Source organism: Marinimicrobium sp. C2-29 (assembly GCF_038419845.1).
Classification (GTDB): Bacteria; Pseudomonadota; Gammaproteobacteria; order Pseudomonadales; family Cellvibrionaceae; genus Marinimicrobium.
In genome coordinates this window covers 57,672-115,342 of the sequence record NZ_JBCAQT010000007.1, presented here as the reverse complement: position 1 = coordinate 115,342, position 57,671 = coordinate 57,672, and the positions used below count along the sequence as shown (strand labels likewise).

42 protein-coding genes and 1 tRNA gene (2 of these 43 cut by a window edge) are annotated in these 57,671 nt (G+C 58.7%); 2 read left to right on the top strand and 41 right to left on the bottom strand.

Annotated features, from left to right (window positions below; genetic code table 11):
* From AAE484_RS08695 to AAE484_RS08565, 27 genes are all read right to left on the bottom strand, one after another.
* Positions 1-918, bottom strand: partial view of an SIR2 family anti-phage-associated protein gene (locus AAE484_RS08695; RefSeq protein WP_341937984.1) — the 5' portion only. It extends 327 nt beyond the left edge of the window; 918 of the gene's 1,245 nt are visible here — the first part of the coding sequence; the start codon lies at positions 916-918; its stop codon lies beyond the left edge, outside the window.
* Positions 915-2,405, bottom strand: a complete 1,491-nt coding sequence (locus tag AAE484_RS08690; RefSeq protein WP_341937983.1) for a restriction endonuclease subunit S — start codon at positions 2,403-2,405, stop codon at positions 915-917. The genes AAE484_RS08695 and AAE484_RS08690 overlap by 4 nt, the downstream gene beginning before the upstream one ends.
* Positions 2,405-5,170 carry a type I restriction endonuclease subunit R gene (locus AAE484_RS08685; RefSeq protein ID WP_341937982.1) on the bottom strand — a complete coding sequence of 922 codons (2,766 nt, stop codon included), beginning with the start codon at positions 5,168-5,170 and terminating at the stop codon, positions 2,405-2,407. The genes AAE484_RS08690 and AAE484_RS08685 overlap by 1 nt, the downstream gene beginning before the upstream one ends.
* Before the next feature lie 176 nt (positions 5,171-5,346).
* Complete coding sequence (locus tag AAE484_RS08680; RefSeq protein WP_341937981.1) at positions 5,347-6,594, bottom strand: permease; 1,248 nt, start codon at positions 6,592-6,594, stop codon at positions 5,347-5,349.
* A gap of 84 nt (positions 6,595-6,678) precedes the next feature.
* The gene (locus AAE484_RS08675) at positions 6,679-6,909 is read right to left on the bottom strand and encodes a ChaB family protein (RefSeq protein ID WP_341937980.1); all 231 of its coding nucleotides are present in this window, start codon (positions 6,907-6,909) and stop codon (positions 6,679-6,681) included.
* A gap of 78 nt (positions 6,910-6,987) precedes the next feature.
* Positions 6,988-7,404: an MAPEG family protein gene (locus AAE484_RS08670; RefSeq protein WP_341937979.1), complete on the bottom strand. Its 417-nt coding sequence runs from the start codon at positions 7,402-7,404 to the stop codon at positions 6,988-6,990.
* A 65-nt stretch (positions 7,405-7,469) separates the two neighbouring features.
* Positions 7,470-8,219 carry a sulfotransferase family 2 domain-containing protein gene (locus AAE484_RS08665; RefSeq protein WP_341937978.1) on the bottom strand — a complete coding sequence of 250 codons (750 nt, stop codon included), beginning with the start codon at positions 8,217-8,219 and terminating at the stop codon, positions 7,470-7,472.
* A gap of 104 nt (positions 8,220-8,323) precedes the next feature.
* A complete protein-coding gene (locus AAE484_RS08660) occupies positions 8,324-9,121 on the bottom strand; it encodes a transglutaminase family protein (RefSeq protein WP_341937977.1) in 798 nt (265 codons plus the stop codon).
* A 34-nt stretch (positions 9,122-9,155) separates the two neighbouring features.
* A complete protein-coding gene (locus tag AAE484_RS08655; RefSeq protein ID WP_341937976.1) occupies positions 9,156-9,911 on the bottom strand; it encodes an endonuclease/exonuclease/phosphatase family protein in 756 nt (251 codons plus the stop codon).
* A gap of 38 nt (positions 9,912-9,949) precedes the next feature.
* Positions 9,950-10,756 (bottom strand): 4-hydroxy-tetrahydrodipicolinate reductase, encoded by an 807-nt coding sequence (gene dapB / locus AAE484_RS08650; protein ID WP_341937974.1) that lies wholly within the window; start codon positions 10,754-10,756, stop codon positions 9,950-9,952.
* Between the two features lie 277 nt (positions 10,757-11,033).
* On the bottom strand, positions 11,034-11,681 hold the full coding sequence (gene ribA / locus AAE484_RS08645; protein ID WP_341937973.1) for a GTP cyclohydrolase II: 648 nt from the start codon (positions 11,679-11,681) through the stop codon (positions 11,034-11,036).
* 50 nt (positions 11,682-11,731) lie between these two features.
* On the bottom strand, positions 11,732-12,223 hold the full coding sequence (locus AAE484_RS08640) for a phosphatidylglycerophosphatase A family protein (RefSeq protein ID WP_341937972.1): 492 nt from the start codon (positions 12,221-12,223) through the stop codon (positions 11,732-11,734).
* Positions 12,223-13,191, bottom strand: a complete 969-nt coding sequence (gene thiL, locus AAE484_RS08635) for a thiamine-phosphate kinase (protein ID WP_341937971.1) — start codon at positions 13,189-13,191, stop codon at positions 12,223-12,225. Before thiL ends, AAE484_RS08640 begins: the two co-directional genes overlap by 1 nt.
* 45 nt (positions 13,192-13,236) lie before the next feature.
* Entirely contained in the window at positions 13,237-13,689 is a 453-nt protein-coding gene (nusB, locus tag AAE484_RS08630; RefSeq protein ID WP_341937970.1) for a transcription antitermination factor NusB, read from the bottom strand.
* A gap of 2 nt (positions 13,690-13,691) precedes the next feature.
* The gene (gene ribH, locus AAE484_RS08625; RefSeq protein ID WP_341937969.1) at positions 13,692-14,162 is read right to left on the bottom strand and encodes a 6,7-dimethyl-8-ribityllumazine synthase; all 471 of its coding nucleotides are present in this window, start codon (positions 14,160-14,162) and stop codon (positions 13,692-13,694) included.
* A 21-nt stretch (positions 14,163-14,183) separates the two neighbouring features.
* The gene (gene ribBA / locus AAE484_RS08620) at positions 14,184-15,302 is read right to left on the bottom strand and encodes a bifunctional 3,4-dihydroxy-2-butanone-4-phosphate synthase/GTP cyclohydrolase II (RefSeq protein ID WP_341937968.1); all 1,119 of its coding nucleotides are present in this window, start codon (positions 15,300-15,302) and stop codon (positions 14,184-14,186) included.
* Positions 15,303-15,329: 27 nt separating this feature from the next.
* Entirely contained in the window at positions 15,330-15,989 is a 660-nt protein-coding gene (locus AAE484_RS08615; RefSeq protein WP_341937967.1) for a riboflavin synthase, read from the bottom strand.
* Positions 15,990-16,186: 197 nt separating this feature from the next.
* Positions 16,187-17,302: a bifunctional diaminohydroxyphosphoribosylaminopyrimidine deaminase/5-amino-6-(5-phosphoribosylamino)uracil reductase RibD gene (gene ribD, locus AAE484_RS08610; RefSeq protein ID WP_341937966.1), complete on the bottom strand. Its 1,116-nt coding sequence runs from the start codon at positions 17,300-17,302 to the stop codon at positions 16,187-16,189.
* Between the two features lie 3 nt (positions 17,303-17,305).
* The gene (gene nrdR / locus AAE484_RS08605; RefSeq protein ID WP_341937965.1) at positions 17,306-17,776 is read right to left on the bottom strand and encodes a transcriptional regulator NrdR; all 471 of its coding nucleotides are present in this window, start codon (positions 17,774-17,776) and stop codon (positions 17,306-17,308) included.
* Positions 17,777-17,862: 86 nt separating this feature from the next.
* The gene (locus tag AAE484_RS08600; RefSeq protein ID WP_341937964.1) at positions 17,863-18,594 is read right to left on the bottom strand and encodes a FadR/GntR family transcriptional regulator; all 732 of its coding nucleotides are present in this window, start codon (positions 18,592-18,594) and stop codon (positions 17,863-17,865) included.
* Positions 18,595-19,073: 479 nt separating this feature from the next.
* Positions 19,074-21,086, bottom strand: coding sequence for an RICIN domain-containing protein (locus AAE484_RS08595; protein WP_341937963.1), 2,013 nt, complete (start codon positions 21,084-21,086; stop codon positions 19,074-19,076).
* A gap of 129 nt (positions 21,087-21,215) precedes the next feature.
* Positions 21,216-23,114 (bottom strand): family 43 glycosylhydrolase, encoded by a 1,899-nt coding sequence (locus AAE484_RS08590; RefSeq protein ID WP_341937962.1) that lies wholly within the window; start codon positions 23,112-23,114, stop codon positions 21,216-21,218.
* 121 nt (positions 23,115-23,235) lie between these two features.
* A complete protein-coding gene (locus AAE484_RS08585) occupies positions 23,236-24,429 on the bottom strand; it encodes an arabinan endo-1,5-alpha-L-arabinosidase (protein WP_341937961.1) in 1,194 nt (397 codons plus the stop codon).
* Between the two features lie 228 nt (positions 24,430-24,657).
* Positions 24,658-26,604: a glycoside hydrolase family 97 protein gene (locus AAE484_RS08580; RefSeq protein WP_341937960.1), complete on the bottom strand. Its 1,947-nt coding sequence runs from the start codon at positions 26,602-26,604 to the stop codon at positions 24,658-24,660.
* Between the two features lie 218 nt (positions 26,605-26,822).
* On the bottom strand, positions 26,823-27,896 hold the full coding sequence (locus AAE484_RS08575) for an aldose epimerase family protein (RefSeq protein WP_341937959.1): 1,074 nt from the start codon (positions 27,894-27,896) through the stop codon (positions 26,823-26,825).
* Between the two features lie 165 nt (positions 27,897-28,061).
* Entirely contained in the window at positions 28,062-30,749 is a 2,688-nt protein-coding gene (locus tag AAE484_RS08570; RefSeq protein WP_341937958.1) for a TonB-dependent receptor, read from the bottom strand.
* Positions 30,750-31,157: 408 nt separating this feature from the next.
* Entirely contained in the window at positions 31,158-33,980 is a 2,823-nt protein-coding gene (locus AAE484_RS08565) for a TonB-dependent receptor (RefSeq protein ID WP_341937957.1), read from the bottom strand.
* Positions 33,981-34,380: 400 nt separating this feature from the next.
* Here AAE484_RS08565 and AAE484_RS08560 point away from each other — a divergent pair, with 400 nt between their 5' ends.
* On the top strand, positions 34,381-35,046 hold the full coding sequence (locus AAE484_RS08560; RefSeq protein WP_341937956.1) for an SDR family oxidoreductase: 666 nt from the start codon (positions 34,381-34,383) through the stop codon (positions 35,044-35,046).
* Positions 35,047-35,162: 116 nt separating this feature from the next.
* On the opposite strand, the gene AAE484_RS08555 is transcribed toward AAE484_RS08560, so the two are convergent.
* The 10 genes from AAE484_RS08555 to rnr form a co-directional block, all read right to left on the bottom strand.
* Entirely contained in the window at positions 35,163-37,541 is a 2,379-nt protein-coding gene (locus tag AAE484_RS08555; protein ID WP_341937955.1) for a glycoside hydrolase family 127 protein, read from the bottom strand.
* A gap of 252 nt (positions 37,542-37,793) precedes the next feature.
* A complete protein-coding gene (locus AAE484_RS08550; protein ID WP_341937954.1) occupies positions 37,794-38,822 on the bottom strand; it encodes an arabinan endo-1,5-alpha-L-arabinosidase in 1,029 nt (342 codons plus the stop codon).
* 57 nt (positions 38,823-38,879) lie between these two features.
* Complete coding sequence (locus tag AAE484_RS08545; protein WP_341937953.1) at positions 38,880-39,830, bottom strand: glycoside hydrolase family 43 protein; 951 nt, start codon at positions 39,828-39,830, stop codon at positions 38,880-38,882.
* Positions 39,831-39,977: 147 nt separating this feature from the next.
* Positions 39,978-41,348, bottom strand: a complete 1,371-nt coding sequence (locus AAE484_RS08540) for an MFS transporter (protein WP_341937952.1) — start codon at positions 41,346-41,348, stop codon at positions 39,978-39,980.
* 118 nt (positions 41,349-41,466) lie between these two features.
* A complete protein-coding gene (gene araA / locus AAE484_RS08535) occupies positions 41,467-42,972 on the bottom strand; it encodes an L-arabinose isomerase (RefSeq protein WP_341937951.1) in 1,506 nt (501 codons plus the stop codon).
* A 29-nt stretch (positions 42,973-43,001) separates the two neighbouring features.
* Complete coding sequence (gene araD / locus AAE484_RS08530; RefSeq protein WP_341937950.1) at positions 43,002-43,694, bottom strand: L-ribulose-5-phosphate 4-epimerase AraD; 693 nt, start codon at positions 43,692-43,694, stop codon at positions 43,002-43,004.
* Positions 43,691-45,358, bottom strand: a complete 1,668-nt coding sequence (locus tag AAE484_RS08525) for a ribulokinase (protein WP_341937949.1) — start codon at positions 45,356-45,358, stop codon at positions 43,691-43,693. Before AAE484_RS08525 ends, araD begins: the two co-directional genes overlap by 4 nt.
* 138 nt (positions 45,359-45,496) lie before the next feature.
* A complete protein-coding gene (locus AAE484_RS08520) occupies positions 45,497-47,236 on the bottom strand; it encodes an IlvD/Edd family dehydratase (protein WP_341937948.1) in 1,740 nt (579 codons plus the stop codon).
* 218 nt (positions 47,237-47,454) lie between these two features.
* Positions 47,455-48,198, bottom strand: coding sequence for a 23S rRNA (guanosine(2251)-2'-O)-methyltransferase RlmB (gene rlmB / locus AAE484_RS08515; RefSeq protein WP_341937947.1), 744 nt, complete (start codon positions 48,196-48,198; stop codon positions 47,455-47,457).
* Between the two features lie 109 nt (positions 48,199-48,307).
* Positions 48,308-50,938, bottom strand: a complete 2,631-nt coding sequence (gene rnr / locus AAE484_RS08510) for a ribonuclease R (RefSeq protein WP_341937946.1) — start codon at positions 50,936-50,938, stop codon at positions 48,308-48,310.
* A gap of 305 nt (positions 50,939-51,243) precedes the next feature.
* On the opposite strand from rnr, the gene AAE484_RS08505 reads away from it, so the two are divergent.
* A tRNA-Leu gene (locus tag AAE484_RS08505) sits at positions 51,244-51,330 on the top strand.
* 317 nt (positions 51,331-51,647) lie between these two features.
* On the opposite strand, the gene AAE484_RS08500 is transcribed toward AAE484_RS08505, so the two are convergent.
* The 4 genes from AAE484_RS08500 to AAE484_RS08485 form a co-directional block, all read right to left on the bottom strand.
* Positions 51,648-53,174: a tryptophan halogenase family protein gene (locus AAE484_RS08500; RefSeq protein ID WP_341937945.1), complete on the bottom strand. Its 1,527-nt coding sequence runs from the start codon at positions 53,172-53,174 to the stop codon at positions 51,648-51,650.
* A 15-nt stretch (positions 53,175-53,189) separates the two neighbouring features.
* Positions 53,190-54,668 (bottom strand): tryptophan 7-halogenase, encoded by a 1,479-nt coding sequence (locus tag AAE484_RS08495; RefSeq protein ID WP_341937944.1) that lies wholly within the window; start codon positions 54,666-54,668, stop codon positions 53,190-53,192.
* On the bottom strand, positions 54,661-56,193 hold the full coding sequence (locus AAE484_RS08490) for a tryptophan halogenase family protein (RefSeq protein WP_341937943.1): 1,533 nt from the start codon (positions 56,191-56,193) through the stop codon (positions 54,661-54,663). The genes AAE484_RS08495 and AAE484_RS08490 overlap by 8 nt, the downstream gene beginning before the upstream one ends.
* Before the next feature lie 149 nt (positions 56,194-56,342).
* Positions 56,343-57,671: the 3' end of a TonB-dependent receptor gene (locus tag AAE484_RS08485; protein ID WP_341937942.1), read on the bottom strand. 2,046 nt of this gene lie beyond the right edge of the window; only the last 1,329 of its 3,375 coding nucleotides appear in the window; the start codon falls outside the window, past its right edge; the stop codon is at positions 56,343-56,345.

Sequence of the window (57,671 nt, the reverse complement as noted above, 5' to 3'; positions counted from 1 at the left end):
CTGTGGTTTTGCCAGGAAATCCGAAAATCTTCGAAAGAGCTCGCCAGAAAGGAATCCAACGGTCTGCAAATATTTCGCCGCCCTTGGAAAAACCATCATTGACGAACTCACTGGCTGAGCACCGTCAATAATACCTTTTAATCTAGGCCAAAATTCGGAAGCCGAGAGTTCTTTGTATTCGTTGTCACTTGACTCCCAAGTAAGTGAGCCGTGCAGTTTGGCGAGATATATATCATTGCAGCCAAAGCGCGCCTCTCCTCTTGCGTTGACGTTCCGGTACCCCAGATCAAATGACTGAGGAGAAAAGGTCCTGTTGTGTATCCCAACAAATCCTGTATGGGTGTGAACTCCGACGGATTCCGCAGCCCACTCCACGGAAAGATCGTAGTTAGTGGTAAAAATCCAAGGGCTGGCCTGTCCCGGCTGTCTCGCACCGACCAATCGCTGAAGCAGCTTTACGTGGTGAGGTAATTGATCAAATTTAGGGGCACTTCTCCAAGACTGCTCGTTCAAGATTGCGGCCTTAACGACGCATTGAAGTAGCAGGTCGACATCCTTCTCAAAAACCTTTAGATTTCGGCTCGTGGGCTTACGCCGCTGCCAGTCGATGCGGGCAATTTCCAGGCTATCCAAGAGAATTTCGATATTAGGTACTTCTCGTGTATTATCCCCTTCAAAGTTCGCTAACTCTGTATCCTCTGTGTTTATGAATCCTTCTCTCGAAAATCGTCTCGCTGATTGAGGATACTCCCTTAGAAAATTCTTCCATAGCTGTAGAACGGTGAGGCCTCCCGCAGCCACAGACGCTCCGGCCCCAAGGAGCACTGAAATATTCTCTAGCCGAAGCATCGCTGCGAGATGGGCACGTAGATCCTGCTCATCTAGAGCCGAATCCCCTCTAACACAGACAATACTCATGTTTCCATCCTATTCATTCGCAGATTGCTAGGGCTCTCACTTGAATTATCCCACCCAATGTCCGTCAAGTGCTTACCAAGGGCCGTGTGATTAGAATCTTTTGTGGTAAGTTGGCCGGAAAAAGCCCTTTTTAAGATAGCATGTCGAAGGACATCCGCACGTGCAGCCTGGGAGTTCAGTTCACTGAGCATGATGTCTGTTTGTTGCAGCTTTTCCTCGACATAGGAAACAATCACCTTCTGCTCTTCCATGGAGGGCAGCGCGATGTGCAGGGCTCTTATTTCAGGAAAATAGATAGTTGTGTGAGTCGTTCCTTTTCCGAAGCGTCGGATCTCGTCGCCCTCAGCCATGATTGCATACATCAGATACTTTTGATCTAGAGCCTCAGAGCAGGTCCATGTCGCGAAATCTTGACTGGTCGCCATGGGCTTTCCCAAAATGCATACATAACCAACTGACGCCGTTCTTGAAAGGCATACGGTTCCAGCGGGCAAGGTTCGGGCGGAAGAGTTGCTTAGGCCCTCAGGCGTAATTTTCTGTCGTGTATCCTGGATTACCTGGCCATGATTTAGGCGTGCATCAACGATGCCAACCCAATACTCATTGCCACCCCAATATTCTGGATGTTTCCGGCTCGGAGTATGACCAGTTTCCTGTCGGGCAACCCTCATGAGTGGAGTCCACGCCCAGCCTGATGGAATTGACTTTTTGGGCTTATTGACTGCAAGAGCGCCCACTCCCTCAATAACTTCGATACTTGCTCCTCTTCCTCCTCGTGGCTGAGACGGTTCAGGAACGCGGGTAAGGAGTTTTTCGGGGGATTCGAGCTTGTCTTTGTTCTCTTCACGCCACTGGGCGGTGAGCTTGCCTTCGAAGGCGTATTTGAGTACGGCCTGGCGGTAGACTTTGAGTTGTTCGCGGGCGGTTTTTAGGGATTCGATGCCTTTGTCCAGTTCGGAGAATAGGGTATCTATTTTGGCAACGATGTCGCGCTGCTCAACAACAGACGGTAACGGTAGCGGAATTTGTCCTATTGTCCGGGATGACAAATGCTTTACAGTTACCGAGGATGTTTCAGCGTGTATAGCGTCTAAGTACGGCTGCAAACATATGAAGAGAAATTTCTCATCATAACCATCTGATATCAACTTGATTCTGCAAACTCGCTGGTTAAGTAGCGCGTCCTCACCTTGCCATCGGGCTACAGTAAAATCACCATCCATCCCAATCAATATGTCGCCTTTTCGGACAACATAGCTTTCGTCATAAGCACCATTGAACCTGTGCTCAGTTTCGCTTTTAGTTATGTCTCTGATTCGAATGAGCGGCATCCCTTCTTCGCGCTCAAAGAGCGCCGACTTGAACGCGAATCCGTTTTGAACCGTCGCAACCTTGGATAAAGGGACGCGCTTCCAGTGATCTGCCTTTACGAGAAGTTGATACTCGTTTTTATCTACAATTTCCTGAGGTGTTAGACCAAGTGCCATTACGCTACCAACTCCCGATTCAGCTCTTCAATCACTTTATCCATCCGGTCGCCAAACAATTGATACATCTTCCCCATGCCGCCCTTGGCGTCGAAGGGGGCCATTTCCAGGTCGTCGCGCTCCATATGGAAGGAGCTGATTACGTGATCGCGAATCATGTGTAGCCAAGCCATTTGTGCCTCGTTGAATTTTTCACCAGCGCCGCTGTGGTGTTGCAGAATCCAGCGTTGGAAGTTGCGGCGCACGGTGTTGTTGTAGGTAGACAGGCTGTCGTCCAGCCCGGTAACCCGGCGGACTAGCGCTATCAGCGCGGTCAGGTCGCTGATGGGGGTTTCGCCTTGGTAGTCTTCCAAGTGAGCGTAGGCTTGCCATACGCGCTGGGGAGCGAGTTTGGGGCGGTCTTGCCGCAGTTGCTCGAGCAGGGTTTTGACCATGTCGTAGCTGACCTCGGCGCGACGCGCCGGGGTTTGGAAATAGATGGTGAGCGCGTCGATGTCGTTCTGGTGTTCGCGCAGGTAGTCGGCAAACTCCTGGGTGAGCGCCTTGGCGTTCTCAGTGGTGTCGCCGTCCCACTCGGCGCGGGTGACGTTGTCCAGGTCGTCGTGGACAATGGTCTGCTCCTTATCGCGGCGGATGCTGTCGATTAGCTCCACCAGCTCGCCGTTGAAGACGTTGGTGGCCTGGCCCACCAGTTGGTCGCGGGCCTGGTCTCGGGCGCTGTCGCCGGGGTCGGAGCCTTCCGGTAGCTGAGTCGTTTCCAGCGCCTTTTTCTCGACGGTGTCCGGGTTGATGGCATCCAGCAGTTCACCCACGATCAGCAGCAGGGGTTTGCCGCCGGCTTTTTCACTGATGCGAGCACGGTCTTTATCGTCCAGTTGTCGGTCCAATCGGGCCAGACGACCCGCCAAGGAGCTGACGCTGTCTTCATCCCGAGCGGCGCCCATCATCACGCCCATGGCCAGCTCCTTGAGGGACACGCCGGGTTTGGTAATCAGCGGCTGACTGGCGGTTTTGAGGGACTTGGTCACGCCGATGGCATCCACAATTACATAGTGGGTTTTGGCGCTGCTGGCGGAGGGGGTGACCTTTTTCAGGCTGTCTTCATCCAGGGTGCGGGTGCCCCGGCCCTTCATCTGCTCAAAGTAGTTGCGGCTTTTGACGTCGCGCATAAACAGCAGGCATTCCAGCGGTTTGACGTCGGTGCCGGTGGCGATCATGTCCACAGTGACGGCAATGCGCGGATTGTAGGTATTGCGGAACTCGCTCAGCACGGTTTTCGGGTCGCCGTCGATTTTGTAGGTAATCTTTTTACAGAAATCGTTACCCTCGCCAAACTCCTCGCGCACGGTGTGGATGATGTCGTCGGCGTGGCTGTCGGTTTTGGCGAAAATCAGGGTTTTGGGCACTTCCTGCCGGCCAGGGAAGATGTCGGGCAGTTTGTCCTTGAAGGTACGGATGACGGTACGTATCTGGTCCGGGTTGACGATATCCCGGTCGAGCTGCTTGGCGGTGTAGGTGTCGTCTTCGTCCTGAATCTCCCAGCGCTTTTTGCGGGTGAGGCGCTCGCGCTTTTCGATTTGCTGCTGGGCCGTGAGAGTGCCACCCTGCTTGGTGCGTTCGGTTTCGATCACGTAGATCTCGTTGCCCACGTTAACGCCGTCGGCCACGGCCTTTTCGTGATCATATTCGCTGACCACGTTCTTTTTGAAGAAGCCATAGGTGCGGTTGTCCGGGGTGGCGGTGAGGCCGATCAGGTAGGCATCGAAGTATTCAATCACCTGCCGCCACAAGTTGTAGATGGAGCGGTGGCACTCGTCGATGACAATAAAGTCGAAGAACTCCGGCGAAATCTTGCTGTTGTACACCACGGGCAGCGGCTCTTTGCGCAGCGGGGTGTGTTCGGCGGGATTTTCCTCTTCGGTGGCTTCGTCCAGCTCTTCTCCCTTGAGCAGGGAGTACATGCGCTGAATGGTGCTGATGCAAACCTGGCTGTCTTGCGCGACAAAGGAGGATTTCAGCCGCTGTACCGTGTACAGCTCAGTAAACTTGCGGTTGTCGTCGTTCGGCAGATAGGACATAAACTCCTGTTCGGCCTGCTCTCCCAGGTTTTTGGTGTCCACCAGAAACAGGATGCGCTTGGCACCCGCGTGTTTAAGCAGCCGGTAGACCGAGGAGATGGCGGTGTAGGTTTTGCCGGAGCCAGTGGCCATTTGCACCAGGGCGCGGGGCTTGTCCTGCTTGAAGGACTCCTCCAGCTTCTCGATGGCGGTAATCTGGCACTCCCGCAGCCCTTCGTGGTTGAGTGGCGGCAGGGTTTGTAAGCGCTTACGTAGCGTGTCGGGCTCTTCCCGCCAGGCGGCCAAAGTCTCTGGATGATGGAAGTTGAAGACTTCCCGGGAGCGTGGGTGAGGGTCAAGCCCATTGGTAAAGCGGGTGATGACACCAGTGCTCTCGTATACGTAGGGCAGAGGGCCGCCGTTATTGACCCATTTGAGGTTGGCAGCCGCGTAGGCCTGGGACTGGAGCTCTACGGTGGTGATTTTGTGGCCCCATTCCTCGGGTTTGGCTTCAATGACCCCTAGAGCGGCCTTATCGACGAAGAGCACGTAGTCAGCGGGGCCGACGTCCGTCTGATATTCGCGCACAGCGATGCCGCGACCGACGCTAAAATCGATAGCGTTCTTGTCCTGCACCACCCAGCCCGACTGCACGAGCTGTCGGTCGATGCGGTCCCGCGCCTTCTGCTCGGGGTTTTGATTGACCATCCGGTCACCTGTCTATCTGGTTGTTTTTTATACAGCCAGACCGCCCCCGTCGTGCCTGGGCCCGGGTTAGCGTCCTTTTTGCTGATGGCGTCAGTTATAGCATAGATACGGAGCCCCGTCAGGGCCCTTGAACTCGCATACAAAGCAATAGAACGTCCTTGTTCACGGGCCGCCTATCAGGCCGCGACACCCACCAGCCAGCCACCGGCGAGCCACAGAGCCGCGATGGTGGCCAGCACCTGCAACACCCGGTCGGTCAGGGAGCTGCCGCCATGATGATGGTGGTGGTGATGACCATGCCCACCATGGGCGTGCGCCTTTTGAGCGCGCCGCCACAGCCACAGCAACGCCGCCGTAACCGCCGCAAACACCAGGTTCAGGACCAGTTGATAGTTCACCTGGAAAAACTGCCGCTCGCCCGGGCTTTTCGCGCTGGAGGAATCCGGCAGCATATCCAGGGCGGCCAGTCCGTAGTGCATGACCAGCGCCACGACCACGATGCCCGTGAGCATCAGGGCAAGAATGTAGAGGGCCATCTTCCAGCCGTAGTAGGCGGCGTTGATGCGAAGCACTGGCAGCACGACCAGATCAGAGAAGATGAACGCCATGACCCCGGCGAAGGTGACGCCCTGGGTGAACAGCACGGCGGCCAGGGGAATGTTGCCCATGGACCCGATGAAGGTGAAGAAGGCCGCCAGCGGCCCCACCAGAGTCTGCGCCAGGACGGCGCCAAAGCCGGGGTTGGCGGCGTTCTCACCGCCGGAGCCGATAAACAGCGCCTGAAAGAAGCTCTCGGGCACCATGGCGGAAATAATACCGGCCACGGTAAAACCGATCAGAACATCCTTCCAGACCATCTGCCACTCCATGACATAGGTCTGCCCGATCTGCTGCCAACCGGCCAGACTGGTCGCTTTTTCTTTCCAGCTTTTGTGCTCGCCATGCCCGTCATGATCGTGCCCATCATCCATCTTTTTTCGGGCTTGGGCCTCCAGGCGCCGTGGGCGGGTCACGCGCACCAGCAGCCAGACTACGAGAATCAGCAGTATGCCGCCGACGTATTCACCCACCACAAATTGCCAGCCCAGGAAGATCGCGATGACCATCCCGAGTTCAATCACAAGGTTGGTGGACGCCAGCATGAACGCCAGAGAGGGTGCCAGACCTGCACCCTTGTTGAACAGGGCGCGGGTGGTTGAGAGTGCCGCAAAACTGCAGGAGCTGGACAGAAAGCCAAAAAAGGTGCCAAGCCCGACACTTCGCGGCCCGTCCTTGCCCATCAACCGCTGCATTCTCTCCTGGGTCACGAGCACCTGAATCAGGCTGCTGATCAGGTAACCCAGGGCGAACGCCCAGAGGGCCATCCAGAAAAAACCCACCGAGGTACGGGCCGCTTCATGCCACAACGAAAAAAACTGATCCATCCTCATCTCCTGTCAGGTGTAAGACGTCTGACACCTCACTTTAAGTGCCACCAGGGAAAAACACAAATGGGCGGCCCGATCACCTCACGACTTATCCCTGACCCACCGGTCTCCTTCTTTGTGGTATTCCTGCTTGACGGCGGCCCAGGCCACACGGTGGGCCACTTCTTCGCGACTCGCGTTACCGCGCCGATCCTCGCTGTCTTTATATTCATCCCAGGCGGAGTTGAACGCCTTGCGGTAAATGGTCTGTCCGTGGGGTGGCACGTTATTTTTAACCCCATCCGGCAGCTCTGAATTGTTGTGGTAAGGCATGAGATTTTCTCCTCTACTGGCTCACTAAAGAGCATAGTCGAAGAGCGAGAAAGGGGCGGAAAAATTCCGGACGACCCGCTATACCAGAGCCAAACCCACAACACCCAGCAGCGCTACATTGGCGATGAAGGCCAGCGCGAAAAAATAGCTGCGCGGGCTGGGGTTCCGTTCAGTGGCGATGGCGTAGTAGAGCAGCATATGCATCAGACGGCCGAGCGCGAAGACCCAGACCAGAATGGCCGTCCAGAGCGGATCGGCGCCGACAAACACCGCCAGAAACACTGTGCCCAACAACAGCGGCAGGTTTTCCAGGGAGTTCATGAAGGTGCGGTGCGCGCGGAACACGAGCGAACCGTGTGAGAGGGAACTGTCAATTTTTCCCGGTACGGAGCCGGGCTGGCTGGCCTTGCTCGCGCTGGCCACCACCTGCTGCACGACAAGCGTCATCAATATCAGATACAGGCCCCAATAGGCCAGTTGATAGTCGGGGTTCATGGGCCGATCCTTTCAAAAAAATGAAGGACAATCTAACCACGTTAACGCCCAAAGCTCAAACCACCTCACACTTCGCCAGCGGCCTTTCGCTCCAACCAGGCATCCACGTCTTTACGGTAGCCCAGCAGGTCAATATCTTTCTGGTAGCGTCTGGCAATTTTGCGCGCGGCCTCCAGGCTGAGCGGCAGGCTGTCCAGTTCGCTGCCGGCGCCGGTGCTGCGGTAGATTTCGGGGCTTTCATCGATGCCGATTTTATCAGCCAGGCGTTGCCAGTCTTTGTCCAGGTTTTCAAATTTCCCCAGAAAGTCCACCAACCACTCGCCCCGGTGATAAATCTGGAAGTACTGACTGCGAAAGTGTTTGTCCGCCGCCGAATCGGGAATCTCGGCGATGGTGCGCACAAAGTTTTCAAAATCGATGTCGGTCTCAATACCGTAGCCACAGAGGCTGCAGCGCTTGCCCTGTTTGCCCGTGCGCACGACTTTATCCAGATAGCAGGAGTAAAGTCGGGTAATGGGATTGCGTACGAAGGCGAACAGAAAGTGTTGCTGCCCAAAGCGGCGGGTGCGCCATACACCCATTGAGCGGCGGATCTTGCGCTCCACCCGCTTTTTCAGGCTGGATAATTTCAGATCCTGCCACTGGGGGTAGAAGCGCTCGGCCTGACGACGGCAGATCAGGTTGCGCAGTGACGTGGAGGCCACTTTGTACACGGGGATATAGCCGGCGTTGAGGTCTTCGAGCACCAAAATGCGACGCCGGTTGCGCCGGGCTTTCCAATCACTGATTCGGCGTTTGATGGTTTCGATGCGCATAGGCCACTCATTACGTCACTCAAGAGGTCCCCTGGCGCTGGTGGCCCGACCCGCAAAAGGTTTCTATAGTAGCGGCGCGCCGGGACCGGGTCAATTTGCGCCGGCTATTCCGGGGCGTGCTCAAGCTCCTCGACCGTGACCTTCATACGCGTGGGGTAAAGCGCGGGCCCGAACTGATTGAAGATCGCCACATCCGCGGCATCGCGGCCGTAGGCCACGGTCACCCGTCCACCGCGCGGCTCGCGCTGGGTGGGATCAAAGGTGTACCACTGGCCGCCCACATAGGCTTCGAACCAGGCGTGAAAGTCCATGGGCTCGAGCTTGTGCAAATACCCCACGACCATGCGCGCGGGAATGCACAGCCCGCGACACAGCGCGATCCCCAGGTGAGCAAAGTCGCGACACACGCCCTCGGTGCGCTGATTGACATCCACCGCCGAGAGCTGGAAGTGCTCGGCATTGGGGTTGTAGACAAAGTTGTTGCGGATCCAGGCCTCGATGCGGGCCACCTGGTCATACCCCGGGATGGCGTTGCCCACGATCTCACTGCCCATCAGAATGAACTGGTCGGACTCGCAGTAGCGGCTGGGCAGCAGGTAGGTGAGTACGTCGTTGGGCAGGTTCTGCACTTCGACAAAGGGCGCTCCGGGCGTGACATTGATGTGATCTTCGGTCAGTACATCAGCCGAGGTGCGGATGCGAAACTGACCCGCCGGCGAAATCAGCCGCTGACACAGATTGCCGTAGGGGTCGGTAAACTCGACGGCGGGCACACTGGGCGTGAGGGTATAGGACTCCCGCGCGACCCACTGTGAGGTGCCACTGCGCGGGCGCAGCATCAGAATAAAAGGGGCGGGCTCGCTCTCGTCGAACTGGATATCGCAACCGGCTCTCAGCCACATAGTAACCTCGTTTCCAGGTGGGGTGTGTTGTTCGTCAAAATTCAAGCTCGATCTGTGCCAACAAGGGCTTATGGTCCGACAGGTGCGCCCAGGGCTTGTTGGGCAACACCAGGGGCGCATGAGACCGGGCGGAGCGGACATAAATCCGGTCCAGGCGCAGCAGCGGCCAGGTGGCGGGGAAAGACCGCGCCGGTCGGCCGTGCTCCTGGGTAAACACTTCCTGCAGCCCCGCCTGCTCGGCCAACACCCGCTGGGCCCGGCCGCGCCAGTCGTTAAAATCCCCCGCCACCACCACCGGCTCATGGGCGGGAATGGAGTTGACCAGATCGCACAGCATGCGCAATTGACGCTGGCGGTGGTGCTCGCGCAGGTTCAGATGCACACAGATGGTGTGCAGCGGCATGGTTTCGGTCACCAGGTTCAGCGAGCAGTGCAACATCCCGCGCTGCTCCCAGCGGTTGAGCGAAAGATCGTGGTTATGCCAGTGAGTGATGGGGAATTTGCTCAGCAAGGCGTTGCCGTGGTGTCCCTTGGGATAGACCGCATTCCTTCCATAAGCATAGTCGTGCCACATGGTATCGGCCAGAAATTCGTATTGGGAAGCGGCGGGCCAGCGCCCCATCAGGCGATCGGCCCAGCCCTGATGCTCACCCAGCACTTCCTGCAGAAAGACTATATCGGCCGATACCGTGCGCACCGCTTCACGCAGTTCCGGCAAAATATAGCGCCGGTTGAACAGGCTGAAGCCCTTGTGGGTGTTCACTGTCAGAATGCGCAGGGTGCAGCTCATAAATCGGCCTTGTGCACTAGTGCGTTAAATACTGTGCGTTAATGCAGGTCGAGCACATCCTGCATGTCGTACAGGCCGGGCTCGGACTGAGCCAACCAGAGGGCGGCCCGGACGGCGCCACGGGCGAACGATTGCCGACTGGAGGCCTTGTGGGTGATTTCCACCCGCTCGCCATCGGCCATGAACATCACGGTATGATCGCCCACCACATCGCCCCCGCGCACGGTGGCAAAGCCGATGGTATCGCGATCGCGCGCGCCGGTCTGCCCCTCGCGGCCATAGACGGCGGTTTTGTTCAGGTCGCGCCCCAGCGCGCCGGCCACCACTTCACCCATCCGCAGGGCCGTGCCCGAAGGCGCATCGACCTTGTGGCGATGATGCGCTTCGTAAATCTCCACATCCACATCGTTACCCATGACCCGGGCGGCGGTATCGAGCAGCTTGAGGCAGAGGTTCACCCCGGTACTGTAGTTGGCGGCAATGCACAGTGCCATGCTCTGGCTGCACTTTTCCAGCTCGGCTTTCTGCTCATCGGTAAAGCCTGTGGTCCCCACCACCAGGCCTTTGCCCTTTTCGGCGCAAAGCGCGGCGTTTTTGATCGTGGCGGCGGGCGCGCTGAAGTCGATCAGCACATCAAAGTCTTCAATGACCGTGGCGACATCGCCCACCAGCCTCACACCAAGCTTTCCAATACCGGCCAGCTCCCCGGCGTCGGCGCCGATCAGGCTGCTGTCTGGCCGTTCAATGGCGGCCACCAGGGCGGTCTGGTCATTGGCGCTGACCGCTTCGATCAGGGCCTTCCCCATGCGCCCGGAAGCGCCGCTTACGGCTATTCTGATGTTCATACTCTGTCCTTCACTACATTCTTGATTGGATGGCTTCTGCAAAACTCTAAACCAGGCACTGAGGGCCGATTCGGGGTAGAGTCTCCCAAGACCGTGAGCCGTGGGACTAGCGCTCTCGAGTTTACAGGGATGTAATTCACTCGCCACATCCCTGTGGCTCGCCCTGCGGGCAGCCTGCGGCTGTGCAAATCGGCTTTCCTGCCGATTAGTGCAACGTGTCTTGGGAGACTCTACCCCGAAGCGGACCGGAGCTAGAATTTCCCCTCGCGCGTTAAAACTACTTGACCGATCCCTCATCATCTACAGGCGGCTCGTGGGGCGCCCAGTTGTCGTCATCGTCGGCGAACAGATGACCGAGCTTGCCGCGCTTGGTTTCCAGATAGCGGGCATTGTGCGGATTGCGTCCCGTCTGGTGGGAAATACGCTCCGCCACCGTCACCCCCATATCCCGCAGCGCCTTCACCTTGCGCGGATTATTGGTCATCAACTTCAGCGACTTGATATTCAGATGCTCCAGCATCGGCTTGAGAATACTGTAATCGCGCATATCCGCCCCGAAGCCCAACTGCTCATTGGCCTCGACCGTATCCGCGCCGCAGTCCTGCAGATGATAGGCCCGGATCTTGTTGAGCAGACCAATACCGCGGCCCTCCTGGCGCAGATAAAAAATGGCCCCCCGCCCCTCGAGCGCCACCTTGTGCATGGCCGCCTGAAGCTGCGGACCGCAATCGCAGCGCATACTGAACAACGCATCGCCGGTCAGGCACTCTGAATGCACCCGGGCCAACAAGGGCTCATCGCCACTGATGTCGCCCAGCGTCAGCACCAGATGCTCCTTGTCGGCGCCATCGTCGGCAAACCCGTGCATGGTGAACATGCCCCAGGGAGTGGGCAGCTTGGAGGACTCTACATAGCGTATGGTCACGCACTTCCCTCGTTGAACAGATTCAGCGCCGGGCATCGGGGCCCGGCACGTTAGATAAAATAGGCCAGCGCCTGCAGCACGATCAGGGCATAGAGCGCGGCCAGCACATCGTCGATCATGATGCCGAAGCCGCCCTCGACCCGCCGGTCCAGCCAACTGATCGGCCAGGGTTTGAGTATGTCGAAAAACCGGAACAGGACAAACCCGAGCAACATCCAGAGCCACCCGGCCGGCGCCATGAACATGGTGAGCCAATAGCCGACCATCTCATCCCAGACGATACCGCCATGGTCGTGCACACCGAGGGCAACGGAACTGCGGTGACACCAGTAGACACCGAGCACAAAGGTGACCGCCAGCCACAACAGGTAAAGCGGCACGGCGAGATCCTGAATCAGCCAGTAGACCGGAATTGCCGCCAGAGTCCCGAAGGTGCCCGGCGCCTTGGGCGCGAGTCCACTGCCGAACCCGAACGCAAACAGGTGATCGGAGCTGCGCCACATCTCGGAGAAGGTCGGGGTTTTTAAGTCTTTTTTATCCATCAGAAGTGAGTATAACCGCTGGATTCAAGTTCGAAGGGCTGACCCTGCAGCAGACAGCTGACGCCGGAGCCGGCCCGCATCCGACCGATGACCGTGGCATCGATTTCACCCGAGGCGATACGCAAACCCAGCTCAGGCATCTTTTCCTCCGCCACCGTGAAGCACAGCTCATAGTCGTCGCCACCGGCAAGCGCCCAGCGCCGGGCCTGGTCTTTGTCTTTAAGCCGCTTCAGGGCGGGCGAAAGCGGCAGATCTTCCACATACACATCGGCGCCCAGATCGCTGGACTCGCCGATATGTCCCAGATCCGCCACCAGACCATCGGAGATGTCCAACGCCGCGCTGGCAAAATCACGCAAGGCGACGCCCTCCTTCAGGCGCGGTGTGGGCTGATAGTAACGAGCGCTGAGGTAGGCGTTGGTCGGCTCGTCCAACGTCTGGTCCAGTCGGTCCTGCATCACCGCCAGCCCGGCGGCGGCGTCACCCAGGGTGTGAGTCACCAGCACGTAATCGCCGGCGCCCGCGCCATCGCGACGCAGCGCCCGGCTGGGCTCGACGGTGCCCATCACCTGGATGGTAATACTCAGGGGGCCGGAGGTGGTATCACCGCCCACCAGGGTACAGTCGAACTCCTCGGCGCAGGCAAACAGCCCGCGGCTGAAGTCCCGTAACCAGTCGTCAGAAACTTCCGGCAGCGTCAGCGCCAACGTGAACCACAGGGGCTGGGCGCCCATGGCGGCCAGGTCGCTCAGATTGACCCGCAGGGCCCGCTGGGCAATCTCATCGGGCGCCGCGTCCGCCGGAAAGTGTACGTCGCAGACCAGGGTGTCCACCGAAACGACCAGGGTCTGGCCATCCGGCGGTTGCAGGAGGGCGGCGTCATCCCCGATACCCAGGAACACCGAACCGGGCATGGTTTCGGCCCGGTGCTGCTGGAAAAAATGTCGGATCAGTTCAAACTCGCCCATAAATCGCCCTTCAGCCTGGCGTGCGTCTTGTCTTTACCGGAGTGATCAACGCGCCCGCTTTTCAACCGCGCGCACGTCATTGGCCGCGTGATCGAGCACACCGTTGATAAACTTGTGGCTGTCGGCGGCGCCGAACTTTTTGGCGAGTGTCACTGCCTCGTTGATGACCACTTTGTAGGGCACATCGATGCGGTATTTGAACTCGTAACTCGCCAGGCGCAGCAGCGCCTGAGTGACCGGATCCAGCTCATCGGAGCTGCGCTCCTGCAGGTGCGGGATAAACACCGCCTCCACTTCGCTCAGGTACTGCGGCACGCCGTGCAGCAATTCGTGGAAGTAGTCCAGATCCACCTTGGCCATGTCATTGTCGGTGCGGAACTCCGCCTCGATGGCATTGAGGTTGGCACCGGCCATCTGCCACTGATAGAGGCCTTGCATGGCGTAGTGGCGCGCTTTGCGCCGGGCGGCCGGATTGGGGGCTGTAGCCGAATCGGACATTGTTAAATTCTTCCCAACAGTGAAACCATTTCCAGTGCGGTCGAGGCCGCTTCGGCCCCTTTGTTGCCGGCCTTGGTGCCCGAGCGCTCGATGGCCTGCTCGATGCTGTCGACGGTGAGCACACCGAAGCTGACCGGGATATCCGCATTCAGCGACACCTGCGCCAGGCCTTTGGTGCATTCGCCCGCGACATAATCAAAGTGGGGAGTGCCGCCGCGGATGACCGCGCCCAAGGCGATGATGGCATCAAAGCCGCCCTTGGCCGCGATTCTCTGGGCCACCAGCGGGAACTCGAAGGCACCGGGGGCGTAGTAAATGGTGATCTGGTCATCGCTGATGCCCTGGCGACGCAGGGTGTCGAGCGCGCCGGCCTTGAGGCTCTCGACCACAAAACCGTTCCAGCGGCTGACCAGCAGGGCATAGCGGCCCTGGCTCGCGGCGAAATCGCCTTCAATCACTTTCATCTGACTCATGGAATTTTCTCGTTGACGTTTCTAGGATTCGTTGGGCTCCAGGTGTTCGACAATCTCCAGGTCGAACCCCGAGAGCGCGGTAAAGCGCATGGGTGCGGACATCAGGCGCATTTTACGCACGCCCAGATCGCGCAGTATCTGTGAGCCGGTGCCCACCTGTTTGTACACCTGATCGGGGCTGCGCACGGGCTGTTTGCCGGAGAGCATCCAGTCGATGCTCTCCTCCACTTTGGCGGTGCTCTCATCGTGACAGATCAGCACCAGCACACCCTCGCCCTCTTCACTGATTTTCTTCAGTGCCTCCTGATAGGTCCAGGAGCGCTGTCCGGCTTCGGCTGGGCGCTTCAGTGCCAGCAGGTCCCGGGCGAAGTCCATCACGTGCACCCGGACCAGCGCGGGCTCACCGGGGTCGACATGGCCCTTGAGCAACACGAAGTGCAGGTCGCCCCGGGCCAGGTCCCGATAGGTGCGCAGCTCAAACGGGCCGTGCAGGGTTTCCACCTGGCGCCGGTTGATGCACTCGACGGTTTTTTCCTTGACCGCCCGGTAATGAATCAGGTCCGCTATGGTACCGATTTTCAGATTGTGTGTCTGGGCAAAGGTCTCCAGGTCCGGGCGCCGCGCCATGGAGCCATCGGGGTTCATGATCTCGACAATGACCGCCGCCGGCTCAAAACCGGCCAGCCGGGCCAGGTCGCAACCGGCCTCGGTATGACCGGCCCGGCTCATCACGCCGCCGGGCTGGGCCATGATGGGGAAGACGTGGCCCGGCTGCACAATCTCGTGGGGCTGGGCGTCGCGGGCAACCGCCACACGCACGGTGCGCGCCCGGTCGGCGGCCGAAATGCCGGTGGTCACACCCTCGGCCGCCTCGATGGAGACGGTAAAGTTGGTCGAATAGCGCGCCTGATTGTCGGTCACCATCAGGGGCAGACCCAGCTGCTTGCAGCGGTCGGGCGTGAGGGTCAGGCAGATCAGGCCACGGGCATGGGTGGACATGAAGTTGATGTCCTCGGCCCGCACCTGGTCGGCCACCATGATCAGGTCGCCCTCGTTTTCCCGATCTTCGTCGTCCATCAGGATGATCATCTTGCCCTGACGCAGATCGTCGATCAGTTCTTCCGGAGTATTGAGTTCCATAGTCACCTTGTTGCTAAAGGGGTGCAATCACCCCTTGATGAAGCCGTGCTCAGCCAGAAAATCAGCGGTTATGCCCGAGTTTGGTTGCGCCGCCCGCTCCCCCAATAATAGCCGCTCCAGGTAGCGGGCCAAAAGGTCAACTTCAAGATTGACCCGGGTGCCGGGTTGATAGCCGTCCATAATGGTCCATTTGAGCGTGTGCGGCACAATGTTCAGTTCAAATTCGGCGCCATCGACCTGATTGACGGTCAAGCTGGTACCGTCCACGGTGATGGAGCCCTTGTGGGCAATGTATTTGGCCAGCTCGTCCGGCGCGCGGAGGCGGAAGCGCTCGGAGCGGGCATCGCCGTGGCGCTCCACCACCTCTCCCACGCCGTCGACATGGCCGCTGACGATATGGCCGCCCAGACGGGTCTGGGGCGTGAGCGCCTTCTCCAGGTTGACCGCCTGACCTGTCTGCCACTGCCCCACCGTGGTGTGCTCCAGGGTCTCGCCGGAGACATCGGCCCAGTAGCCTTGCCCGGTCAGCTCCACGACGGTGAGACAGACGCCGTTGGTGGCGATGGAGTCGCCCAGCTGCACATCGGACAGGTCGAGATCGCCGGTCTCGATGTAGAGACGCAGGTCGCCGCCGGTGGGTTTCAGGCGGGCGGCGCGGCCTTTGGCTTCGATGATACCTGTAAACATGGGTGTTTCTCTTGGTTGTGTCGCATCCGCTTGGGTTGCGGCGGATGCGCCTTGGGATCCTAGGCGTCGGACCGGTCCGCTCTACACATTCCACGGCGGTTTACGGCGGATGCGCCTTAGGCTTATCCGCCCTACATATACCACGGCGGTTCGCGTAGGGCGGATAAGCGTCAAGCGCATCCGCCAGAACCCGGGAATTACCCTTCCGGATCCGGCGCGGCGGTAATGCGCCAATCGTGCCCCAGGGCCCGAATATCGTGAATCTTGAGCGGCAACTGCGCCGCCATTGTGTCCAGAGGCAACTGGAACAGCGGGCGGGCATTGCTTCCCAACAGCTTGGGTGCCATGTAGACCACCAATTCATCCAGCAGCCCCAGGCCCAGAAACGCGCCCGCGAGCGTCGCGCCGGATTCCACCAGCACTTCATTACACTGCCGCCGTGCCAGTTCGCGCAACAGCGCCATCAGATCAATGCGGCCATCGTCACGCCCCAGTGCGATGACTTCGACCTGCGCCGGCCAGTCTTTCTCCGGAGCGGAGCCGTTGTGCACCAACAGCACCGGCCCCGGGTGTTCCAGCAGCGGCGCATCGACCGGCAGCCGCCCCCGGGAGTCGAGAATCACCCGCAGGGGCTGACGCGCTGCAATGGCTTCGGCATCGTCCAGTTTCAGCTCGGGGGCACGAACGGTCAAGGCGGCGCGGTCTTCCAGCACGGTATCGATGCCACTGATCACCGCGCCGCTGCGCGCGCGCATCCGCTGCACATCTTCCCGGGCCCGACGGCCGGTGACCCACTTACTCTCACCACTGGCCATGGCGGTGCGACCGTCCAGGCTCATGGCCAATTTGCAGCGCACGAAGGGCATGCCCCGCTCCATCCGCTTGATGAAACCCGGATTGAGCGCGCGCGCCTCGTCTTCCATCAGGGGACCATCGATCTCGACGCCCGCGGCCCGAAGCATTTCCAGCCCACGCCCGCCAACTTTGGGATTGGGGTCTTCCATGGCGTACACCACCCGGGTCACGCCGGCCTTCACCAATGCCTGACTGCAGGGGCCCGTGCGCCCCTCGTGGCTGCAGGGCTCGAGCGTTACATACGCCGTCGCCCCCCGCGCGCGATCACCGGCACCGGCGAGCGCGTTCACTTCGGCGTGGGGCCTGCCAGCGCGCACATGGAAACCCTCGGCCACCACCGTCTCGCCCTGGGCCAGAACACAGCCGACCTGGGGGTTGGGCATGGTGGTATAACGGCCGCGCTCGGCGAGCCGCAGGGCGCGGGCCATCAATTGGCTGTCGAGAGCGGTCAGGGGCATGGTTTAAATCTTGACGTTGGGTTCGTACTTCTCCAGACGATCGATCTCGTCGCGAAACTCGCTCAGGTCTTTGAAGCGGCGGTAAACCGAGGCGAAGCGCACATAGGCCACTTCGTCCAGCTTGCGCAGCTCTTCCATGACTTTTTCGCCCAGGGTGAGCGACTTGACTTCGCGCTCTCCCGTGGCCTGAAGGAAGTGTTTGATCTGGTTGATGGCCGACTCGATCGCCTCGATGCTCACCGGGCGTTTCTCCAGCGCGCGCAGCAGGCCGGCGCGCAGCTTGGCCTCGTCAAACGGCTCGCGCGTGCCATCCTGCTTGATGATGCGGGGCATCACCAGCTCGGCAATTTCGTAGGTGGTAAAGCGCTCGCTGCACGACAGGCATTGCCGACGCCGCCGCACCTGGTCACCTTCGGCCACCAGACGGGAGTCGACTACCTTGGTATCTTCGGCGCCACAGAAAGGACAGTGCATGGCCAGGGCCTCATGGTGTTCAAAACTGCGCGCATCTTAGCACAGTTTGCCACTATCGCCCCAGATTCGGGCACTCTGAGTCCGGGTCAGAGGAGCGGTTCGACCGGCTCCCCGGCTTCGGCCAGCTCGCCCTCGATAAAGGTCAGCGCCTCATCGATCAACAGCAGCATCGCGGCCTTGGCCCGCTCGGGGTTGCGATTGCGGATGGCATTGTAGACTTTGGCGTGGTCTTCAATGATCGCGTCCTGATCGCCCTTGATCACGTTGGTGTGCCGGATACTCACGTTGAGGGCCGTCTGGATGAAATCCCGCAGGCGGATGTAGAAGCGGTTGCGGGTGGCGAACAGAATGCTTACATGAAAGGCGATATCGGCGGCGAGCCCGTCTTCCGGACTTTCAGCGTTGCGCATGCCCTCCAGCGCATCGGCAATGGCCTGTATCCGGGCCTCGTCGGCAAACCGGGCGGCCAGAGAGGCGGCCTCCGGCTCAATGGCGATACGCACCTGCTGAAATTCGCGCAGTACATGCAGGGAGGGGTTACCCTCGAGGGACCAGCGCAACAGGTCGGAATCAAAGATGTTCCACTCCTGTTCGGGCAGGATGCGGATCCCCTGCCGGGGCCGGCTGGAGATCAGGCCCTTGGCCGAGAGCATTTTGACCGCCTCGCGCACCGCGGTTCGGCTGACACCAAATTGCTCGCACAACTCTGCCTCGGTGGGCAGACTCTCGTCCTTGGGGTACACACCGCAAACGATCGCCTTGCCCAGCTCCTGGGTCATGCGCTGGGACAGGTTGAAATTGCGTTCAAATACGGCCATAGCTTTAAGTCCATGTATAAAATCGGTGTCAATTTTGCAAAGGTATCGCGTTACTCAACAAAGTTCAATAATTACCCTATTATACAATAATACATGTATGACATATTAAGGCGAGAACCAGTCAAAAAAAGGCCCCGTGACCGGCGGCCAAGGGGCGAGGGAGACCTCGATACATCAACCAATATATCGAGTGAGAGACAAAAGGAGCCCGCCGAAGCCCTCGGTCGGGAAACCGTTGGCTTCGGCGGCTCCAAAATGCGCCTTTGAGAACCTGACTTCTCGCCGGCGGGGAGAGTCCAAGAACCTCAATATTTCTGCAGCGATGAAGAAATGCCGAGATACAGCGGCCGGCGAGCCCAACACCCGACGACCCTTGGATAGTTGGTATTATAGTACAATAAAAACGGGTTTCAACCCCCTCGGGGTGAAAAATCGTTCATTCCATGACCTCGCCGTCCCTGGCCCGCATCGACCTTAAACTACAGCCCCAGGCGGAAGCGTTGACAATCGTTGTCCAACCACTCCCACTGCCCCAGGTTCGTGCCATCCGCCAGGCCGCAGCTGGCGATATCCAGGGCCAGATCCGGTGCATGGCGGGGGGACAATCGCCAGGTGCCATCCCCAAGGGGATCGACCCGCCATTCGGCGCTTGAGCCCTCGCAGGCATTCTGGAGCATATTACCACCGGCCTCGGCACTGGCGTTTTCGACCGCCAGGCACGCTTGCGGATTGTGTTGTGGATGTAGTTGATAGTGGCCTTCACTGGTGTGTTCAAAGCCCCAGCGCTGACAATCGGCGCCGGTCATCTGCCACTGGGCCACATTGGCCCCCGACTCCTGACTGCACCCGGCAACCTCAAGCAACCGGCCACTATTCTCGTTGGCCAGGGTCAGATCCCCAACCGGCTCGAGCCGCCACTGCTGGCACAGGCTATTGCCCTCTTCCGGCGCCGCACCCACCGCCGAGCCGGTCTCCGCGGCACAGCCATCCAGGGCCAGAGTGCGGCCACTGTCCCGGTTGTGAATTTCATACCAACCGCCGTCGGCGCGGCTCAGTTGCCACTGCTGGCAGGCCGAGTTAAACCAGGGCTCCGCCGCCATGCCTTCCTGATCCTCGGCCAGGCACTCGGCGTCGCTCAGAAACGCCTCAGTCCCGACGTGTGCCAGCCGGTAATGGTCACCTCCGGCCGCGTCCAGAACCCAACCACTCTCCTGCTGCGCGCAATCGACCTGCACTGCATTACCCTCGTCGTCGAGCCCCAGACAATGGCCCGAATGGCGACTGATCAGGCGAAGATCCGCGCCCTGAACCCGGGCGGAAATCGGGCCATCCTCGCCCGACGGGTTGGGCACCCGCGTATCCGGGCCGGCCGGTTCACCCAGATCCGGCAGGCCTTCCGGGGTCCAGTCGATGGGCTGCGCCCGCACCCAACGATCGGCGCTACACCCCTGAGTGGCCAACTCGTTGCCGTGGTAGACCAGCCAGTCCTCAGTGCCGTCCGGCGACTGGAAGAAACCATTGTGCCCGGGCCCATAGACGCCATTGCCAGCCTGCAGGAAGGGCTCGGGATACTTGTGCCAATCCTCGGGGTTCAGCGGATCCGCCCCGATCAGCTCCATCACCCCGATTTTGTAATTGGGGCCATGACAGGAACTGGCGGAAAAGCTCATGAAGGTGCGCCCCTCGTGTTTGAGAATCGCCTGCCCTTCATTCACACGGCCCGGGTTGCCATTCAGATCGGCACCCTTTTCCCAGTCGTAGGTGGGGCGGGAAATCAGGGTCTGGGTGCCCTCCACTACCGTCCAGGGGTTTTCCATTTCGGCAATCCAACCACTTTGGTCCGGGCCGCTCCATTCGGACCAGATCACATAGAGCTTATCGTTGTGCTCCAGGTAAGTGCCATCAATGTTCCAGCGGTTGGGCATGAGGGTGTTTTTGAATTCATAGGGCCCCAGAGGGTCATCCCCCGCGCTTTCGAGCACGTGCAGCCTCTGACCACCCAGATCTCCCTCAACGCCGGCGGTGTACATCACGTACCAGCGCGGGCCATTGGGTCCTTCAAGACGATGAAACTCAAAAGCCCAGAAATTACAGCAGCGGTCGGGATCGGTATCCGACCAGATGTAGTGCGGTTTCGCCTCGGCCAGGCCCGCCAGTGTGGGCGACTTGCGCATCACCAGCTGGGAGCTCCAGGTGGTGGTGGTCAGGTAATAGTTGCCCTGGTAGTACTCAAGCCAGGGATCGGCCCCATTCTGAAACAGAGGATTGGTAAAGGATTCGGCCTCGGACAGATCATTCGGCTCTTGGGCATCGTTGTCGGTGCCAGAGTCGGTATCGGCGTCCGAATCGGTTTCCGGCTCATTGTCGTCGGAGGACTCCGTTGGCGCCGGTTGCTCAGAGCCGCCGCTGCCTCCGCCGCACGCGGTCACCCCCAAAGCCAGCAGTAACGCCAGCGAGACTGTCGGAAGAAGCTTGTATAAGGCAGGGGTCATCGACCCGGTTTTTTGCCTGGGTAGCAACATGATTGCACCTCGATTTTTATCGTTATGCGACTGGAATCAATTGAGATTTAGGTAGCGAGATAAAAAAATGGCCGGGCAAGCCCGGCCATTGTTGGCAGTTTACTGAGTGGCTCGCAGATGGAACCGCTGGCACTTGTTCTCCAGATCCGGGCCAAGGGCCAGGTTGGTGCCATCGGCCAGGCCGCAATTGGCCAGATCAACCACCTCGGTGGTGTAGCGATTGACCAGGCTCACCGCGCCGCCTTCGAGGAACTTGAGCCCCCACTGGCTGGTTTTGGAGCCGCACTCGTCCACTTCCAGATTGGCGCCGGGCACGACCGCTTCGTCGGTCACTGCCAGGCACTGATCGCTGGCACTGGTCGGGCTCAGCTCAAAGTAACCTGAATCCGTGGGCTCAAAGCGCCACTTCTGGTTGTCACCGTAGGTCCAGGCGTGCTGCTCGACATTATTGTCATCGCCGGTGACGCTTGCCACCCGACCACTCTGCTCGCTGATGATCGCCACGTCGTTCATCGGCTGCAGGCGCCACTGTTTGCACACACTGTCTTCGCTCTGCTGCAGAACCGACTGATTTTCGTTGGCGGAGCAGCCGGCCACGGCCAGAGGTTTGCCGGTCGCGCGGTTGGTGATGACACTGTGGCCACCCTCACCCGGCTCCAGGCTCCACTCCTGACAGGCGTTGTTGCGCCAGGCCGCCTGTTGCACGCGGGCATTATCGCCAGTGCTGCAGTTTTCCACTTCCAGAAACTTGCTGTCGTGGTTGTTGGCAATACGGAAGTAGCCATCGGTCACCGGATCGAGCACCCACTGGCCATTGTTGGCATTGCAGGCGGCCTGACGGGTGCGGTTGTCTTCCGGGCTGGTGGCGATATCCAGGCACAGGTCGGTGGTACCGTTAACCACCTGGTAGTGCTGGCCCTGAATCCGGGTGACCAGGGGACCATTTTCACCGGAGGGACGCTCAACCGGCTCACCTTCGGGTACCGGCTCACCGAAATTCGGAGTGCCGTCTTCGTTCCAGGTGAACCTCTGGGCGCGCAGAGAGCGGGTCGCGCTGCAGCCGTGCTCCACGGACGAGTTACCGTGATACACCAACCAGTCTTCGGTGCCGTCCGGGGAAACGAAGAAGCCATTGTGGCCGGGACCGTAGACGCCATTGCCACGCTGGAACACCGGCTCGGGGTACTGTTTCCAATGATCGGCGTTGAGCGGGTTCTCACCCACCAGCTCGAGCATACCCAGTTTGTAATCGGGCGTATTGCAGTAGCTGGCCGAGTAGATCATGAAGGTCCGACCATTGCGCTGCAGAATCTGCGCCGCTTCGGTCACCTTGCGGCCGCTGATTTCCCAGTCCAGTTCCGGCCGGGTGATCACGGTTTTGGGGGAATTTTCTTTCAGGGTCCAGGGATTTTCCATTTCGGTGATCAGGTTCAACTGCTCGTCACCCTGCCACTGGGAGTAAAGCAAATAGAGCTTGCCATCATGCTTGAGGTAGGTCCCGTCGATGTTCCACTGGTCGGGCATGATCGGCGCCTTGTACTCGTAGGGGCCCATGGGATCATCACCGACACTCTCCAGCACGTTCAGGTGCTGATTATCAAGAGTGCCATCTTCACCAGCGGTGTACATCACGTACCAGCGATAGCCGTTGGGGCCCTTCAGGCGGTGAAATTCAAACGCCCAGAAGTTGGCGTTGCGCTTGGGGTCGGTATCGGACCAGACGTTGACCGGCTTGGCGTCGGCCAGCCCCGCCAGGGTCGGCGACTTGCGCATGACCAGTTCGGCGGTCCAGGTGGTGGTGGTCAGATAGTAGTTACCGTCCCAGTATTCCAGCCAGGGATCCGCACCATTGGGGAACAGCGGATTGGTAAAGGTGCCGTCGCGCTCATTGCCCGCCTGCGCCGAACGCTCGCTCTGCGTCGCGCAACCGGCCACCGTCAACATCAGCAGCAACGCCATGCCGAGGCGCAGGCTGTGGTTCTTGAATCGTTGGGTCATTGAATACCTCTTCTCTGTGAAAATGTTAAATCGTTATAGAAAAAATGCAGACGGCAGGCCGACTCCATGGCCTGATTATTGTCGTGAATAAGTTGGGCATCTTGCCAGCTGAAAAAGTGCCTTACCGCTTGCGACGCGCGAACCCACCGAGGCACAACAGAAGCAGCAGCCCGAAGCCGAAGGAGCCGCCACCCGAGCCTGAGGAGGTTCCCGTGTCACTGCCTTCGTTATCAGAGCCCGCGGATTCATCAGAGCTGACATCGTCCGTGCCACCCTCATCGCTTCCGGACTCCTCATCTTCCGGCGCCGGCTCTTCGCTGCCTGCAGGCTGCAGGTCAGTGCACTCGCCCGGGGTAAAGTCACGGGTCAGGAACGGCATATCGCTGGAGTCATACCCCAGGGCCAGTAAGTCCACCCGTGGAAAACCATCACTCTGACGATCGTAATAGTGCGTGGTCACATACTCACAGCTGCCTTCCCGCAGGAGCCCTATGTGGCCGGGCCCCACGTAGCGATCGCCGGTATCGTTCTCCAGGATTGTGTAGCCATCGGCGCTGTAGGGGCCTTCGATATTCTCCGACCAGGTCACCCGGATTTCGTAAGTGCTATCCAGGCCAGCGCAGCAGGTGCCATAGTTGTAATACAGGTAGTAATAGTCGCCTTCGCGGATGATGTAGGGCGCTTCGATCGAATCGTGACCGCCACCGAAAATCTTCACCGGGTCCTCTTCGGGGTTGAGGCGCATGCCCGTCGCCGGGTCAATTTCCACCAACGCCAGACCGCCAAACCAGGAACCGTAGCTCATGTAGACGCGTCCGTCCTCATCTTCAATCAATGCCGGGTCAATGGCGTTGACGGTCGTCTGGTAGTTGCCCTCGTCGGAGGACGTGACCACGGGGCCCAGATCTTCCCACTCGGGGTTGAGCAGCGACGGGGAGCGCACCACGCCGATGGCGGATTGATGGGAGCCGAAGGTGGACACCGAATAATAAACGTAATAATAGTCACCCATCTTGATGGCATCGGGCGCCCAGAAGTCGTTTCCGGAGTTCTCCGGCACTTCCTCCGCAATCCAGCTCGGATATTCACCCGGGGCAAATACCGTGTCGGAGTTACCCCAATGGGTCAGATTCGTGGAGGTGTTGTACCAGATGCCCGTGCCGGTCGTGAAATAGAAATAGGTATCGCCATCTTTGACCAGGGCAGACGGGTCGTGGGCGTTGGTCACGCCGGTGAGCTCAATGGCCGAGACGGAGGTCGCGGCCGCACTCAGCAGAGCAGCCAGGAAAAACTGGACAGTTCGTTGGAACGACATAAAGCACCTGTTATCGATTATGGAAGGAGCACATACTCTATCTTATACTATAATAATTTGTATTATCAAACCGCATTATTTCCACTGAAAAGACCCAATAAAACCCTTTTAAAAACAGACACTTGGCCTGAACAGACGAGCCGGCGGCAGAGGCGATCGGGGACAGCGGGGAGAAAAGCGGAAGCCCCGGGGCGATCATCGCGCCGGAGCTTCCAGGAGGGTTGAGCGCTAGCGGTAGACGGCGACAAATCCGCCGGCCGGCTTCAGCTCGACCTCAATGCGGTTGGAGTCCAGCTCGCGGCGCTCAAACTGGCGGGGCCGGTCACCGTCGGTCATCAGCACCCCGTTGTTGCTTCCGATGAAGCCCAGATCCAGCGCCAGCGTTTTGGCCTGCTGTTCGCCGTTGATACCGGCCACATACCAGGTATCGCCCTTGCGCCGGGCAAACACTGCCAACTTGCCGGGATAACCTTCCACCAGTCGGCTCTCATCCCACACGACGGGAAGGTCGCGCATAAAATTCTTGATGTAATCCGGAACTGTCGCCATACCCTCCGGTGTTTCGACAATATGCTCAATGCCCGAGAGGAATATGACCGGCAATGCCAACTGGAAGCCGTTGGTGGTCTTGCGCTCCACTTCGGGGTTCATCAAGTCATGGAACACCGTGGGCGTATAGTCCATGGGGTCGAACACGTTGCGGGCAAAGGGCAGCATGGCGGCATGCTCCGCTTCCTGGTCGGCCGTCTCCTGGAAGAAGGTGACCATCTCCATGCCATGGACGGACTCCATGGTCATCATGTGCGGGTAAGTGCGATGAATCCCGCGCGGCAGGGTGGAACCGTGGTGGTTGACCATCAGCTCAAAGTCGGCCGCGTCTTCCAGAATCTCCCGATAGTAGGCAATCGACGAACGGCCGTCGCCCGGGAAGAAATCGATCTTGACCCCGACCACGCCCATATCGCTGATGCGCTCGAACTCCGCCCGCCGCTGGTCGCGTTCCAGCAACTGGCCTTTGGGAGTAAAGGGGCTGGTGTTCCACTCGCCGGAAGAGTTGTACCAGAGAATCACACCCACTTCTTTTCCTGCGGCGTAATCGACCAGCTCCTGAATACCTTCGTAGCCGATGGTCTCATCCCAGTTCACATCAATCAGGGTGTACTCCCACTCCATGTCGGCGGCGTAGTCGATAAACTTTTTCTGGAGATCGTAGGTGATGGAGGGCTCCTTTAACAGCCCCCAGCTCCAACTCGCCACGCCGGGCTTGATGAAGTCAGTATTCATCTCCACCTGGGGCTCGGCCAGGTCGGTCCCCATGGACGAGGCGGTCACCTCCCGCAAAGACCCGACAGTGATGGTGCGCCAGGGCGAAGAGAAGGGGCGCTCGTCTTCGGCCATCAAACCACCGCCGGTGTAGACCTCCTCATCCATGGGATGGCCAACGCGGTACTCGCCACCGGGGGACTCGGCCTGCAAGCGGGAGGCGTGGAAGTTGCTCTGCATGCCCACCTCGCTGAGCAACACCCAGGTGTCACCGCTTTTGAACAGCGCCGGGAACACCCAGCCGGCTTCGGAGGGAGAGGCTTCGCCCACCGGGATATCCATTTCGTAATGCTCTTCGTACGCCGGATTGGTGCCCTCCCAGCCGGTGTTGACCACCTGCATCTGTTGCAGCCAGCCGCGCGCGGACTCGGGAAAATGGAAAGAGGTGTTTTCTTCGATAACCTGAACGATGCCCTCACTCTCACCCGGGAAGTGATAGCGGAAGGCGACCCCGTCATCCGACGCGCGGAAAATGACGGCAAGCTCCCTGCCCTCTTCATTGGCAAACGTCAGCGTTCTCTCATTGGCGACATAGTGATAGTCAAGGCGCTTGCCCTGCTTCAGACGATAGCGGTCTTCCACCAACTGGCTGTCAGATACCGACACCAGCGACAGGCCATTGCGCAGGTCGGCGTCGCTAAGCTCCATACCCAGAACGGACGGCTCAAGCAGCGCCTGCTCGTCGTGGTACACCTGATACCGGGGCTGGCCTTGCTCATCCAGTTGCACGGTCACCTTGACGTCCCCGTCGGGGCTCCTCAGGGTCACCGCATCGTCACCCTGCGGCTGTGTGGTACAGGCGATCAGTGCCGAGACCGCCGCACCCAGCCAGAACAATGTGTGTTTTTTCATCTTGCATCTCCGTAGCAAGCTTTACTAATAATATTGTGATTGTTGCAGAGGATAGTAGCGGGGCGACAGCAGCGCGTCTTGTATCTTGTCGATTCAAAGTTGTATTTTTTCGACAATACCGGGGAGACCCATAACAGAAGGAGAAGAAAGGCAGGGTACTTTCTGGCGGTCAGGCGGGCAGGACCTTTGCCATCCTTGGCTTATAGTCAGAACGTCTATCAGTGATTGATGGCCGAAAAGCGAAAGCTCATGGAAGTGCGATACGTCTCACCCGGTCGCAGTATGGTCGAGGGAAAGCGCGCCTGATTGGGTGAGTCCGGAAAGTGCTGGGGCTCCACGCAGAAGGCGCCGTGGCGCTGATAGTGCTGGCCTTTGCCCTGAATGCTGCCATCCAGGAAGTTACCCGTGTACAGCTGGAAGCAGGGCTCCTCGGTGAGCACCTCCAGCACGCGCCCGGATGTCGGCTCGTAGGCCCGGGCCACCCGTGTCAGGCCCTCACCCTCTCGGTCCACGACGAAATTGTGGTCATAGCCGCCGTTGGCGCGCTTGAGTTGCACCTCAGCCGCATCGATGTCCCGGCCAATGGGCTTGGGCCGGGTAAAATCAAACGGCGTATCCGCCACCGGCTCAATATCGCCCAGAGGGATCAGGCTCTCGGAGACGGGCGTGTACGCACTGGCGCGCAACGTCAGTTCATGATCGCGCACGGTGCCCGAGCCCGCCAGGTTGAAATAGCTGTGCTGAGTCAGATTGACCGGTGTCGCCTTGTCTGTGGTTGCCACATAATCCGTCGTCAGTTCATTGTTGGCCGTAAGCCGATAGGTGACCGTCACCTCCAGGCGACCCGGGTAGCCCTGGTCACCGTCCTCACTGACCAGGGTCAACACGACCCCCACTCCCTGCTCGTCCTCGAAAGAACTGGCATCCCAGAGCTTTTTGTCAAACCCCTCCAGGCCACCGTGCAGGTGATTGTTCCCATCATTGCAGTCCAACTGGTACACCTCGCCGTTCAACTCAAAGCGCCCTCCGGCAATGCGGTTGCCAAAGCGGCCAATCAGCGCACCAAAGTACGGCGAATCGGTCAGATAGGGCTCCAGCTCATCAAAACCCAGAACCACATCGGCCAGATCTCCGTTTCGATCGGGCGCGAACAGATGGGTAATGATGCCGCCGTAATTCAGCAGGCGGACCTCCAGGCCCTGTTCGTTACGCAACGTGAACTGTAAGACCTCGCGCCCGTCGGGAAGCTTGCCAAAAGGAACCTGGGTTACGCTGGGTTTGATTGCTGTCATAAGTGAACATCCGAGAATCGAGTAAAGATTAGACACTTGGCAAATATACCATGATCGGAGGCAGGCACGACAGTGTACTTACCACACGCGAAAACGGGCAATAAAAAACCCCGGAGCACTGGGTGCCCCGGGGTTTTCTTTTTCAACGCCTGACTGCTCGATAGATCAGTAGCGGAAGCGAACACCTACCGAGTAGGTGCGCTCACGAGCAAAGGTATCACGGGGATACAGGTACTCATCCGCTGAAGAGTCACCACCGAAGTAATCGCTGTAGACCGAATCTGTCAGATTCGTACCTTCAACCAGGAAGGTCAGGTTGTCATTGAAGTCATAGTTCAATGCCAAATCCAGAGAGTCTGTCTCGGTCACGACAACAGAGTTACCCGGCTGGGCACCCGCTTCGTTGAAACTCAAGTAATAGTCACTCCGCCAGTTATATGCCAGGCGCGCATTGAACGGTCCCTTCTCATACAACAGGATAAAGTTGTAGGATTCATCCGAGACGTTCGCCAACGGCTGCATTTCGGTATTGCCATCGGCGTCCGGCGGAGTTTCAGCCTCGCCGTCCATAAAGGTCGCGTTCGCCTGAACGCCAAACCCGGACCAGAGACCGGGAAGGTTATCAAAGAACTGCGTATACGCCAGCTCAATGCCATCCAGCGAGCCTTCACCGGTATTCTGCGGACGGGTGACCTGATAGGGCACACCATCTCGCATCTCTTCGGAGGCGTAGAACTGAATGTAACCTTCGATATCCCGCTGGAAGTAGCCGGCACTCAGCGAACTTGCCGATCCGAAGTACCACTCCAGAGACAAGTCGAGGTTATCAGACTCTACCGAATCCAGATTGGGATTGCCGCCGCTACCGGTGCCAAAATCGGGCATGGTGGGCGTTGGCTGGAAGTAGGCCGTCGACGGGTTCAGATCGGAAAAGCCCGGGCGGGTAATGGTCTGACTGACCGCACCACGCAGGAACAACTCATCGGTAATCGCCAGACGTGCACTGGCACTGGGCAGAACCTTGTTGTCAGTGGCTTCTTCAGAGACGGCCTGAACCTCGCCATCCACGGTGCTGGTACCGGTCAGGGTCGACTCCAGACGCACCAGACGGGCTCCGAACTGGCCGTCCAGGATCATGCCACCCACTTCGGTTTCGTAGTTGGCTTTACCGTAAGCGGCATAATTGTTCTCTTCGTTATCAAAGAACAGCTCGGGGATGTAGGCCGGGCCTTCTGGCAGCGGATCATAGCCCATTGCTTCGCGAATCTCGGTCCGGTTCGACAGCAGATACTCCCGGTTTGGCGTCAACCACTGAGTGGTTTCCAGGTCGACCACATCACTGAGAAACCCTTCCGGCGTCCGGTCTTCCAGACCCGGGAAGTCCGTCAGAGGAACCCGCCCACCAGACTGGTTGGGGCTGCCACCGGTATCGGCTGACTGGTTGAACGCCGTGCGCTGGGCCAGGCGGAAACCAAAGTCCACAGAACGGATCGGACTCTGGGTGAATTCATAATTGAAGTCAGTTTTCCAGGCGACTTCCTCGCCTTCCTGACGGCTGCGCTGGTCAAAGAACTGGTTCAATTCATACTGCTCCGCGTTGAACAGATCATATGGAGAACCGTCGGCATTGCGAATGCTGACATCGGACGCACCGCTGTTGTTCTGCGAGAAGTCATAGGTAATCTGGGGCGCGAAGAACACCAGATCCAGGATGAAGGAACGATTATCCGCTTCACTACTTGTATAGGCCAAATCCGAAGTGGCGGTCAACCGGTCAAAGGTCCACTCACCACCTACCGCAACCTGAGTGGTATCTGAGCTATTGAAGAATGCCTGGTTACTGGTGATGGTACCGGGCGCATTGTCACGCTCGAATTCTTTGACAACGTTCGTGTCGCCTTTGAACTCGGTAACGCGGCCTGCCGGTCCACCCCAGGTCGGCAAGGGCACCCAGAAATTCAACTGGGAGTCCTGCTCGTAGGACACATGGAAAAACTCGGCGTAGTATTCGGCATTATCGTTCGGGCTGAATTGGAAGGCACCGTTGGCTGAGGTGCGATTGCGGTCACCGTAACGGAAGTAGGAGCCGATCACATTGGGCATCAACACTGGCTCAAGCGGGTTGGGAGGCGTCAATGAGGTCGGGTCAGTCACCACTTGTTCGAAAGGAGCGGTATTGAAGTTGACCTGATCCATATACTCCCGATCCTGGGAAGATACGCTCAGCAGCGCACCGAACTCACCGGCTGCCGAGCTCCAGTTATTGTTTACAGTGAGACTGGCAATCGGGTCGGTTGATTCGGCCTTTTCGCTGTAGACACCACGTACACCGCCCGCAACCGTCAGGCCCTCGTCGAAGTCGAAAGGACGACGCAGATAAACATCGACCACACCGGCAATACCACCAGAAAGGTCATCGGAGCTCGCGGACTTTTTGACATCGACGCGAGCCAACAGGTCGGCCGGAATATCGGCCAGGGAGATGCCTCGTCCGGTGGTGGTGAAAATGTTGCGCTCATTCAGAGTGGTGACGACATTGGGCAGGCCTCGCACCAGCACCTGGTTGGCTTCACCATTGGCACGGGTAATCTGAACACCGGGAACACGCTGTAGTGCGGCTGCCACACTATTATCCGGAAGTTTACCAATATCCTCAGCGACGATGGAATCAACGACTTGCTGAGCTTCCATTTTGACATTTTGGGCGCTCATGACACTGCCGCGAACGCCGCGCACGACCACCTCTTCCAACATCTGCATATCATCAGATTGCTGCGCTTGGGCAAGAATCGGAACTCCGCTGATCGCGACAGACGCTGCTATCGCGCGGCTCAGAACTGATTTTTTGAACATAATTGTCACTCTCCAGATTTACTGCATTTTGCGCCTCGATCATTCTTTGTTTTGCTACCAGCTGGTAGCGAGGCGCTGACGATTTTCTTCATCATTTTGGCGGAAACATCGTATCGTAATATAAAAGTATCATCAAGGATGGTCATTTATTTACATTTCTTGACACTAAAGCGGTAAAACTGAACATTTCTGTCCTATCAAATCGATAACCATAGGCTTTCCAGCCCAAGCGTTGTTATAACGTTTCAGAATGAATTTGAGGCGAATACTCAATGACAGGGAAAGAAACAGGAGAGGGGAGAAACGACTGCAAAGTGTGTCTTTGGAGCACTCTGAAACGCAAAAGGCCGACCCCTGAGGGCCGGCCTTTTGGTGTAGCTTCACGCCAGGTTATGGCGCTGTCTTCTATCAGAAGGAGTAGCGGGCCCCCAGAGCGAAGGCCCGGCTGATCTGCCAGTTACCAAAGGTATGCAGATAGCTGTTGCCATAGCGGCTCTGATTGACCTCCTCGGTGAGGTTGGTTGCATCAAACGTCACGAGGAATTCGTCCGTCACATTGTAGCTGAACTGGAAGTCCAGCGACTGTTGCGCATCACGATACCGCTCAATCGGGTTGGCGAACAGCGCCGCTTCCTGGTCATACAGGAAGTCTGAACGCCATACGTAACCCAACCGGGCATCAAAGGTATCACGCTCGTAGGCCACTGACAGACTGTAAGAGCTATCGGACACACCGAACATTTCAGTCTGTTCAAGCCCAATCTGCTCGCCGCGATCGTTCAGCTCCGGAATGCTCTGCTCCGAATCCAGGAACGTGAAGCTGGCCTGGAAGCCGAGGCCTTCCCAGTAACCCGGCAGGTTATCCGGGAAGTAATTCAGCCCCACTTCAGTACCGCTCAACTTACCATCAGAGGCGTTGTCCGGCTGGGACAGAATAAAGATGTTGGCATCATACCCTTCAAGATCGCGATTAACCTGATTGCGGAACGGAATGACCAGCCCCTCAATGTCACGCTGGAACAACGTCACGTAGGCGTTGCTTGCGTCACCGAAGTACCACTCCAGAGAGAGATCCAGGTTCTGGGAGGTGGTCGGCTCCAGATCGGCATTACCACCGGAAGCCGTGCCATAACCAATATCGGTAATATCATCGAAGTAGGTAATGGTCGGGTTCAGAGCGCCGAATCCGGGCATCCGAAGCGTCTCGCCATAGTTCAGGCGCAACATCAGGTCATCACGAAGGTGGTAGCGGACCGCCAAGCTGGTCAGAAACTCACTGGTCTCGGTAGTGCCTTCGGTCCGACTCAGGTCTGTCTGGTCGGTAAAGACCGAATCGGTCTGGACGTCAACGTACCGGCCGCCGATCTCACCGTCAATACGCTTGCCAAAGAGCTCGCTTTCATATTCGGCCGTCACGTAAAGCGCCGTGTTAACCTCGTTGACGGAGAACTCCTCAACCATGGGATCGGCCGGGTCCAGTCCGTACAGATTCAGGAATGAATTGCGGTTGGCCTGCAAATAAGGGCCATCGACCACAGCCCAGGTACGGGGCACATTAGCGACACCATCCAGGAAGTCACTGTTAATGTGGGCTATGCCGTCATCAGCGTAGGTTGAAAACTGACAGTTGGCTGGATCACCTGACGTATTTGCAGCATCGCAAGGAGCCGCGTTTTGCTCACGAGAGTACTCCGTCGCATCCCTGTCATCATGACGGATACCGAAATCGATCTTACGGAAGAATGCACCCTCGGTGAAATACTGAGCATCCGCAGAAAATGTTAGCGCAGAGCCCTGGTTGCGTGTGGCACTGTCGTACATTTCCGCCATAGTGAACTGGGAGATATCGGCCAGATCACTTTCATCAACGTCAGTAGTCGGGTTGTCAGCGAAGCTGATGCTCGGCGAGTTGCTGAAGTTCGCAGTGGTCTCATAGCGCACGTTGGTACTGCGCATCGCAATAAAAGTCGACTCGAACTCACTATCCTGGTAAACCAGCTCGGACTCCAGTTCGAAATTGTCGCTCAGATCCCACTCACCGCCCAGGGCGTACATGTATGAATCTGTTTCACCAGTAGAGTAGTCGCCGCTACCGAAGGTAAACGGGTTGCGAACAGTCCGCTCTTTGATGACGTTGGTACCTTCATAGAGCTCGAAGGTGTCTTCGATGTTACCACCCAGGTCACCGAGCGACCCCCACCAGTCAACAAACGCGAAGTGCAGAGAGTTGAAACCCTCGTTGCGGAAGCCGTTGTAAAAACTCTCAAAGGTGTATTCGGAGCTATCGTTGGGCGAAAACTGCAAAGAAATGTTTGCCGCCGGGCGCTCGCGCTCACCAGTGAAGTCGGACGCGAACATGGCGTCGCGGGACAGATAGTACGGAGTCTCTTCACCGTTGACGGTCAGCGTAGAGCCGGCGTCGGTCGGCAGGCCGTTATCGAGGCCTGGAGTCCAGATCGGTTGTTCCGCCGCGCGACCATCGTTCGGGAAGATACGCTCCAGCGGAGTCCAGGGCGCCGTGGGGTTCTCGGTCATGAACGGGACCTGCGCCCCGGGAGTGATGGACTGGTCGCGATAGTTGGTTTTGGCGTGTGAAACGTTGAGCAGAGCACCAAATTCACCCGCCGTCGTGTCCCAACGGTTACTGAACAGAGCGCTGATAATCGGATTGACTTTCTCTGCTTCCTCCAGATAGATGCCACGGCCTGCTATAGAGACCTTCGACCCATCAAAATCAAACGGACGGAAGGTATGCACGTCGATCTGGCCAGCAATACCGTTCTCATACTGGCTGGCCGAGCGGCTTTTGACCACATCGACCCGGGAAACCAGGGTAGACGGAATATCCGCAAGGGCAACGGCGCGACCAGAAGCGGTAAAGATGGTGCGGCCGTTAACAGTGGTGCTGACGTCAGTCAGACCACGGATCGAGACGGTATTGGCCTCACCGGAAGCCCGGTCGGTGATCTGCACGCCCGCAACGCGCTGGAGAGATTCAACCACGTTGTTGTCAGGCAGCTTACCGATATCTTCGGCAACGATTGAATCCATCACTTCCATGGATTCGCGCTTAATATCAATGGCTTGAGTCAAGCTGGCACGGATGCCGGTAACCACAACTTCTTCGAGCAGTGGCTCATCTTGAGTATCTTGGGCTTGAGCCAGCATGGGAAGACCGGTCAGAGCGATAGTGGCCGCGATGCTGCGGCTCAAAAGGGAACGTTTAAACATATTGCAACTCTCCTGCGAGTTTTACATTTTTATCTCATCCGCTTTTTTAGCTCATTAGCTGTTGTCACCGAGAAGGCGGACGAGACGCTATTTATTTTTCAATCGGCCAGTCAATACTATCGTATTATAAAATTATGATCAACGCTTCTTAGAGAGTATTTTTCCGCCAAACACGCACCAGTATGGCGCGTAAATTGCCAAATACCGCTCTTATCGCCGTTTCGTGGATTTTTGTTCCTCTTTATAGCGACCACTTATATCATACAATAGAGATTGGTTTTCCCACGTCAAGTCATACAACTACGCTCCCTCTTCGCCTTCACTGTAGTCGCTACTGGGCGACTACGCGAGAAACCTGTTATGTTTGAAGACCGAAATTTATGCAATCACTGAGGTATCTATGAGCAAGACAGTTGTCATCACCGGTGCCAATCGGGGTATCGGCCTATCGTTTGCCCAGCTGTTCCTGAAACGCGGCGATACCGTATACGGCGTCTGCCGGCAGGCCTCCGACGCCCTGGCCAACAGTGGCGCGAAAATCATTGACGGAGTGGATGTCACCAAAGCCGATGGGATCGCCCGGCTGGCGGAGAGTCTGAAAGGGGTGAATATTGACCTGCTGATCAACAATGCCGGCATATTGCGCAACGAGAGCCTCGGCAGCCTGGACCCTGAGACCATCCGGGCCCAGTTTGAAACCAACTCGCTGGCGCCCCTGCTGGTGACCGAAGCCCTATCGGATCACTTCAGCGACAATGCCAAGGTGGCCCTGATCACCAGCCGCATGGGCTCGATCGAAGACAACACCAGCGGGGGCCGCTACGGCTACCGCATGTCCAAGGCCGCCTTGAACGCTGCTGGCAAATCACTCAGTGAAGATCTGAAGCCCCGGGGCGTCGCCGTGGCGATTTTGCACCCGGGCCTGGTGGGAACAGAGATGATCGGAGGCCACGGCGACCTGACGCCGGACCAGGCCGCGCAGCGCCTGACCGAACGCATTGATGAGCTCACCCTGGAAACCAGCGGCACTTTCTGGCACTCCAACGGCCAGGTCCTGCCCTGGTAATTACCCATCAAGAAGACAAAAAGGGGACGGAGGGATTAAAAATTGACCAATCTGGTCAAAATTAAATCCCTCCGTCCCCTTTTTTAGTTGAAAATTAAATCCCTCCGTCCCCTTTTTTAGTTGCGGAGGAGGCGAACGCCGTAGATGCCGCCGGCGATGGAGCCCGGTTTGGCGGTGAACTTCAGCTCGATCTGGCCGTCTTCAGCGTTCTCGACCACGGCGTCGGGGACCGGGTAGTCCACGGTGTAGAAGTCGGCGCCCTTCCCTGCTTCAAGTTCTACATCAGCAATTTTGGTGCCGTCCAGGCTGATCTCGAATTCCCGCCCGGCGTCGCCGCCGAAGTAGGTGATGCGCAAGGTTTCAGCCTCGGCGCGCGGATCGCGCAGCTGGTAACTGAACCAGCCCTGGGCGTGGCGCCAGTGACGGCCCATGTGGATCCCGGCTTCGGTATCTTCACCTTTGAAAAAGTGGTCGGATTCCGGTTGCTGCTCGCCGGGCGCTATCTGGTCGATGGTAATGGCTTCCAGCGCCAGTCGCTCACGCTGCTCTTCGGCACGCTTTTCGCTGTCGTCGCTCCTGGCATTGGGCCAGTAGAGGGTATAACGGGCATCGTGGAGGCGGAAGAAAGGAATCAGCTCGACACTCTCTTCCTGGGGGGCATCAAGGCCCCTGGGCGCGGTGAACGTGAGGGGTTTTCCGGCGACCGGTCGCACCTGGGTCAAAAACGTCTCGGGCTCACTGATCATCATGGGCGTTGCCTCGGCCGGACACAGCTGGCCCTCGGCAATGTGCCCCATGCGACTGTCGTCGCTGAGAAAGTTCAGCTGCTCGTCTTCAAACGCGGCGGTTTTGGCGGCCAGAACAATCGGACCGTGCAGCACGGCGTAATAATCGGTCTGATCGGGCAGCTGCTCTAGCCGGGTTTCCATGGGCAGAGTCACGGTCACCCGATCTCCCTGTTGCCATTGGCGATCCAGCTCAACGTACTCGCCCGGCCCCGCCTCGACATCGACCGCTTCACCATTGACCTGCACCTGGACATCACCCTGATCGACCCACACCGGATGGCGCAGTTTCAGAGCGAAATCGCCCCACCCCTGCTCCAGGGTAAAGGTGGTGGTTTCGGCGTCGGGAAAATCGGTTTCCTGCACCAGGGTAATACCGCGCTCTTCCCAGCTCAGGCGCGAGGGAATGAACAGGTTGACCAGAATGTCATCACCCTGGTGGCCGTAAATGAGTTCGCCATACTTGAAATGGTTTTCAATGCCCGAGCCGACGCAACACCACATGGCCTCTTCCGGCTGGGAGTACTTGCGGTAGTGCGCGGGGCGCATGGGCGTGAAGTACACCAGACCGCCGTGGTCCGGATGCTGGCTCGACAGGATGTGGTTGTACAGAGCCCGTTCATAATAGTCGATGTATTCAAGCTCACCCGCTTCGCTGTACAGCATTTTGGACAGTTTGAGCATGTTGTAGGTGTTGCAGGTCTCGGGGCCTTCCCGATCGGTCACCATCGGCGTGAAGTCATCGGTGGGGTGAAAGTGCTCGCGGACACTGTTGCCACCAATCGCGACCGAACGCTCGTACACGACGGTGCGCCAGAAAAACTCGGCCGCGTCGGACCAGTGCTCGTCACCGGACAGCTCGGCCACCCGCTGGTAACCGATGACCTTGGGGATCTGGGTATTGGCATGCAGCCCGTTGAGTTCATCCTTTCCCGCCAGGAGCGGATCCAGGATCTGCTCATGAGAAAACTGCTTGGCCAGGGTCAGGTATTTGTCCTCGCCGGTGATCGCGGCGACGTCGGCAAACACCTCGTTCATGCCGCCGTACTCGGTGCGCAGCATAGCCTGAATCTGCTCGTCACTCAGACCCTCCACCAGATTGAGGGTCCAGTCGGACAGCTCGACCAACATCTGTTTGGCCTGTTCACTGTCAGCGTACAAATAGGCGTCGCGCAAGCCGGCGAACACCTTGTGCACGTTGTACCAGGGCACCCACTTGCCATTGAGGGCGAAAAGGTCCGCGTTGATTTCGCCCCGTTCGATCTCGTCCCAGAGCTCCCTGCTGCCGGGCACGCCACCCAGGTAGCCATTGCCATTGGCCTCCTGCGCCCGCTCCAATTCATCCAGCATGTAGTTCAGCCGGCGCAGCGCTTCGCCATTGCCGGTGGCGGCATAAGCCAGAGAAAGTGAGGTGAGATAGTGGCCGCCAATATGACCGTCCAGGCCCGAGTCTTCCCAGTTGCCATAATTGTCGGCCTTGGGCTCCAGCCCCGCCTCGTGCAGGTAAGGCGCAAGCAAGCGGTCGGGATCCATGGCGAAAATGTAGCTCAGGTTGGTTTCCTGGGCGTGTTTGAACGGGCTGTCGAGCAATCGGACCTGATTGAGGTGGAAGGCTTCCACCGGTTGGGGCTCGGACTCCTCGCGGTCGCCACTCAGGGCACAGCCAGTGACCAGAATGGCCGCCAGGGTGAAAGGCAGGAATTTAGTCATAGCGGAATGCACCTGTGATATTGGCGATATTTTTTTATAAGCGGTACAAGAACGACACGTGAAAAGCATCAAGTGAGTTAAGGCAGATGCGCTGTCGCTTATCGTGCCCTACGGCAGCTTGGGCACCTGCCGTAAAGGCTTTATTCTTCGATTAGCAGGTGGCGCTGCGCTTACCGTGCCCTACGCATCCCATCGAAAAATCCGTAGGGCACGGTAAGCGACAGCGCACCTGCCGTTACCGCGCTATCCGATTTATTCCTCGATCAGGACGCTCTGGTATTCGTCGAGCACGTCTTGATCAATGCTGGGCCAGCCATCGTTCCACTCGACTTCGGCAATCTTCAGCTTCTGTAAGCCGTCATCGGCGGCTTCATAGGCATGAAACACCAGATAGTCGGTGCCATCGAAATTGTAGATGCTGTTGTGGCCAGCGCCGTACCAGTCTTCGTTGCCTTCCAGAATGATGGTGCCGCCGCCCTTGTTCATATCCACGCCGTCTTTATCCACGTAGGGACCCGTGACGTTCTTGGAGCGGCCGACCGCCACATGATAGGTGCTGTCAGCACCCCGGCAGCACAGACCGTAGGAGACAAACAGGTAATAATAATCCCCCTTTTCGAAGATGAACGGACCTTCGATCTCGGCGGGGCCGGCCTCGGCATCATCCACCAGAATGGAGCGTTCGCGCTTGGCGATGGTGGCCCATTCCTGGGGTTCCGCCGGCTTGGTCCAGGTCTCGTCGAGCTTGAACATCTTCATTCCACCCCAGAAGGAGCCGAAGCTCATCCAGGCATCGCCCTCATCGTCGACGATGATGTTGGGGTCGATCGCGTTCCACATATCCCGATGAGGAACGGACTGGATCACCATACCCTGATCTTCCCAACCGTAATCGTCGGATTCCGGGTCGAGTGTCTTGGTGGTGGTCACGCCCATGCCGGAAGTGTTTTTACCAAAGGCCGATACGGAATAGTACAGATACCACTGATCAGTATCCTCGTTGTAGATGATGTCCGGCGCCCACAGGTGACCGTTGAATTCCGGTGCCACATCTTTTGCCCAGTCTGGCTGGCCCTCAAACGCGCGCCCCTGGCGCTCCCAGTTCACCATGTCTTCAGAGTTGTAGATGGTAATGCCCGGGCCGGTGCTGAACAGATAGTAGCTGTCGCCCTCTTTGGCCATGACCGGATCGTGAATGCTGACCTGCTCGGCCTGACAACCGACAGCGGCAAGCGCCACGAGGGAAACCCCCACACTTTTGAACCAGTTGATCGCTTTCATAATTGAACCTCGTTGTTAATGCCGTGATGGCCTGACCGACCGTGTTAGTGCGACCAGTTACTCCACCGTGGAAGGCTTACCAAAAACCGGAAAGCCTTCGCTATCCCACTTGATGGGTTTGATGAAGGTGTGACGATCCGGATTCCACAGCGGGTCCCCTTCAATCTCGGTGTAAGTGCGGGCGTGATACACCAGCATATCGGTTTTACCGTCTTCGGCCACGGTGAAGCTGTTGTGCCCCGGCCCGTAAATGGCGTTTTCCATATCGCTCTGGAACACCGGCTTCTGTGACTTGGTCCAGCTTTTCGGGTCCAGAAGATCGGCGTTTTCATCGGCCCAGAGCATACCCATGCAGTAGTTCTCATCGGTGGCGCTACCGGAGTAGGTCAGAAAGACGCGACCGTTGCGGATCAATACCGCCGGGCCTTCATTGACCAGAAAGCCGCGGGTTTCCCACTCCAGTTCGGGGACGGTGAGCAGTACGGGCTCACCGGCAATCGCGTCCGGTGTGTCCATGGGCGCAATGTACAGGTTGGAGTTACCGGGGATGTCGTCCTGCTTCTGGGCCCAGACGTAGTACAGCTGCCCTTTATGAGTAAAGGTGGTGGCATCCAGGCAGAAGGTGTCCATGCCGGTCTCGATCTGCTTCGGCTCGGTCCAGTCGCCCTCAAGCGGATTGTCCGCTTTGGTGCTGATGCAGTACATGCGGTGCTGGAAGCAACCGTCTTTGATTTCACGCGTGTGCGCGGCGGCAAAGTAGATGTACCAGGCGCCCTGGTTGAAGTGGATTTCCGGAGCCCAGATCAATTCGCTCAGCGGGCCGGATTCGGGTTTGTACCAGACGGCCACGCGCTCGGCGTCGGGGAGCTCGGCGATGGTTGGCGCGCGACGCAGCTCGAGGCGGTCGTAGGCCGGTACCGAGGCGGTAAAGTAGTAGTAGCCGTCGGTGTGCTTGTGAATATAGGGATCGGCGCGTTGTTCGATCAGGGGTTTGAGTGTTTCTGACATTTCGGTCTCCAATTAAATTGTGTCCTCAGGGCATCGAGGAGCAAGCCGCGCCAACGTACCCTACTACGTTGCTATAGGGTACATTGGGCGACGGCGGGTGCGCTCCGCTTACCACGCCCTACGGATTGTGTATTGGTTCGGCCACCCTCAGGAAACGTTGGGATCGGCTTCGGCCAGGGCCGAATCGGCCAGACTGTCCCGTTTCATTTCCTCATAGTACCGGTCGGTGATTTTGTACTTGAACATCAGCCCGCCCATGATGGAGTGGAACAGGCCGGGAATCACCGACAGCATCAGGGCAATACCGGTCAGAGTGAAAGTACTCTGATCGACGTTGGCTTCGTAGTTGAAATAGGTCAGCAGCAGGCCAACGATGAAACCCGCAAAACCCATACCCGCCTTCTGGGCGAAGGAGATGCCACCAAACGCCAGGCCGGAAACCCGCTTGCCGGTTTTCGCCTGACCGTAATCCACCGCCTCGGCGATGGCCGACCAGAACACGGGCGCGTGCAGGTCGACGACAAAGGAAATCAGGAAGTAAAGGATAAAGGCCAGCACCACGTCACCCGGATCAACGGCGAAGAACATGATGACACTGAGCACCCCCACCGCCAGCTGGGTCCAGCGGAAGAGCTGGATTTTACAGTAGCGTTTGGTGATCCAGGTGGAGGCGATCATCGCCAACAGGGCGCCGGTCACGCCGGTGGTCATGAAAGCGGACAGCATGGCCGTGTCGGCGCCCAGGTAGTACTTGGCGTAATAGGCCGCCACCGAGCTTCGCATCACATAGCCCAGGGTGCCGGTAAAGCAGACGGCGAAGAGGACCAACCACTGGTCGTTCTTGATCAGAACCTGAAATTGCTCTTTGAGTGACTTTTTCTCGACTTCGTGCTTGACCCGCTCGGTGGTGGTAGCAAAGCAGAACAGGAACAACAAGGTGCCCAGGATCCCCATCAGTCCCATGGAGGCCTGGTACCCGACCGCCAGATCACCGTCACCCCAGTTCGCCGCCATGATCGGCACGATGATGGTCACCAGGAAGGCGGCCACCTTGGCAAAAAACAGACGATAGCCGTTAGCGGACAGCCGCTCTTTCGGGTCCGCGGTCAGCACACCAATCAGCGAGATATACGGAATCGTGACCGAGGTGAACATGAGCGTTACGAAAATGTAGGTGGCATAGGCCCACACCAGCTTGGCGTTATAGTCCCAGTCCGGTGTCGAGAACATCAGGAAGATCGACAGCCCGAACGGCACCGACATGAACAGAAAGTAGGGCCGATAGCGGCCCCAGCGGGTATTGACCCGGTCGGTGATAATGCCCATCAGCGGGTCGGTGAACGCATCCACCAGACGGGCCACCAGAAAGAGGATACCCATATGGCTGGGCTTCAGACCGAAGATGTCGGTGTAGAAGTAGGAGACGATCAGGAACATCGAAGAGATAACAAGGTTGACGGCCGTGTCGCCGCTACCGAACCCGACTTTTTCCAGTATCGTCAGTTTTTGGGTCTTCATACTGTCGTCTGCCTTTCAATTATTGTTGGGTGGGTAATAACAGGAACGGGAGAGCCTCCCGTTCAAATGGTCACCCCGGTAATAAAAACCCGGCAGGGTTGACTGCCGGGTCCGGAGGTTAAACGCCCTGTTTCAGATGGTAGTAAGCCGCGTTCTGGCGCAATCCATCTTTGAAAGTGCGGACTTTGGTGTCCTCATCAATAACGACGGCCTCAACGCCTGCCATTTCGGCAAAATCGATGATCTGCTCGGTGGTCACACCCTGGCTGTACACGCTGTGGTGTGCACCCCCGGCGAGAATCCAGGCGGCGCCGGCAATGCCCAGGTTCGGACGCGGCTCCCACAGGGCCGAGGCGACCGGCAGGTTGGGCAGATCGGCGGGCGGAGCCACGGTGTCCAGCTCGTTGATCACGATCCGGAAGCGCGTGCCCAGGTCGACCGTGGTGATGTTCATGGCCGGGCCAGGCTTGCCGGTGAACTTCAGACGGGCGATGTCTTTGCGAATACCGATGGTGTGCAGAGCCACTTCCAGGCGCGGCTTTTCTTCGGCCGCAATGGTGGGGCAGATTTCCAGCATGTGCGCACCCAGAACCTGGTCACGCACGCCCAGGTTGTAAGTGTAGTCTTCCATGAAGGAAGTGCCACCCTCTTTACCCTGGCTGATCACCTTCACGATCCGGGTCATGGCGGCCGTTTTCCAGTCGCCCTCACCGCCGTAGCCGTAACCCTTGGCCATCAGGCGTTGGGTGGCCAGACCCGGCAGGCCGGTCAGGCCCGTGAGGTTTTCAAAGTTGTTAGTGAACGCCTTGAAGCCGCCGTCTTCCAGGAACTTCTCCATGCCCAGTTCCAGGCGTGCTTCGTTCTTGACCATTTCCATCTGATGGGCATCGTCCAGCAGCTCTTGCGAGACGGTGTAGGTCTGGAGGTACTCGTCGACCAGCGCATTGATCTGGTCTTCCGGGATGCTGTCCACGACCTTGACCAGATCGCCGAGACCAAAGGCATGCACTTCGTAGCCAAAGTTGATCTGGGCCGAGACCTTGTCACCCTCAGTCACCGCCACCTGACGCATGTTGTCGCCAAAACGGGCCACTTTCAGGGTCTGCGCTTCGTGCCAGCCCATGGCCACGCGGACCCAGTCGTCAATTTCGGTCTGAACCCGATCCTGACTCCAGTGTCCGACCACGACGCGACGGTCCTGACGCAGGCGAGTGCCGATATAACCGAACTCGCGGTCACCGTGGGCACTCTGGTGCAGGTTCATGTAATCCATGTTGATTTCGCCCCAGGGCAACTCGGCGTTGAACTGGGTGTGCAGGTGCATATAGGGCTTGGCCAGTGCCTTGAGGCCCGCGATCCACATTTTGGCGGGCGAGAAGGTGTGCATCCAGAGGATCAGGCCGACGCAGTTGGCGTCGTTATTGGCCCGCAGGCAGACTTCCAGAATCTCGTCGGGAGTCTTGACGGTCGGTTGTGCCACGATCTTGGCCGACAGCTTGTCCGAGGCGGTCAGGCCCTTGGCAATTTCCTGGCTGTTGGCCGCCACTTTGTCCAGTACTTCGGGGCCGTACAGGTGCTGGGAGCCTGTTACAAACCAGATTTCTTTCTCACCGTAAGTTTTCATGTCGTTAACCCTAAAATAGTAATAGTCGATTAATTTTGTCCGTAGTAAGCATTCTTGCCGTGCTTACGCAGATAGTGTTTGTCGATGATGCCCTGCTTGAGCGGCTGCACATCGGACCGGAGGGTGCGTGTCAGGTAGGCCATTTTGGCCATCTCTTCCAGAATCACCGCGTGATACACCGACTGGGCCGCGTCTTTCCCCCAGGTAAAGGGCGCGTGACCGGCGATGATGGCCATGGGCGTTTCTACCGGGCTACGATCTTTGAAGCAGTCGGTGATCTGGACGCCGGTCTCTTCTTCGTAATCCCGCTCAATCTGAGCGTCGCTCATGACGGCCGTGCAGGGAATATCGCCGTAGGCGTAGTCCGCATGCGTGGTGCCGTAGCAGGGAATCGGCTGCTGGGCCTGGGCCCAGGCCGTGGCATAGGTTGAGTGGGTGTGGGTCACGCCACCAATGCTCTCGAAGTGGCGATACAGGTGGGTGTGAGTTTTGGTGTCGGAGGAGGGGCGCATCTTGCCCTCTACCACCTGGTTGTCCAGGTCGACCACCACAATGTCATCCACGCTCAGATCTTCGTAGGCGACACCGCTGGGCTTGATGGCAACGACGCCATTGTCCCGATCGATCTGGGAGACGTTGCCCCAGGTGTACACCACCAGGTTGCGGTGGTGCAGCTGCATGTTGGCTTCGTACACTTGCTCTTTCAGGTCGCGATAACTCATTTGCGCTCTCCTTCTACAAAGGCTCCCAGGGTCTGATAGTTTTGGTACAGCTCATCATATTTGGCAGCGGCTTTGGCGTCCGGTTCATAGGTTTTGCACACCGGAGAAGCCATGGCTTTCTGCGCGGCTTCCACGCTGGGGTGCACACCCGCGACCGTGGAGGCAAAAATGGCCGCACCCAGAGCACAACTCTGCTCACTGTCGAGCACATCAATCGGGCAGTTCCACACATCAGAACATACCTGCATGACAAAATCGGACTTTTTGGAAATACCGCCGATCACCACCACGGTATCGATGGCCACACCTTCGGATTTGAAGCGCTCGATGATGGCACGAGCGCCAAACGCGGTGGCCTCAACCAGCGCACGGAAAATGTGGGGCGCGTGGCTGCCCATGGTCAGGCCGCTGATGGCCATGCTCAGGGTCTGGTCAGCATCCGGCGTGCGCCGGCCGTTCACCCAGTCCAGAGCGGTGATGCCGGACTCGCCCGGGGCGATTTCGCTCGCGGCTTTGCCCAGCTCGACCAGTGTTTTGTCTTCAATTTCTTTGACCAGCGCATCGCGCGTCGCCTGATCCAGCGTGTCGCTGTTGGCCAGAATGGTCTGCACCGGCCAGTTGATCAGGTTGCGGAACCAGGCGTAAAGATCACCAAAGGCCGACTGACCGGCTTCCAGACCAACCAGCCCGGGAATGACCGAGCCATCGACCTGACCGCAAATACCGCGAATGCACTTCTCACCGATGTCTTCGTAGCTGGCGACGGTGATGTCGCAGGTGGAGGTCCCCATCACCTTGGTCAGAACACCCGGCTTGACGTTGGCACCCACCGAGCCCATATGGGCGTCGAAGGCACCAAAGCCCACGGGGATACCGGCGGGCAGGCTCAACTTCTGCGCCCACTCTTCGGTCAGGGGGCCCACAGACTGATCGGAGGTGAAGGTTTCGCCGGGCAGACGGTCGCACAGACCGTCGAGCACCGGATCCAGACCGGTGAAGAACTCATTGGGCGGATAGCCACCCCAGCTGGCATGCCACATCACTTTGTGGCCGGCGGCGCAGCGGCCCGCCCGGAACTTGCTCGGGTGGGTGGTGCCGGTCAGCACGGCGGGCATCCAGTCACAGTGTTCGACCCAGCTGTAAGCCGCGTCGCGCACGGCCGGATCTTCGCGCAGCACGTGCAGGGCTTTGGCCCAGAACCACTCCGAGGAGTAGATGCCGCCTTCATACTTGAGATAGTTTTCCGGGGCGGCTTCGGCGGCGGCGGTAATCTGCTGCGCCTCTTTGATGGCGGTGTGGTCTTTCCAGAGCACGAACATGGCGTTGGGGTTTTCGGCAAATTCGGGCTTGAGCGCCAGCGCCACCCCTTCGCTGTCCACCGGGACCGGGGTGGAGCCGGTGGTGTCAAAGCTGACACCGACGACTTTCTCGGCCGCGCCGGCGGGCGCCTCTTTCCAGAGCCCCTGTACGGCCTGCTCTACGCCCTCCAGATAATCGAGCGGATGCTGACGAAACTGGTTTTTGGCCGGCTCGGAATAGAGCCCCTGGTTCCAGCGCTTGTAAGGCACAACCGTGGTGGCCACTTCTTCGCCGCTGGCGGTGTCGACCAGCAGCGCTCGTACCGAATCGGAGCCATAGTCCAGGCCCAGTGCATAAGACGTCATAACATTACCCTGTTGCGTAGTTCCGGCCGCGGCCGGACGGTGATCAAATCTATTGTATTATAATATGCGCAAACACCCTTTTGTCAATCGCTTTCGGCCCTGTCGACGGGACTCCGTTACCGCCACCACCCCCGAAACTCAATGCGAATGGGCCGGGACCTCGGCGCCACGGCAACCGACCAGAAAGTCAAAATCGCACCCCTCGTCGGCCTGCATCACGTGGTCCAGGTAGAGCTGCATATAGCCCCCCGGTCGCGCCGCCGGCCCGGCCGCCCGCAACCGCTCCAGGCGGCGATTCAATTCCGTATCGCTCAACTCGACATTCAGCTGCCCGCTGGCGGCGTCCAGCTCAATCCAGTCGCCATCCTCCACTGCTGCGAGCGGCCCCAGCTCGCGCGCCTCCGGCGTCACATGTAGCACTACGGTGCCGAAGGCGGTACCGCTCATACGGGCATCGGAAATTCTCACCATGTCGGTCACGCCCTGCTTGAGCAGTTTGGGCGGCAACCCCATGTTCCCCACTTCGGCCATTCCCGGGTACCCCTTGGGGCCGCAGTTCTTGAGCACCAGCACCGAGGAGGCATCCACGTCCAGGTCCGGGTCCATAATTCGTTCTTTATAGTGTTCAAAGTCCTCAAACACGACCGCCCTGCCCCGGTGGTGCATCAGCTCGTGGGTGGCCGAGGAGGGTTTGAGGACGGCCCCGCGCGGCGCCAGGTTACCCCGAACCACACAAATGCCGCCACTCTCACACAGCGGACGCTCCAGAGGCCGGATGACCTCCTCATTGAAGCACTCCGCCTGGGCGTTGTTCTCCCCGAGGCTGCGCCCGGTCACTGTCCTCGCATCTGCGTTCAGCAGCCCGGCCTCGTTCAGGCGACGCAATACAGGGGGCAGACCGCCGGCGTAATAGAATTCTTCCATCAAAAAGCGGCCCGAAGGCTGCAAATCGACAATGGTGGGGACCGGCTGACCGTAGGTCTGCCAGTCATCCAGGCTCAGCTCCACTCCCAGCCGCTGGGCAATGGCCTTGAGATGGATCACGGCATTGGTCGAGCCGCCCACGGCGGCAATGGTGCGAATGGCATTGATGAATGACTCGCGGGTCATGATATCCGAGGGTTTCAGATCCTCCTGCACCATTCCGACGATCCGCATGCCGGTCAGGTAGGAGAGCGCGCCGCGCCGGGCGTCGACCGCCGGGATGGCCGCGCTTTCGGGCAGCGACATGCCCATGGCTTCGGCGACGCAGGCCATGGTAGAGGCGGTTCCCATGGTATTGCAGGTGCCGGCGGAGCGCGACATGCCCGCCTCGGCCTCCATGAACTCGTCCAGCGTGATCCGTCCCGCCTTGTAATCCTCATGCAGCGTCCACACCAGGGTGCCCGAACCCACATCCTGCCCCCGGTGCTTGCCGTTGAGCATGGGCCCGCCGGTGAGCACGATACTGGGGATATCGCAGCTGGCCGCGCCCATCATCAGCGCCGGCGTGGTTTTGTCGCAGCCGGTCATCAGCACCACGCCATCGAGGGGGTTGCCCCGGATCGACTCTTCAACATCCATGGCTGCCAGATTGCGGGTCAGCATGGCGGTGGGCCGCAGGTTGGACTCGCCGCTGGAGAACACCGGAAACTCGACCGGAACACCGCCCGCTTCGATAATCCCCCGACGGACCCGGTCGGCCAGGTCGCGGAAGTGTGCGTTACAGGGGGTGAGCTCCGACCAGGTATTGCAGATACCAATCACCGGCTTGCCCTGAAAGTGATGCTCGGGAATGCCCTGATTCTTCATCCAGCTGCGATACATGAAACCGTTCTTGTCTCGGGCGCCAAACCACTGAGCGGATCGCAGGGGTCGATTTTCGTCATTATCAGTCATAGCGGACAGCTCGAATTTCTTTGTTTTATTCGTAATACAATATAATTCGACGCTGGACCGACTTCAAGCACAAGAAGGGATAAAATCCGGCCTGAATGGCAAAATCCGGTGCCAATCGCCCCTATTTCGCCAAAACCGGCGCCAAACCAGGGCTTATGGTCCAAAGATTAGTAAGATGATTTGGTCAAAAATACCCAAAAAAGAAGGGATGAGCGGGCTCAGAGGGAACGCTGGCGCACGGCTTCAAACAGACAGACGCCCGCCGCCACCGAGACGTTGAGGCTGCTGACCGAGCCGGCCATGGGAATCTTGATGAGATAATCGCAGGTTTCCCGGGTCAAGCGGCGCAGGCCTTCGCCCTCCGCCCCCATCACCAGGGCGATGGGGCCTTTGAGATCGGCCTGGTAGAGGGTGGCGTCCGCCTCTCCGGCGGCGCCCACCAACCAGACACCGGCGTCCTGGAGCTTCTTGAGCGTGCGCGCCAGATTGGTGACCGGCACAAAAGGCAGCACTTCCGCCGCGCCCGAGGCCACTTTGCGTGCCACCGGGCTCAGGCCCGCCGACTTGTCCTTGGGCGCAATCACCGCATCCACCCCGGCCGCCTCGGCGCTGCGCAGGCAGGCCCCCAGATTGTGGGGGTCCGTCACGCCATCGAGCACCAACAGCAGGGGCGTGTGCCCCAGCGACTCGAGCAGACGCAGCAGAAAGGCTTCATCGTGGACCTCACCGGGACGACACCGGGCGACCACACCCTGATGATTTTCACCTTCAGACAGCGCATCGAGTTTGGCGCGCCCCATCGTCTGCACCGACATGCCTTCGGCTTCGGCGATCTTGAGCAGCTTCTGCAGCCGCTGGTCGCCCCGCCCCTGCAGGCAATACAGCTCCAGCACACGCTGGGGAGCACTTTTCAGCAGGGCCTGCACCGAGTGCAGACCAAACACGATTTCACTCTTACTCACGCCGTTGTCCCGGTCCTGATTTCGCGGTCAATCACTGTCCCGGTCACGTTCGCGACCGGCCTTGTCCAGCGCCGCCTGACGGACGCTGCAGAGGTTTTCGAACCAGTGATTATCTCTTCTTAGTAAATTTAGCCAGCGCTTTTTTGACACCAGCTGCCGCCGACGCAAATAGAGACCGGCTCTTAGGCGCATCAGTCTCTTGCGTCTGTCGAACTGCTCCAGCTTTCGGCGACCGCGAAGCTTTCGTACCTTGCTGTTGACCATGGCGTTGTTCTGTCTTGGCTTGGTTGGGTTTGCGCGGACGACGGTTACCGCCACCCGACTTCTGACCCGGTTTATTTTGTCCTGACTTGTTCTGGTCCTGTTTGGCCTGGCCCTGTTTCTTCTGACCGGGCTTGCCATCGGACTTGGCTTTCGCCTTGCTTCCGGCCTTAGCTTTACCGCCACCTTTGTTGGCCCCGGAGTCCTGACGGGCGTTGGCCTTACCCTTGCCACGACGGGTGGAGGTAACCTCTTCCATTTCAAAATCGATCTTGCGGCTGTCCAGATCCACCTGCACCACGCGCACGCGCAGCTCATCGCCCAGGCCAAAGACCTTGCGCGTCCGGTCGCCTACCAGGCGGTGCTGGGCCGGCTCGAAGCGGTAATAATCGTGAGGCAGCGCAGTGATGTGCACCAGCCCCTCGACGTACAGATCCTTGATTTCGACAAACAGGCCGAAGCCCACAACCGCCGCGACCACACCGTCGAACACTTCGCCCACATGGTCCTGCAGGTACTCGCACTTGAGCCAGCTGGTGACGTCGCGGGTGGCTTCATCGGCACGGCGCTCGCTCAAGGAGCAGTGCTCGCCCAAGGCGACAATGTCCGAGGTCTCGTAGGGGTAGATCTCTTTCAGGCTGAGCGGCTTGGCGCCCTCCACCTTGACCACCTGGCTGGATTGGCGCTCACCCCGGATCACGGAGCGAATGGCCCGGTGAACCAGAAGGTCCGGGTAGCGGCGGATGGGCGAGGTGAAGTGGGTATAGGCATCAAAGCCCAGCCCGAAGTGCCCCTCATTCTCCACCTGATAGACCGCCTGACGCATCGTACGCAGCATGACCATCTGGATCAGATGGCTGTCTGAACGGCCCTGAATGGTCTGCATCAATGCCTGGAAATCGGCCGAGGTGGGCTCTGAACCACCGCCCAGCCCCAGGCCCAATTCGCCCAGAAATTCTCGCAGGTTGGCCAGCTTCTCTTCCGTGGGCCCCTGGTGCACCCGATAGAGACAGGTGATGTTGTGTTTTTCCAGAAAGCGCGCCGTGCACACATTGGCGCACAACATGCACTCTTCCACAATTTTGTGCGCGTCGTTGCGATGAACCGGCACGATGCGGTCGATCTTGCGATCTTCATTGAAGACGATCTGGGTTTCGGTGGTTTCAAAATCGATCGCGCCACGCTCGTCCCGCGCCTGGCGCAAGACTTTATAGAGTTTGTGCAACGAGTGCAGCTGCGGCAGCACATCGGAAAATTCCTGGCGCAGCGGATGTTCGTCATCGCCCTCAGCCTGAAGAATATCCCACACCTTGTTATAGGTCAGGCGCGCATGGGAGTACATCACCCCCTCGTAGAACTTGTAACTGGTGATCTCGCCTTCGGCGCTGAGGTTCATCTCGCACACCATGCACAACCGATCCACCTTGGGATTGAGCGAGCAGAGGCCATTGGAGATGGCCTCGGGCAGCATCGGAACGACATAATCCGGGAAATAAACCGAGGTGGCGCGTCGCTGTGCTTCGCGATCCAGCCCACTGTTGCAGGGCACATAGTGCGAGACATCGGCAATGGCAACCGACAGACGCCAGCCGCCACCCTTGCGCTTTTCCGCCAGGATCGCGTCATCAAAGTCGCGCGCGTCGGCACCATCTATGGTCACAAAGGGCAGATGGCGGACATCCACCCGGTGGAGCTTGTCCTGCTCCTGGACCGTGTCGGCCAGGGCATTGGCTTCTTCCAGCGCCGCTTCGGGCCAGACATTGGGAATGTCGTGAGTCTGAATCGCCAGATCAATTTCCAAACCGGGCGCCATATGATCGCCCAGCACCTGAATCACACGCCCGGTGGTCGGGCGCTTCTTGTCCGGCTGCTGGGTAATCTCGACCACCACGATCTGGCCGGACTCGGCACCGTCTTCGGCACCGGGCGGAATCATGACATCGTGCGTAATGCGAAGGTTCTCGGGGCTGACGAACTGCACGCCATCGTCTTTGAAGAAGCGACCCGCCAACTGGTGGGTATTGCGTGAGAGCACCTCGACGATGTCGGCCTCTTCCTTGCCGCGGTAGGTGCCGGTGACCCGCACCAGCACTTCGTCGCCATCAAACACCCGGCGCATCTGCCGGTTGTGCAGGTAGAGGTCATTGCCGCCTTTGGCGGGAATCACGAAACCGTAGCCATCCCGGTGCCCCTGAACGCGACCGCGGATCACATCAATTTTGTCCAGGCGGGCAAAGGCCCCCCGGCGGTTGCTGACCAACTGGCCGTCGCGGGCCATGGCGATCAGCCGGCGGCGCACCGCCTCGACCCGATCTTCGTCGGTGATCTCGAGCATGTCGCACACTTCCGGGTGCGTCACTGGCCCCTGAGCGGTGTCGAGCAGCTCGAGAATGTATTCCCGGCTGGGAACCGGGTTTTCGTAATTTTGCGCCTCGCGATCGGCGTGTGGGTCGTTCTCTGGTAACTTTTCTTTGCTCAAAACTGGTATCCCGTTTACGGAAAAATGGTTGCCCCTTGTGAGGGCATGCTGATCGTTCACCGTGGACGGATGCCTGCCGGAAATCGAGGCCAGTGTGAACGCTGAAAATGCCCTTTTGGGGGCCGTTTGGCTCTATACAGAGCAACTTCGGCCCACATTATAGGCCAGTTGGACCTATAAACCCATGGATAGCGCCGGAATCACCAAAATTTTCTTAAAAAGTATTCAACGGAGCGTTGACAAGGTTCCGATCTGACATTATAGTGCGCGACCTCGGCAGTTGATGCCGAGCAAGCACCCCCTAAGCCCAGGTGGTGAAATTGGTAGACACGCTAGCTTCAGGTGCTAGTGGCCGCAAGGCCGTGGAGGTTCAAGTCCTCTCCTGGGCACCATATATTAAAGAACCGAGCCAGCTGGCTCGGTTTTTTTGTATAGGGATATACTTATACTGGGAAGCACAGGGACGTGCGGGAGCAGTATCTTATGCCCACTCGAGGACCAAGGTCCTCTAGCTCTCTGCGCTCCCGAGCACCCTGGCGCATCCATGCGCCTGGTCCTGGGCACCATACGTGAAAAGGCAGAACCCAAGGGTTCTGCCTTTTTTTATGTCAGTCGAATATTACTTCTGCCGCTTCGCGCCTCCATACGCTCTCGCGGCTCCCTATATAGGAAGGCAGGTGCGCTTCGCTTACCGTGCCCTACATAAAACCTAACGGCTCCCCATCTCCTTTTTTTCCGCCGGACAGTTTTCGGCGATGTATTGCTCGTGCGGCGGCATGTATTCCACCGATTTGGCGATGACCTGGCGGATGCCCTCCAGGCGCCGGGCGATCTCCTCCTTCGGCAGTGTATCGACGATGGGGTGGTAACCCTTGGCGCGCAGTCCCTGGCCGTGCATGACCTCCAGCCAGCTCAGGTCGTTGAAGAGCTCATCGCTGTCGCGGAATATCCGGCCGTTCTTGCGGTATTGATCGATCTTGCGCTGCAGCGACTCCGGAATCGACATGGTGCGACAGTAATTCCAGAAATCGGAATCGTCCCGCTCGGTAATGCAATAGTGGGCGATCAGGAAATCGCGAATCCGGTCGAACTCGAAGTGCGCCTGGCGGTTGTACTCGTCGATGTCCTCCTGATCGAAATCGCGGTTGGGGAACAGGCTCATCAACTTGGCTATGCCCGATTGCACCAGGTGAATACTGGTCGACTCCAGTGGCTCCATGAAACCGCTGGCCAGACCCAGCGCGACGCAGTTCTTGTTCCAGAACTTTTTGCGCTTGCCGGTGGTGAACTTGAGAAACTTCGGATCGGCCAGCGGCTCACCATCGAGATTTTTCAGCAGGGTGCTGGCCGCCTCGTCGTCGCTGATGTACTGGCTGCAATAGACGTGGCCGTTACCGGTACGGTGCTGCAGGGGGATACGCCACTGCCAGCCGGCGCTGTGGGCGGTCGAGCGGGTGTAGGGCGTGGCCGGGCCCACTTTCTCGCAGGGCACGGCGACCGCCCGGTCACAGGGAAGCCAGTGGCTCCAGTCATCATAGCCGGTTTTCATCGCCTCCTCGATCAGCAGGCCCCGGAAACCCGAGCAATCGATGAACAGGTCCGCCTCGAGGGTTTCACCATCTTCCAGCTGTACCGAGTCGATAAAGCCGTTATCCGGATTCAGCCGCACGTCGGTGATTTTGCCTTCCCGGCGGTGGACACCGCGCTCGACCGCAAAGTCGCGCAGGAACATGGCGTAAAGGGTCGCATCAAAGTGAAACGCGTAGGCGATATTGGACAGGGGCGAGTTGCCGGCCTCCACCGGGCGCATGAACCGGCCCTCTTTGGCCGCCAGCGAATTCAGGGTGTAGGCGTCGATATCCCGCGCCTCGCCTTCGGCGTACATTTTCAGCCAGTAGTGGTAGAACTGGATGGCCTCCATGTCCTTGCCCACTTCGCCAAAGGCGTGAATGTAGCGATCGCCCAACCGGCCCCAGTTGACGAACTCGATGCCCAGCTTGAAAGTGCCCTGGGTCTTTCTGATGAACTCGTTTTCATCCAGCCCCAACAGGCGGTTGAACAGCTGTATCTGCGGAATGGTGGCCTCACCGACCCCCACGGTCCCGATGGAGTCGGATTCCACCAGCTGAATCTCACAGTAATCATTCTTCAACACCTTGGCCATGGCGGCCGCTGCCATCCAGCCGGCGGTGCCCCCGCCCACAATCAAGACCTTCTGTATTCTGTTATCCGGCATAGTAACCTCTGTGACTCATTGTTTGGGGGCGGGACAGTAGCGCGCCACCACCTCCTCGAGGGACGGCATTCGCTCGCTTTCCTGCGCCAACTTTCGATAAATCTTCTCATGGGTGTTTCGCAGCACGGCCTCATCAACACCATCGAGGACGACGTCGTACCGGTCGGGTTCAATGCCCAGCCCCAGCAGCAGCGCAACCCAGGTTTCCTGGGGCACCGGCTCTTCATCATTGAGCCAGAGCCGACCCTGACCGGTAAACAGCGACAGTTTCCAGGCCAGAGATTCGGGCCCCTGCGTCAGAGCATCAGGGCCGGCGCCCGCCAGCGTGTGGGCGACATGAAAATCCCGAAAGCCGTCGAGAATCTCCCCGCAGCGCCGATTGTACTCCCGCTGCAGCGCCTCCTGGTTGTCGCGATGGGGGTAGAGCTCAAGCCAAAGCAACAGGCTCTTCGTGGCCCAATGCAGTTCAGACAGGACGACCGGGGTCGCGCTCCCGGCCGCATCGCCCAGCGCCAGGCAGTTACCGGCCCAGAACTGATCTCTCCGCCCCGGACGCAGGGGCCGTGTCGATACCGGGTCCGCTCCCACCTTCCTGCAGTACGCATCCGGGTCAAAGCCGGACGACTCCCGATAGAAGTACTGGTGCACCCGTCCGTTCTGCAGACCGACGGTTTTCTCCCAACCGTCGGCATTCAGGCTGACCTCACTGTAGGGCTTAACATCACTCGGTCCCGCCGCAAAGCAGCTCAGCTGACTGTCCCAGGGAAGCCAGTGCGACCAGGACTGATAACCGATGCCCAGGCCTTCGCCGATCAACCGGCCGCGCTCGCCCGAGCAGTCCATATAAAAGTCGGCTTCAATCCGCTGGCCATTGCTCAGGTCTAGCGCCTCAACTCGATCTCCGCCGGCCGAGGCCCTCACGGCCGTGATATCGGCCCGGGCGACGTTGAAGCCCAGAGTGCCGGCCCTGGTTTCCAGGTACTGAATAAAGCGGGACAGATCCAGGTGCAGGCCATAGCGCAGAGTGGATTTGACTGATCGGGGGTCATCTACCGGGAATTCAAACCGCCCCTTGAGCGCCGCCTGGGTCGACAGAAAATAGTGGTTGAACTGACGGCGCCGGCCCTTTGGACACAGCTTGAAAAACGTCTGCTCAAAACTCGCGGGGCTGGGCGCCATACCATGGGTGCCGAATGGCAGAAAAAAGCCATCCTGGCCGGGCGTACGATACTTGATCCCCAGACTGAAAAGCCCGGAGCAGGCCGAGAGCAGCTCGCGCTCGGACAATTGCCAGAGCTCAATCAGGCGGGGCAGTGCCGGCTGTGACACCTCGACCAGTGGCTGAGCGTCGGTCTGCTCGCCCGCCACCAGTGTCACCACAACGCCATGACGGTTGAGCGACTGCGCCAGTATCGCCGCCGACGTCCAGGCCACCGCATTGTTGCCCACCACCGCTATCGAGCGCAGCGCGTTGCGGCCTTCCGGTTCAACCATACCGACCTCCGTACAGGCTCAGGGTCGCGGGCGAGGAGCCGGTCCAGGGGCGCGTTCGAAGCGCTTCCCCGTGGTCGGGCAATGCCAGTGCCTGTTGACGACAGTGTTCGGCCAGGGCATTGAGCTTGCGAGCCACCGCTTCACCGGGCAGCGCCTCTACCCTGGGGTCCAGAGTCTCGGGCTCCAGACCCTGCCCAAGATACACCGCGAGCCAACTGGGTTGGGCAAACAGACCGTACTCGTAGTGCTCGACAGCGCCCGCCTCGCGAAACAGGGCCATTTTACGCTCCAGTTCATCCGGAACACCCATGAGCCGACACTCCTTCCAGAAAGAGGAGTCGTCGCGACGGTTCAGGTGATAATGCAGAATCAGAAAGTCCCGGACCCGGTGATACTCCATGGACATCCACCGGTTGAACGCCTCCCGCCCGGCGCCCGCGCAATCCGCCGCCGGGAAATACTCGATCAACTTCAAAATGGCCATCTGGATCAGGTAAATGCTGGTGGACTCCAGCGGCTCGAGAAAACCGCTGGAAAGCCCGATCGCGACACAGTTTTTCTCCCAGCTGCGCTCACGGCAGCCGGGCTCAAAGCGAATGAAGTTCGGTTCGGTAATCGCCTCGCCGATCGAGTCGCGCAACTGCTGACAGGCCTCGTCGTCGCTCAGGTGGTCGCTGGAATAAACCTGGCCATTACCGGTTCGGTGCTGCAGCGGAATGCGCCACTGCCAGCCGGTGGCGGTCGCCCGCACCCGGGTATAGGAAGGAACCGGGTCGAGTGCCGGGCTGGCCATGGCGACCGCCCGGTCACAGGGCAGCCAGTGTCGCCAGTTGCGGAAAGGTACGCCCAGCGTCTGCCCCAGCAACAGCGAGCGAAAACCCGAGCAATCAATAAACAGCTGACCCGGAATCACCTGCCCGGATTCCAGCTCCAGCGATTCAATCGCTCCCTCATCGCGATCGCGATGCACCGTCCTGACCTTGCCCTCAATCCGTTTGACGCCCCGCGCCTCGGCGTACTGGCGCAGAAACCGGGCGTAGCGTCCGGCATCCAGGTGAAAAGCGTAACCGTAACCGATGTCCAGACGGGCGTGGGGTGGCGCAAATCTGTTGGCAGCCGCCGCGTGACTGGCGACCGAAAAACTGTCCAGCGACCGCTTTTTCAGGTGGGGGCGGGCCTTGAGCCAGTAGTGATGGAAATCGATACCGTCAAGATCCGCACCAAAGGGGCTGAACGGGTGAAAGTAGGCGCTATCGGCACTCCCCCAGCCGATGAACTCAATGGCCAGTTTGTAGGTCGCCTGAGTGGCTTCCATAAAGTCGGCTTCGTCGATTCCCAGTAATTCGTTGAACTGGCGAATATGTGGAATTGTCGCCTCCCCGACACCAACAGTGCCGATCTGCTCCGACTCCACCAGAGTCACGGAACAGTGCCGGGGGAGCAATCGACTGAGGGCGGCGGCGGCCATCCAACCGGCCGTCCCTCCCCCGACGATCACGACACGCTCTATCGCGCTAGTGGTCATATCAACACCCTCAGTCGTTCTTATTGTCGGTACCCGTGAACACAGCCAGTATAAAACCATCACCCTGGCGGTACCAGCCTGCATTTTTGCAAAAAAAAAACGCAGCACCGAGGTGCTGCGTTTTTTTCGATGCTGTTAACTCGAGTCGGTTAGAACTGAGCTTTCAGCGTCAGGGCAAGGCGACGGTCGTTGACGAACCAGGAGCGACCGGTCTGGCGACCGTCGTTATCCAGTGTCATGATCGTTTCCGTCTGGGTGTTTGCCAGGTTGGTGGCCTGCAGACCGATGGTGATCTCGTCGGTCACATTGTAGCTTACAGAACCATCCAGGAAGCCGGCATCGGCATTCCAGATCGGGTGACCACTGATTACATCGCGCGTGGTTACCAGATACTCGGAACGCCAGTTGTAGGCCAGACGTGCCGCCCAGTCGTTCTTCTCATACATCAACACAAAGTTGGCTGTATGTTCCGACAGACCGCGCAAGGGCAGCCCCGCCAACTCCAGGTTGGCCGCTTCCAGGCCCGGTTGCGGGTTCGGGTTGGATTCAGGATCTGCATCCGTCGCCGGGTCACCGCTGGCCGAGAAGTTGGGCACACCTTCAGAGTCGATATAGGTGTAGTTCGCCTGAATACCGAAACCATCGAAAGGCTCTGGCAGCATATCGTAGAATTGCTGATAGGCAATCTCCATACCCTGCACAGTACCTTCTTCACCGTTACGTGTGGTGGTGAAGTCCACGGTCTGGGACACGCCGGTATCCGGGTTGGTGAACGTTCGCGGCAAAGCACCTTCGATAAAGAAGTTGGTCAAGTCTTTATAGAACAGGCTACCGGTCAAAGAGCCCACCGGCGCGAAGTACCACTCAAGCGAGGCATCGTACTGGATCGACTCCATGGGCTGTAGCGCCGGGTTGCCACCACTACCAGTCCACTGGACATCGCTCACCCCGAGAATGCGGGGACGCGTGTCAGCCGGTCCAGCGGTTTCTTCTTCTGATGGCTGCTCGCGCTCAACGGTCAGCTGACGCGCGCCCAACATGGCCTGGTTACGCACTTCAGACATATCCGGAAGCGCAATGGCTTTCGAGACCGCATAGCGAGTGATCAGATCATCGGTCAGCTGAACTTTCAGGTTGAAGCTCGGCAGGAAAGTGTCGTACTCGGAACTGTACTCCTGGAATTCGGCTGTATCATTACCGAATGCCTGCTCATCTGCCGAAAGCCAGTTGTTGGCATCACGAGAATACTCAAGCTGGGTATTGACATCGTCCAGCCAGTCGCTCTCAGACTCCCACTTGGCCGGATCAAAAGGTCCAACCTGGTCTTCAGCCCACTTGCGAATAGCACCAGCATCGCTCAGATCTGTGGGAGCTCCTTCAGGATAAGGAGTACCAATCAGATCGGGGTACTGCACAGAACCCAAAGCGTCGCGTGTCAGCTCAACATAACGCACACCAATGTTGCCCGAGAAGCGGTA

Bases quoted from the DNA above. Each gene is read 5' to 3' on its own strand.
- AAE484_RS08575 (WP_341937959.1), bottom strand. From the start codon at position 27,896: ATGACAGCAATCAAACCCAGCGTAACCCAGGTTCCTTTTGGCAAGCTT.
- AAE484_RS08580 (WP_341937960.1), bottom strand. From the start codon at position 26,604: ATGAAAAAACACACATTGTTCTGGCTGGGTGCGGCGGTCTCGGCACTG.
- dapB (WP_341937974.1), bottom strand. From the start codon at position 10,756: ATGAACATCAGAATAGCCGTAAGCGGCGCTTCCGGGCGCATGGGGAAG.
- AAE484_RS08495 (WP_341937944.1), bottom strand. From the start codon at position 54,668: ATGGTTGAACCGGAAGGCCGCAACGCGCTGCGCTCGATAGCGGTGGTG.
- AAE484_RS08525 (WP_341937949.1), bottom strand. From the start codon at position 45,358: ATGACGTCTTATGCACTGGGCCTGGACTATGGCTCCGATTCGGTACGA.
- AAE484_RS08615 (WP_341937967.1), bottom strand. From the start codon at position 15,989: ATGTTTACAGGTATCATCGAAGCCAAAGGCCGCGCCGCCCGCCTGAAA.
- AAE484_RS08640 (WP_341937972.1), bottom strand. From the start codon at position 12,223: ATGGATAAAAAAGACTTAAAAACCCCGACCTTCTCCGAGATGTGGCGC.
- AAE484_RS08595 (WP_341937963.1), bottom strand. From the start codon at position 21,086: ATGACCCCTGCCTTATACAAGCTTCTTCCGACAGTCTCGCTGGCGTTA.
- AAE484_RS08550 (WP_341937954.1), bottom strand. From the start codon at position 38,822: ATGAAAGCGATCAACTGGTTCAAAAGTGTGGGGGTTTCCCTCGTGGCG.
- AAE484_RS08500 (WP_341937945.1), bottom strand. From the start codon at position 53,174: ATGCCGGATAACAGAATACAGAAGGTCTTGATTGTGGGCGGGGGCACC.
- AAE484_RS08490 (WP_341937943.1), bottom strand. From the start codon at position 56,193: ATGACCACTAGCGCGATAGAGCGTGTCGTGATCGTCGGGGGAGGGACG.
- AAE484_RS08690 (WP_341937983.1), bottom strand. From the start codon at position 2,405: ATGGCACTTGGTCTAACACCTCAGGAAATTGTAGATAAAAACGAGTAT.
- araD (WP_341937950.1), bottom strand. From the start codon at position 43,694: ATGAGTTATCGCGACCTGAAAGAGCAAGTGTACGAAGCCAACATGCAG.
- nrdR (WP_341937965.1), bottom strand. From the start codon at position 17,776: ATGCACTGTCCTTTCTGTGGCGCCGAAGATACCAAGGTAGTCGACTCC.
- AAE484_RS08670 (WP_341937979.1), bottom strand. From the start codon at position 7,404: ATGAACCCCGACTATCAACTGGCCTATTGGGGCCTGTATCTGATATTG.
- nusB (WP_341937970.1), bottom strand. From the start codon at position 13,689: ATGTCCGATTCGGCTACAGCCCCCAATCCGGCCGCCCGGCGCAAAGCG.
- AAE484_RS08565 (WP_341937957.1), bottom strand. From the start codon at position 33,980: ATGTTTAAACGTTCCCTTTTGAGCCGCAGCATCGCGGCCACTATCGCT.
- AAE484_RS08555 (WP_341937955.1), bottom strand. From the start codon at position 37,541: ATGACTAAATTCCTGCCTTTCACCCTGGCGGCCATTCTGGTCACTGGC.
- AAE484_RS08520 (WP_341937948.1), bottom strand. From the start codon at position 47,236: ATGACTGATAATGACGAAAATCGACCCCTGCGATCCGCTCAGTGGTTT.
- thiL (WP_341937971.1), bottom strand. From the start codon at position 13,191: ATGGGCGAGTTTGAACTGATCCGACATTTTTTCCAGCAGCACCGGGCC.
- AAE484_RS08590 (WP_341937962.1), bottom strand. From the start codon at position 23,114: ATGACCCAACGATTCAAGAACCACAGCCTGCGCCTCGGCATGGCGTTG.
- AAE484_RS08675 (WP_341937980.1), bottom strand. From the start codon at position 6,909: ATGCCTTACCACAACAATTCAGAGCTGCCGGATGGGGTTAAAAATAAC.
- ribBA (WP_341937968.1), bottom strand. From the start codon at position 15,302: ATGGAACTCAATACTCCGGAAGAACTGATCGACGATCTGCGTCAGGGC.
- AAE484_RS08545 (WP_341937953.1), bottom strand. From the start codon at position 39,830: ATGTCAGAAACACTCAAACCCCTGATCGAACAACGCGCCGATCCCTAT.
- araA (WP_341937951.1), bottom strand. From the start codon at position 42,972: ATGAAAACTTACGGTGAGAAAGAAATCTGGTTTGTAACAGGCTCCCAG.
- AAE484_RS08540 (WP_341937952.1), bottom strand. From the start codon at position 41,348: ATGAAGACCCAAAAACTGACGATACTGGAAAAAGTCGGGTTCGGTAGC.
- AAE484_RS08685 (WP_341937982.1), bottom strand. From the start codon at position 5,170: ATGGTCAATCAAAACCCCGAGCAGAAGGCGCGGGACCGCATCGACCGA.
- AAE484_RS08570 (WP_341937958.1), bottom strand. From the start codon at position 30,749: ATGTTCAAAAAATCAGTTCTGAGCCGCGCGATAGCAGCGTCTGTCGCG.
- ribH (WP_341937969.1), bottom strand. From the start codon at position 14,162: ATGAGTCAGATGAAAGTGATTGAAGGCGATTTCGCCGCGAGCCAGGGC.
- AAE484_RS08600 (WP_341937964.1), bottom strand. From the start codon at position 18,594: ATGGCCGTATTTGAACGCAATTTCAACCTGTCCCAGCGCATGACCCAG.
- AAE484_RS08665 (WP_341937978.1), bottom strand. From the start codon at position 8,219: ATGCGCATCGAAACCATCAAACGCCGAATCAGTGATTGGAAAGCCCGG.
- AAE484_RS08680 (WP_341937981.1), bottom strand. From the start codon at position 6,594: ATGGATCAGTTTTTTTCGTTGTGGCATGAAGCGGCCCGTACCTCGGTG.
- AAE484_RS08560 (WP_341937956.1), top strand. From the start codon at position 34,381: ATGAGCAAGACAGTTGTCATCACCGGTGCCAATCGGGGTATCGGCCTA.
- AAE484_RS08660 (WP_341937977.1), bottom strand. From the start codon at position 9,121: ATGTGGCTGAGAGCCGGTTGCGATATCCAGTTCGACGAGAGCGAGCCC.
- AAE484_RS08655 (WP_341937976.1), bottom strand. From the start codon at position 9,911: ATGAGCTGCACCCTGCGCATTCTGACAGTGAACACCCACAAGGGCTTC.
- ribD (WP_341937966.1), bottom strand. From the start codon at position 17,302: ATGCCCCTGACCGCTCTCGACAGCCAATTGATGGCCCGCGCCCTGCGG.
- AAE484_RS08585 (WP_341937961.1), bottom strand. From the start codon at position 24,429: ATGTCGTTCCAACGAACTGTCCAGTTTTTCCTGGCTGCTCTGCTGAGT.